Consider the following 42,115-nt stretch of genomic DNA (forward strand, 5'->3'; position numbering starts at 1 on the left):
GGCGGGTCGATCCGCCAGCCCGCGTCCCTGACCGGCACCGTCGGCGCGAAGCCGACCTACGGCGGGGTGTCGCGCTACGGCGTGATCGCCAACGCCTCCTCGCTCGACCAGGTCGGCCCCTGCGCGAACAACGTGCTTGACACGGCTCTGCTCCACGAGATCATCGCCGGCCACGACGAGTTCGACGCCACCTCCGTCGACAGCGCCGTCCCGCCCGTGGTCGCCGCGGCGCGCGAAGGAGCTTCCGGCGATCTGCGCGGGGTCAGAATCGGCCGCGTCAAGCAGTTCGCCCGCCCCGGCACCCAGGACGGCGTCAACGAGGTCATCGACGCCGCGTTCGCCCAGCTTGAGAACCAGGGTGCCGAGATCGTCGAGGTCGACTGCCCGAACTTCGACAACGTCATGGGCGCCTACTACCTCATCCAGACCTCAGAGGTGTCGTCGAACCTCGCGCGCTTCGACGGCATGCGCTACGGCCAGCGCCGCGGCGACGACGGCTCGCGCTCGGCCGAGGAGGTCATGGCCCTGACCCGCGGCGAGGGCTTCGGCGACGAGGTCAAGCGTCGCATCATCCTGGGCACCTACGCTTTGTCCGTTGGCTACTACGACGCCTACTACCTGCAGGCGCAGCGCGTGCGCACCCTCATCGCGCGCGACTTCACCCGCGCCTTCGAAAGCGTCGATGTCATCGCCGGTCCTTCCGTGCCCACCACGGCGTTCAAGCTCGGTGACAAAGTTGACGACCCGCTCGCGATGTACAACTTCGACCTGTTCACGCTGCCGCTCAACCTCGCCGGCCTGCCCGGCATGTCCGTGCCCGCGGGCACCGCCGCGGATACGAACCTGCCCGTCGGCCTGCAGATCATCGCCCCGGCCTTCGAGGACGACAAGATGTATCGCGTCGGTGCAGCCTTTGAAGCCGGACGCCGCTAGCGCACCGGTCTCAGCGCTCGCGGCGCTTGCCACGGGCTACTTCCTGATCATGGTCGATCAGGGGCTCACTCCCGTGCTCACCCCGCATCTGCCCTTCGGTGTCGGCGCGGCGGTGTGGCTGACCAGCGTTTACCTGATCTGCACGGTGGTGCCCATGCTGGTTGCGGGCCGCCTCGGCGACAGCTTCGGGCAGCGTCGCGTCTTCATCGCCGGCATCGCGTTGTACCTCTGCGCGCTTGTGTTGGCCGCCGCGTCGTGGTCTTTGGCCTCGCTCGTTGTGGCGCGCGCACTCCAGGGACTCGGCTGCGCCGCATTTCTGCCGCAGGCTTTCGCCATGATCAACAGGTTCGTGCCCAACGACCGCCGCGGCAGGGTGTTCGCCGCCTGGGGAGTGGTCGGCTCCGTCGGCTCGCTGCTGGGGCCACTGCTCGGCGGAGTCCTCCTCGGCGCCGGTTGGCGCGCCGCGTTCGCCGCACAGGCCGCAATCGCGCTGCTCGGCCTCGCCCTCGCGATCAAGTTTCTGCCCCAGTTGCCGGTCTCGCCCGCGCGTATCGACGCCCTCTCCACCGCCTTGTCCCTCGTCGGGCTCGGCGCACTCGTCTACGGCATCCAGTTTCTCGCCTGGGCCCCGGCGCTTTTTGGCGCAGCTGTACTCGCGGTGTTCTTGGGCATTCAGGCACGCGAGGGAGAAGACGCGTTGGTGCCGGTGCGTCTGTTTTCGGACGGTAACTTCGCGGCGGGCACGTTCGGCATTTCCATGATGGGTTTTGCGGTGGCCTCGATGTTCATCCCGATCATGTACTGGCTGCAGGGTGTGGCCGGGGTGGCGTCGGCAAGCGCGGGGCTGCTCACCGCGCCGATGTCGCTTCTCGCGATGGCGCTGACACCGGTCGCGGGCGAGCTCAGCGACCGGGTCAGCCCGCGCATGCTCTCGGCGGTAGGGTTCGGTTTTATGGTCGCGGGCTTAGGGCTCGCGTGGTGGGTGATCCATCTGGCCGCGCCGCCGTTGCTGTTTGCCGTGGTGACATCGCTGCTCGGGGTGGGCAGCGCGTTCGTGTGGGCGCCGAACGCGACGACGACGATGCGGTTCGTGCCCGATCACGCCGCCGGCGCGGCTTCCGGGTTGTACAACACGGTTCGCCAGGTCGGTTCAGTGCTGGGCGTGGCGCTCGTCGGGGCGGTGCTCGCCGGCGGCGAAGTTTCCTCCACCGCGGCGAGCGCGATTGTGCTGCCTGTTGTGGCGATGCTGTTGGGGCTTGTCAGTACAGCATTCCTGCGCAGGGACGTGATCGCCAAAACCCGCTAGGGTGTACACCATGCGACTTGCCACACTCACATCAGGTGGAGACTGCCCGGGACTCAACGCGGTGATCCGCGGAATTGTGCGCACCGCCAGCTCACAGTACGGCTCCACCGTGGTCGGGTACTTGGACGGATGGGTAGGCCTCATCGAGGACCGCAGGATGGACCTCTACGACGACGCGTTCATCGACTCCATCCTGCTGCGCGGCGGCACGATCCTGGGCACCGGCCGCCTCCACCCGGACAAGTTCAAGGCGGGTCTGGACACGATCAAGCGCAATCTCGACGACGCCGGCATCGACGCGCTCATCGCCATCGGCGGGGAAGGCACTCTCAAGGGCGCGAAGTGGCTCTCCGACAACGGCATCCCAGTCGTCGGTGTGCCCAAGACCATTGACAACGACGTCGCCGCCACCGATTACACCTTCGGCTTCGATACCGCCGTCTCTGTCGCCACCGACGCGATCGACCGCCTGCACACCACGGCGGAATCGCACAACCGCATCCTCATCGTCGAGGTGATGGGCCGCCACGTCGGGTGGATCGCGCTGCACGCCGGCATGGCGGGCGGGGCGCACTACACCGTGATCCCGGAGCAGCCCTTCGACATCGCGGAGATCTGCAAGGCGATGGAGCGCCGCTTCCAAATGGGGGAGAAGTACGGCATCATCGTCGTCGCCGAGGGCGCCGTGCCGAAGGAGGGCACGATGGACGCGGGCCTGGGCGAGGAGGACGAATTCGGCCACAAGACGTTCAACGGCATGGGCCAGATCATCGCCGACGAGATCAAGTCGCGTCTGGGATACGACGTTCGCACCACCGTCCTCGGCCACATCCAGCGCGGCGGCACGCCCACCGCCTACGACCGCGTGCTGGCCACCCGTTACGGGGTCAACGCCGCGCGCGCGGCCCACGAAGGCAGGTTCGACACGTGCGTCGCGCTACACGGCGAGAACATTGAGCTGGTGCCGCTGGAGAGCGCGGTGGCGCACCTGAAGCAGGTGCCGGAGGGCCGCTACCGTACGGCCCAGACCATGTTTGGGTAGTTCCAGCTGTTGGGACTAGCATCCCATGTCATGGACAGCTCACAGGATCTCCGCACCGATCGCTCCGCCTACATCGCTGCGCTCGGCTTCCCGCTGCTCGTCATCGCGGGCGGCGCGCTCGGCTACTTCGCCCCGGCGGTGATCGAGCCGATCTCTGGGTGGACAACCTGGCTGCTCGGCATCGTCATGTTCGGCATGGGCCTGACCCTGCGCCCGGTTGACTTCGCCCTCGTCGCGCGCCGCCCCTTGCCCGTGCTGATCGGCGTAATCGCGCAGTTCGTCATCATGCCCGCGCTCGCGGTGGCTGTGACCTTCCTGCTCGGCCTGCCGAAGGAGATCGCGGCGGGCGTGATTCTGGTCGGCTGTGCGCCCGGCGGCACCTCATCGAACGTCGTTAGCTATCTTGCGCGTGGCGACGTCGCCCTGTCCGTCACCATGACCTCGGTGTCGACGCTGCTGGCCCCGCTGATCACCCCGGTGCTGACCCTGTGGCTGGCGGGGCAGTACATGCCGGTCAGCGCCACATCGATGGCGCTGTCCATTCTGAAGATGGTGTTCGTGCCCGTCGTTCTGGGCTTGGTGCTGCGGACGGTGGCTCCGAAGGTGGTGGAGGCGATCCTGCCGGTGCTGCCGTGGATCTCCGTCGTTGCAATTTCGACGATTGTGGCGATCGTGGTCTTCGGCTCCCGCGACAAGATCGTCGAGGCGGGCCTGATCGTGCTGGGCGCTGTCGTCATACACAACGTGCTCGGCTACGCCCTGGGCTATCTCACGGGCAAGCTCACCCGCCAACCAGAGCCCGTCAGCCGCACGATGGCCATCGAGGTGGGGATGCAAAACTCCGGGCTGGCCGCCACCCTGGCGGCAACCTACCTCAGCCCGCTGGCGGCGCTGCCCGGGGCGGTGTTTTCCGTCTGGCACAACCTGTCCGGCGCCGTCGTCGTGCTCATCGCCCGGCGGGCGGACGAGCGCGCCGCGCGTAGACTCTCAGCATGACGTCGAAGCCGAACCCGCACGAGGCGGTGTCCATGCACAACCGTTTCGTCAGCTTGGAAGCACTTAGTCCCGCACACTCCGCGGACCTGCGCCGCGCCGTCGGGGATTTGGGCACGACGTGGTACGTCGATCACGTGCCTGCGCCGGACGGCGTCGATGAGCAGATCGAGTTTCTCACCGCGAGCGACAACTACGTGCCGTGGGCGATTCTCCGCGACGGCCGAGCGATCGGCGTGACGTGCATCTACAACATCGACGAACGCAACCGGCACTGCGAACTCGGCTACACATGGATCTCGCCGGATGCCCAAGGCGGCGCGGTCAATCCCGCGGTCAAGCTGCTTGTTCTCACCCGGGTTTTCGAAGAACTGGGCTTTATGCGCGCGGAGTTTCGCTGCCACTCCATGAACATGCAGTCGAGGCGCTCGTTGGAAAAGCTCGGCGCCACGCTCGAAGGAACGCTGCGGCGCCACCGCATAATGAACAACGGCACCGTGCGCGACTCGTGCATCTACTCCATCCTGGATTACGAGTGGCCGACCGTGAAGTGCGGGTTGGAAGCGCGGCTGCACCCTACGGCAACCATTGCGGTGGGGCTGAGCGCGGCGAACTAGACTGTCACCCATGACTGCCTACGACCTGATGGATTTTGACGACGTCCTGGAGAAGTACGACCCCGTGATGGGTTTGGAGGTGCACGTCGAGCTGGCGACGGAGACGAAAATGTTCTCCACCTCGTCCGCGCATTTCGGGGCGGCGCCGAATAGCAATATCGACCCGGTCTCGCTGGGTCTGCCGGGCGCACTGCCTGTCGTCAACGCCAAGGGTGTGGAGTGGGCCATCAAGATCGGACTGGCGCTGAACTGCCAGATCGCTGAAAGCTCGCGGTTCGCGCGGAAGAATTACTTCTACCCGGATCAGCCGAAGAACTACCAGATCTCGCAGTACGACGAGCCGATCGCGTACGACGGTTACCTCGACGTGCTGCTTGACGACGGCACCGAGTGGCGCGTGGAGATCGAGCGCGCGCACATGGAGGAGGACACCGGCAAGCTCACACACCTCGGTTCCGCCTCGGGCCGCATTACCGGGGCGACCGCCTCGCTGGTCGACTGCAACCGCGCGGGCATCCCGCTTATCGAGATCGTGACCAAGCCGATCATCGGCGCCGGCGAGCGCGCCCCCGAGGTGGCCAGGGCTTACGTTTCGGCGCTGCGCGAGCTGGTCAAGGCTCTCGGCGTCTCCGACGCACGCATGGACCAGGGCTCCATGCGTTGCGACGCCAACGTGTCGCTGCGGCCCATCGGCCAGGAGAAGTTCGGCACCCGCACCGAGACGAAGAACATCAACTCGCTGAAGTCCGTCGAGCAGGCAGTGCGCTTCGAGATGCAGCGCCAGGCCCAGGTGCTGGACGACGGCGGGGAGATCGTCCAGGAAACGCGCCACTACCAGGAGAAGGACGGCTCCACCTCGAAGGGCCGCCCGAAGGAAGAAGCATCCGACTACCGATACTTCAATGATCCCGACCTGCCTCCCGTGATCGCCAAGCCGGAGTGGGTCGAAGAGATCCGCGCGACGTTGCCGGAGCTGCCGTGGGTGCGCCGCGCCCGCATCCAGGAGGAGTGGCAGCTGCCGGAGAAGGAGTTCCGCGACCTCGTCAACGCCGGCGCGCTGGACCTGGTCGCCGATACCGTCGAGGCGGGAACGACCCCCGACGAGGCCCGGGCGTGGTGGGTGTCCTACATCATGGCCAAGGCAAACGAGCAGGGCAAGGACCTCGACGCGATCGGCGTGAGCCCGGCCGACGTTGCCCGCGTCGTTGCGCTGGTGAAGGAAGGCAAGCTGACCACGAAGCTCGCGCGCCAGGCCATCGACGGCGTCATTGCGGGCGAGGGCAGCGTTGATGAGGTCGTCGAGAAGCGGGGCCTCGAGGTTGTGCGAGATGATTCCGCGATCGAGAAGGCCGTTGACGACGCGCTGGCTGCCAACCCCGACATTGTTGAAAAATACCGCGCCGGCAACACGAAGGTCACCGGCGCGATTGTGGGTGCCGTGATGAAGGCGACCCAGGGCAAGGCTGACCCGGGCCAGGTCAACCGACTGATCTCCCAGAAGCTGGGCTAGTCGCCCGGCCCGGCCTTATCGGCCGGGCGCACCGCCGGGAAGCTGCCGGTCTTGTACACCTCGTCGTAGGCCTCCCAGTCGATGGGGGTGTCGCCGGCCGGCTCGGGCGCGCCAGCGTATTCCTTGGAGTTCGGGTCAAGGGCGGGCGTTTCCTCCAACGAGAACTCGCTCTCCGGGTCGGAATCGAGGGCCGCGGCGACTTCTTCCTGCACCGACTGCCACAAGGTGGTCTCCTCGACGTTGGACTGCGCGGCCAGCTCCTCCACCTCGGTGCGCTGGCTGTCCGTGAGATCGCGCTCGGTCGGTTCGAGGGCCGTCTCGGCCAAGGCGGCGAGGCGCTGGCGGCGCAAGGTCTCGTTCTTGATCAGCGTGCGGTCTTTGAACCACGCGAAGACCATCACCGCGATGAGCACCATGCCGAGGTAGCCCAGGATGGGGTAGACCCAGCCGAGCAGGTCGGCGAAGCCGATAAATGACAGCGCGAAACCGATGAGAACCACGGTGAAGTAGATCGGGCGGAAGCGGCTGTGGTTTGTAGCCGACAGCCGCCGTGCCATGGCGTAGAACATGCCGACGGCGGTGTTGTAGATCATCAGATAAATGACGAGTGCAACGACCACGCCGACGGCGGGGTGCATGTTGTCGAATACCATCAGCAGTGGCAGGTCCGCGCCGAAAACGTGCTCCATGTTAGCGAAGATGATGAACGCCAAGATCACCAGAAGCGAGGAGAAGATGATGCCGCCGAGCAGCCCGCCGATGCCGGCCTCGCGCGGGTTGAGCTGCGAACCCGCGATGACCAGGATCATCGACACCGCGACGATGGTGCACATTGCCGCGTAGTTCAATGCGGAGAGCAGCCAGTTGTTGCCCACGCCCGACGCGGGCTCATTTTGCATCGCCAGCTCATTGATGGCGGAGAAGTTGTCGGGCATGTTGAGGATGGTCACAACCAGCGCACCGAGTACAGCCACAATGAGAAACGGCGTGATCGAGGAGATCACGTTGGTCAGCCGGTCGATGTCGAGGAACCCGGAGGCGAGGAGCGCAACGGTCATGATTGCCGCGCCGACCCACGTGGGCAGGCCGAACTGCTGCTCAAGGTTGGAACCTGCGCCCGCGACCATGACAAAACCGATGGCGAACAGCGTGATCATCGTCGAAATATCCATGAATCGCGCCACTGCCGGGTGGGAGACCGACTTGAACACGGCATTGTGGTCGTCGGCCAGGAAGTACGATCCGAGCTGGAACAGAGTGGAGCCGACGAGCACGATGACCAAGCCCGCGACGATCGTGCCGACGATTCCCCAGTAACCGAACGCGAGGAAGTACTGGATGGTTTCTTGTCCGGACGCGAATCCCGCGCCGACGAGGAGGCCGACGAATGCGAGAGCGACCTTGACTGCTCTATTCATGGAGTTTCCTAACCTGCTTTATGAATTAAAAGGGGCACATTACAACCCGTACAGGCTAGCAAAACCCGACCGCAGGTCCGCTTCAGTCTCGCTACTGCTGGAAGGGCTGCGGGTTTTTCACTTCTTCGCCGGCGCGCACCGGGCGGGGTTCGATGACCCCTCGGCATAGGGGGAGCCACTGAAGCGGTTTCGGTCGTGTTGCTCAGCCAGCCAGTCGAGCTCGGGGCCGAGCGGAACCACGCCCGTGGGGTTTACCTCGGCGTGCGTGATATAGTAGTGCTGCTTGATCTCGGTGAAGTCGGTGGTATCGCCGAAGCCGGGAAGCTGGAACAGTTCCTGGAGGTAGCCGCGCAGGTTGGGCATCTCTGCGATCTTGGTGCGGGATGCCTTGAAGTGGCCGTAGTAGACGGGATCGAAACGCACGAGGGTGGGGTAGAGGTAGATATCAGCCAGGGTGATCTGGTTGCCTACAAGGTAGCGTTGCTGGCCGAGGCGCTCTTCAAGCCAGTCCAGGTTCTCCCACAGCTCGTGGTAGGCCTCTTCGTACGCTTCTTGCGTGCCCGCGAAACCGCAGCGGTAGACGCCGTTGTTGACGTACTTGTACACCCTGTCGGCAACCTGGTCGATCTCCTCGCGCAGCGCCTCCGGGTAGAGGTCGGGCGCGCCTTCACGGTGGAACTCGGTCCATTCGTTGTTGAAATCAACGGGAATCTGCCTGAACCAGTTGGTGACCACCTTGTTGGTGCCAACCTCCACGATGGCGGGCACGGTGATGCCCTTGGGGTAGTCGGGGAAGCGGTTGGTGTAGGCATCCTTTAGTTTGTGCAGACCGGTGGCCGGGTCTTTTTCGTCGGGGTCGACGTCGAAGACCCACGAGTCCGCGTCGTGGGTCGGCCCGGCTAGTCCAAGCGAGATGGCGTCCTCGAGCCCGAGGAGGCGGCGTGTGATGATCGTGCGGTGTGCCCAGGGGCATGCGCGCGCGGCCATGAGGCGGTAGCGGCCTGCTTCAACAGGCCAGAGCTCACCCTTACCTGCATGCTGCTTATCGACGTCCGCAACAATGCGGTCCTCGATGTAGGTCGTGTCGCGCTCGTAGGCGCCGTCGGTCGCGGCATTCTGGGGTGCGTTTTTCCACTGTGACTTATCCATAACCCCAGTGTCCCCGAAAAATAGTGATTAATCAACAAAACTTCGTGGGGGCGCGCCGGTTCCGCTCCGGCGCGAACCGCGCCACCTGGCATAGGTTTTTAACCTATGACGAACAACAACTACCAAGATGTCACACCTGACGACTTCAACGGCTTCGAAGACGTCCCCACCTACGACGAAGGCGGGGCCACCTCGCGGATCCGACCCACCGACACGGGAGACGTCTACCAGCGCAGCGGCAAGGCAGCGCCCACCGAGGTGTTCCCCACCTCACTTAGCCAGCCGACGCAGTCGATCGACCCGGACCCCGCGCCTCTTGTCGCGCCCGTCGCGGAGCCCGCCTACATCGAGCCTGTCTATGCAGAGGAACCCGTCACCACGGCGGTCGACGCGCGTCGTGGCACCATCGATCTCGGACTGCTGATCCTCCGGTTCGTGCTCGGCGGATACCTCGTGTTCCACGCGATCCAAACCTTCTTCCAACTCGGCGCTGCCGAGGGCATCGCCGGGCTGGAAGCGCAGTTCGGCGCGTACACCTACGGCAACGTGCTCGCCGTCGTCGTTCCCACCCTCGAGCTCGCCGCGGGCGTGTTTATCGTCCTCGGCCTGCTCAGCCCGGTCGCCGCGATGGTCGCCATCGCCGTGACCGGATTCATGGCCGCCCACACCGCGGCCAGTGCCGGCACGGGGTTCAACCCCATAGGCTGGGGAGCAGAAGTGTGGCTCACTATGATCCTGCTCGGCATCGCCCTGGCCCACCAGTTCACTGGCCCCGGCTTCTACGCCGTGGACTCAGGACGTGGCTGGGCGCGTCGCCCGCTGGCCTCGTCCTGGATCTTCGCCGTGCTCGGCATCGCCGCCGCGGCGCTGATGTGGTGGTTCGGCACCGGCATCAACCCGATCGCCTAACACCGGAATGCCGCGCAGCGCCGACGCCCACGCGACCAAAAGTGCGATACCCAGCCAGACGTAGTCGGAAACCAGGATCTTCGCCCACAGGGCAAGCTCGTGCACCTCGATCGCGTCGCCGAACCACCACTTCGGCGGCACCGCGACGACGGTGGCCGTGAACACCGCCACCACGGCGGTAAAGAACACGGGCCAGTTCAACACGGTGGCGCACCGCCACCACGCGACAGGTAGAATCAGCGCCAGCCACACCCAGTGGTGCGACCACGACACGGGCGAAATCAACAGCATGATCACGGCGTTGGCCAAAGCGGCGTCGACAAGCATACCGCGGCGGATCAGAGCGACCATCAGCCAGCCGCCGAGCACAACTGTGGCCACACTCAACGCCGCCCAGATCAGGTTCGACGACAACCCGTGCGCGGCCAGCGACTCGCCGCTGGGGTAGAAGCGCATCACCATGCCCTTGAGCGAGCTGTTGGACTGATACGTGGTATCGACCCCGAACTCCGAGGTCGTGCCCATGTTCAGCAGCGTCACCCCGAAAAACTCGCGTGTCGCGTCCCAGCGCACCACCGCGGCGACTGCGGTGGCGATCAGCCCGGATAACCCGGCGACAACGATGGCTCGCACATCGCGGCGCAGCAGGAAATACAGCAGCATCGCAAGCGGGGTGATCTTGATGGCCGCGGCAATGCCGATCAGCGAGCCCTGCGGCAGCCAGCGCTTGCGCGGCACCATGTCCAGTACCACCAGGGTCATGATGACCACGTTGATCTGGGCGTACGTCGCGTTCAGTCGCATCGGCTCGATGGACACACCGAACGCCCAGGCCGCGGCAACCAGCGCGACGAGCTGGCGCGTCTGCAGGCGAGCGCGGGTTACGATGCGCAGCACGAAGAACAGACACGCCAGTAGAGCGGCCGCTGAAAGGGCGATGACGACGTTGCCCAGGGCATCGTCGGAAAGCCAGCTGGCCATCGCCAGCGGGGTGAGAACTAGCGCGCCGAACGGCGGGTAGATAAACGGCAGCGCCACGTCGGCGGCGTACATCGGCTCCGAGTACACCGGCCTGCCCTCAAGGAAGGCGCGCGCCCCCTCGCGGTAGATGATTACGTCGACCGGAAAATCGGTCGCCAGCATCAGGATGACCGTCGCCGCAGTGCCGATCACCGCGGCGAGGACCGTGACAAAAGTGAGCAGGTGGGTTTTCACCCGGGCCAGCCTAGTCCACCTGTCGGACAGCGCCCTTATCGGCGGAGGTTGCCATCTTCGCGTAAGCGCGCAGCGCCTTGGTCACCTCGCGGGTGCGGTTCGGCGTCCAGGGGCGATCGGAGGCCTCCATCTTCGAGCGGCGCTCTGCGAGGACCTCCTCGTCCACGTCCAGGCGGATCTCGCGGTTGGACACCGAGATACTGATGGTGTCACCGTCTTCGACCAGGCCGATCAGGCCGCCGTGCGCGGCTTCGGGCGAGATGTGCCCGATGGAGAGTCCGGAGGTGCCGCCGGAGAAGCGGCCGTCCGTGATCAGGGCGCACTTCGTCCCCAGGCCCGCTCCCTTGAGGAACGAGGTCGGGTGCAGCATCTCCTGCATGCCCGGACCACCCGCGGGGCCCTCGTAGCGGATGACGATGACCTCGCCCTCCTGAACCTCGCGGTTGAGGATGACGGAGACAGCCTGCTCCTGTGAGTCGAGAACGCGGGCGGGGCCGCTGAACTCCCACAGTCCCTCCTCGACGCCCGCGGTCTTCAGAATCGCGCCGTCGGGGGCGATGTTGCCGCGCAGGACAACGAGGCCGCCGTCGGAGGTGAAGCTGTGGTCGACGTCGTGGATGACACCGTTGGCGGCATCCGTGTCCAGCGACTCCCAGCGCGCCGACTGCGAGAACGCCTCCGTCGTGCGCTTGCCACCGGGGGCTGCGTGGTAGAGCTCGACGGCCTCGGGGAGCGGAGACTCGGCGCGGATGTCCCAGTCCGCCAGCCACTCATCCAAAGACGGGTAGGCGACGGTGTGGACGTTCTTGTTCAACAAACCGCCCCGGTCGAGCTCGCCGAGGATCGCGGGGATGCCGCCGGCGCGGTGGACGTCCTCCACGTGGGCTTCGCCGTTCGGAGCGACCTTGGACAGGCACGGGATCTTGTGGGAGAGCTCGTCGATGTCGTGCAGGTCGAAGTTCACCTCGCCCTCTTGGGCGGCGGCGAGGACGTGCAAAATGGTGTTCGTCGATCCGCCCATAGCCATATCCAGCGCCATGGCGTTGCGGAACGCGTCGACGGAAGCGATGGAGCGCGGCAGGACGGATTCGTCACCCTCGCCGTAGTAGCGGTTGCACAGCTCCACAATCGTCTGACCGGCCTTTTCAAACAGGGCGCGGCGTGCCGTGTGCGTCGCCAGCGTGGTGCCGTTGCCCGGCAGAGACAAACCGAGGGCCTCGGTGAGGCAGTTCATCGAGTTCGCGGTGAACATGCCGGAGCACGAACCACAGGTCGGACAGGCCGCGTTGGCGATCGACTCGAGCTCGGAGTCGGAGACGGCGTCGTTGGCGGACAGCGAGATCGCGTCGATCAGGTCAGACTTCGGCTTGGTCACGCCGCCGACCGAGAACGCCTTGCCGGCCTCCATCGGCCCGCCGGAGACGAAAACGGCCGGGATGTTTAAGCGCATCGCGGCGTTGAGCATGCCGGGGGTGATCTTGTCGCAGTTGGAGATGCACACCATCGCGTCGACGGTGTGGGCGTTGATCATGTACTCGACGGAGTCGGAGATGATCTCGCGCGAAGGCAGGGAATACAGCATGCCGGAGTGCCCCATCGCAATGCCGTCGTCAACGGCGATGGTGTTGAATTCCTTGGGCACGCCACCCGCCGCGCGGACCGCCTCGGCCACGATGTCGCCGACGTTTTTCAGGTGGACGTGGCCGGGCACGAACTGGGTGTAGGAGTTGACGATGGCTACGATCGGCTTGCCGAATTCCTTCTCTCCGGTGCCGGTCGCGCGCCACAGCGCGCGTGCTCCGGCGGCCTGGCGGCCGACAGTGGTAACTCGTGAGCGTAAGGGGATCACAGCTTTTTACTCCTTGGTGGTGGTGTCGGGCCGGGGGCCCGGTGTGGTCGGGTGATCGCGCAGGTACTCGTCATACTCCTCGCGGCTGAGAAGTACCTTGTGGCCTTCGCGGTCGATGACCTCGTACTTGCCATCGGCGGCCTCCGCGGAGGCGGTAATGACATCCTGGATGCGACCCCCGGAAGCCAGAGCAAGCTCGGGTATAGAGTTAAACGTTACACCGGGCATCGGATATTCCCTGCCGCTAGTGGTGGTGGCCAGCGCCCTGGCGCCCTTGAACGCGATACCGGATAGGTCCTCCCACGCGATCGAGGCGTTGGGGCGCACCGGGTACTTCACCGAGATGCCCGAGCCGTCCACCTTCGTCGCGGATCCAAAGACCCAGACGAGGTACGCAGCCGGAATGATCAGCAGCCAGCCGAGAATCAGCGGGGCCCAGGCAATCCCGATCAGCGCGATGCCCGTCATCAGCGCGATGGCGAGCACGTGTTCTCGGGAGGGGCGGAAAACCTGGGGCGAATCAGTCATGGCTACATGCTAGCCAAGTGGGTTTGCGGCCTCGGCAGGGGGAGCTTCGCTTATCGACGCCCCCTCCGACGCGTTCGGCGCCGGCGGCTGCGTGGGCTCGCCCTGAGCGCTGGGTTGTGCGGGCGTGGGAGTCGAAGTCTGGGGCGCCGTCGGCGCGGTGGTGCTGGGCGCCGGCGGCCGTGTCTGCGTCTGGGTTTGCGCGGGGGCGGGCGCCCGGGTCTCAGAGGTCTCGACCGGCACCTCGGTCTCGGAGGTGGGGGTTTCCGGCGGCGGTGCGAGCCAGCCGCTGCCGGCGCCCTCGCCGTCAGGGTCGAGCGTGAGGCCGCGGATAATGAGCAGGATGATGAAGGCGCCGATGAGCAGGGCCGTCGACAAGCGTAATGCTCCGCCGAATGCCATGCGGGGCATGGCCTTTTCCTGATCGGCGAGTACGTCGGTCGCCGGGTCCGCGTCGGGATCGGCGGGGGTGAGGTCGTCGTGGTCGCTGCGCTGGGTGCTCAGCGGGCTGACCGGGGGCATGTACTCGGTGGGTGGGTAGCGGTCAACACCGTTGAAGTGCTCGGTGTGGTCCACGACGTGGTCGAGGCGAGTGCCCTCGATGGTGGTGGCTGAGCCGTACTCCTCCCAGAACTCGTTGAGGACCGACAGGCGGATCGCGCGCTCGACCATCCACTGCGACAACGGTTCGACGCGGACGATGAAGCGCATGTCCAACGTCCACGGCATACCCACGGTGGCCGGGGGGTTGACGTCCACGGCGGGGTGCACCGTGAGGTCGTCGAGAAGCTTGGGGCGAATATCTGCCCTGTTCAGCGCGCGGCGGGCGGCCGATTCCGAGCGCGCGACGGCCTCGTCGGCGCTGGTCGAGCCGAGCAGCGGGACCGGGATGACGACCACCGCGGAGGCCCAGTAGTTGGATTGGTTGATGCAGATGCGCGCGGTCGAGTTGGGGATGCTGATCGTCGATTGCTCCATCGTGCGGATCTGGGTCGCGCGCATCGTGATCTGGATGACGTCGCCGGAGACCTCGATCCCGTTGCCTTCAAAGGTGACGAAGTCGCCCACGCCGTACTGTTTTTCCGTCAGGATGAAAAACCCCGCGAGGAAGTCGGCGATGATGTTCTGTGCGCCGAAACCGATCGCGGCCGAGACCACTGTCGCCGGAATCGCCGCGCCGGCGAGCGAGAAGCCGACCTCCTGCAGGAAAAAGACGAGGATGAGGAAGAACGCGATCGCCTGCGCGATATAGATGCCCACACCGGCGATGGCCAGCTGGCTCTTCGACTCATCCGAGTCCGACAGCGCGTTGGCGCGTCGTTCAGCGACACGGTTGGCGAAGCGGCCCGCGCGGGGCACGAGCATCGCGAGAATAATCAGCAGTGCGAGGTTGATTCCGGTGTTGGCGACCCAGCGCCACGCTTCTTCGACGATGTAGGCGAATAGCATAGTGCCTTCATACAGTAGCGCCTAACGAGCACCTGTTGAGTATTGAAAACGGCGGCGCTGTGTATGATGTGGGCATGATCAATTCGGGACTAGTAGTAATTATTGCCGGTGCGGCGCTTGCCGTAGCGGTCTGATCTTCTGCTCAGTCCCTCAACAAGCGCCCTCGACAGCACCTGAAGTGCTGGACCGAGGGCATTCGTTTTTTGGTCTCTCTTTGCTTCAACCCCCCTCCACCCGTTTAAAAACACACAAGGAGCTATCTCCCGTGGCAGCTTCCAAAAAGCCCTCACCCAAGGCCCGCAAACCCGAAGAGGTCTCGCCTGAGCGCATGACCGGAGCGGACGCTGTCGTCCGCAGCCTGGAAGCGCTGGGCACCGACATCGTATTCGGCCTGCCGGGCGGTGCCGTCCTACCGTTGTACGAGTCCCTGTTTGCCGCCGAGAAGCTGCGCCACGTCCTCGTGCGCCACGAGCAGGGCGCAGGCCACGCCGCGACCGGCTATGCGCAGGCCTCGGGCAAGGTCGGTGTGTGCATCGCCACCTCCGGGCCCGGTGCGACCAACCTCATTACCGCGATTGCCGACGCCTACCTCGACTCCGTTCCAGTCCTCGCCATCACCGGCCAGGTCGGCTCGCCGCTGATCGGCACCGACGCCTTCCAGGAGGCGGACATCCGCGGCATCACCATGCCGATTACGAAGCACAACGTGATGGTGCGCAGCGCCGAAGATATCCCGGCGGCGATCGCCGAAGCACACCACATCGCCTCGACGGGCCGGCCTGGTCCGGTGCTGGTGGACATTCCGAAGGACGTCCAAAACGAGGAGTTCGAGTTCACCTGGCCGCCGGTTATGGATCTGCCGGGTTACAAGCCGAACACCAAGCCGCACTCCCGCCAGATCGGCCAGGCCGCGCGCATGATCGCTCAGGCCGAGCGCCCCGTGCTCTACATCGGCGGCGGCGTGTTGAAGGCGGAGGCGCACGAGGAACTGCTCGCGTTCGCCAACGAGACCGGTGTTCCCGTGGTGACCACCCTGATGGCGCTCGGCGTCTTCCCGCAGTCCCACCCGCTGTACATGGGAATGCCGGGCATGCACGGTTCCGTTCCCGCGGTCGGGGCCCTGCAGGAGGCCGACCTGCTCATCGCAATCGGCACGCGTTTCGACGACCGCGTCACCGGCGACACCGACACCTTCGCGCCTGAGGCTAAGACAATCCACGCGGACATCGACCCCGCCGAGGTGGGCAAGATCCGCCAGGTCGACGTGCCGATCGTCGGCGACGCGAAGCGTGTTTTGTCGCAGCTGACCGACGCGTTCAAGGACGGCAAGGCCACCACGCCGAAGATCGGCGCTTGGATTGAGCGCCTCAACGGCCTCAAGGAGCGCTTCCCCCGTGGCTACGACCCGCAGTCGGATGGGTCGCTGTCGCCGCAGTACGTCATTGAGACCCTGTCTGCCGAGGTCGGCCCCGACGCCATTTACGTTGCGGGCGTCGGCCAGCACCAAATGTGGGCGGCGCAGTTCATCGACTTTGAAAAGCCCCGCACGTGGCTGAACTCGGGTGGGTTGGGCACTATGGGCTACGCAATCCCCGCTGCCATGGGAGCCAAGGCCGGTGCTCCGGACAAGGAAGTTTGGGCGATCGACGGCGACGGTTGCTTCCAGATGACCAACCAGGAGATCACCACCGCGGCGATGGAGGGCTTCCCGTTCAAGGTCGCCCTGATCAACAACGGCAACCTGGGCATGGTTCGCCAGTGGCAGACGCTGTTCTACGGCGGCCACTACTCGCACACCAAGCTCGGCGGGGATGTGTACGTCCCGGATTTTGTCAAGCTTTCCGAAGCCCTGGGCGCGGAAGCGATCCGCGTGACCACCGAGGAGGAGGTCCTCCCGGCAATTAAGCGTGCGCGCGAGATCAACGACCGCCCCGTTGTCATCGAGTTCATCGTTGGCGAGGATGCGCAGGTGTGGCCGATGATTTCGGCGGGCTCGTCCAACTCCGATATCCAGTACGCGATGAACATCCGCCCGTTCTTCGACCTCGAGGAGTCCGCGGGCGAGGCGCCTGAGGACATCGACGATGTCGTTGAGATCGAGACCGAGAAGGGAAACTGACATGAACAAAGAAGAGACAAACCGCCATATCCTCTCCGTCCTCGTCCTTGACCTCGACGGCATCATCACCCGCGTCACCGCCTTGTTCACGCGCCGTGGCTACAGCCTCGTCTCTCTCGTGTCCGCCAACACGGAGACCGAGGGCGTAAACAGGCTCACCATTGTCGTTGACGCCAGCGAGTACCACATCGAGCAGATCACCAAGCAGCTGAACAAGCTCATCCAGGTGCTCAAGGTCACGCGGCTTGACGACGCCAACACCATCGCGCGATCCCTCCTTCTGGTGAAAGTCAACGCCGACAACTCGAACCGTCCGCAGGTTGTCGATGCGGCAAACATCTTCCGCGCCCGCGTCGTCGACGTCGCCCCGGAGTCCGTCGTTATTGAAGCGACGGGTACGCCGTCGAAGCTGCGCGCGTTCCTGGACGTGATGGAGACCTTCGGGATCCGCGAGCTGGTCAGCTCGGGGCAGGTCGCGCTCAACCGCGGCCCGAAGGCAATGGGCACCTCGAAGTAGCACGGTCTACCGACGAAGCCCACGCCCACTGTGGCATAATTTGAAACAACCGTCTCACATACTAAGAAAGGTACGTGGTTTCCTCCATGGCAATCGAAGTCTTCTACGACAAGGACGCCGACCTCTCCCTCATCCAGGGCAAGAAGGTCGCCGTGATCGGCTACGGCTCGCAGGGGCACGCCCACGCTCAGAACCTCCGCGAGTCCGGTGTGGAGGTCGTCATCGGCCTGCGCGAAGGCTCCAAGTCCGCCGAGAAGGCGAAGGAGGCTGGCTTCGAGGTCAAGTCCAACGCTGAGGCCGCGAAGTGGGCTGACGTGATCATGCTTCTCGCCCCGGACACCTCCCAGGCTGAGATCTTCACAAACGACATCGAGCCAAACCTTAACGACGGAGACGCCCTCTTCTTCGGCCACGGCCTGAACATCCACTTCAAGCTCATCGAGCCCGCCGACAACATCACCGTCGCCATGGTCGCACCGAAGGGCCCGGGCCACCTGGTCCGCCGCACCTTCGCCGACGGCAAGGGTGTTCCCGCTCTGATCGCCGTCGAGCAGGACCCGTCCGGCAACGGCCAGGCACTCGCCCTGTCCTACGCCGCAGCAATCGGCGGTGCCCGCGCCGGCGTCATCCCGACCACCTTCGAAGCGGAGACCGTCACCGACCTCTTCGGTGAGCAGGCTGTTCTCTGCGGCGGTCTCGAGCAGCTCATCATGAACGGCTTCGACGTGCTCACCGAGGCCGGCTACGAGCCCGAGATGGCATACTTCGAGTGCCTGCACGAGATCAAGCTCATCGTCGACCTCATCTACGAAGGCGGCATCGCCAACATGAACTACTCGGTGTCCGATACCGCTGAGTTCGGTGGCTACCTGTCCGGCCCGCGCGTCGTCGATGAGGGCTCGAAGGAGCGCATGCGCGACGTGCTCAAGGACATCCAGTCCGGCGAGTTCACCCGCCGCCTCGTCGCCAACGTCGAGAACGGCAACACTGAGCTCGAGGGCCTGCGCGGCAAGATCTCCCAGCACCCGATCGAGAAGACCGGTGCCGAGCTGCGCGACATGATGAGCTGGGTCAAGAACCCGCTCACGGACACCGCTCAGTAAAAGTTAGTTATACGGACCCGTCGCCCTCCCCGGGCGGCGGGTTTTGTCGTGGATAGGTTTGTCCCAAGGCCGGAGGTGGGGAGCACTCCCGGTTCACACTGGCGTGCCCAACTTGGATCCAGTTTCACTTTGCTGTGGCGGAGTCCGCAATGCGGATTTGGTTTGGGTGATGTGATCGTCGGGAAGCGCGGTGCGCGGAGTCCGCAATGCGGAATTGATTTGGGTGATGCGATCGTCGGAAAGCGGAGTCCGCAGAGTCTGCAATGCGGAGTGGTCATTCTGCCGTGGCGGAGTCCGCAATGCGGAGTCCAGGTGTGGCCTGCCCGGTAGAGAGCATTTCGACGTTTTGACACTACCCCGGCGGAGTCCGCAGAGTCCGCAATGCGGAGTCTAGGAGCGACCTGCCTGATAGAGGGCACTTCCACGTTTTGACTCTGCTACCCCAAAGACCGAAACGCGGACCTATGACGCCCCAATGCATTCGCCACCCGCAAGTAAACGAGAAAAACCCCACATCCTGCGAGAGCAGGGGGCGGGGTGGAACTCGACGGCCGAGTGTGGCCGAGCTAGCTACTAGTTGGTGGGAACGGCGCTCTCAACGGCGTCACCGGCGTTCTGGGCAGCGCTCTCGGCGGCGTCACCAGCGTTTTCAGCGGCGTTGCCGGCGCCCTCGGTGGCGCTCTCGACGGCGTTAGCCGGCTCGGACTCAGTGCCGCCGACAACCTCGGTCTCGGTGACGTTCTCGGTCTCGGTTGCAACAACGGAGGTGGAGGTTTCGCCGGTGGTGGCGGCTTCATCGTCGTTGTTGGAGAACAGGGACCACAGCAGCCAACCGATGAGCAGCAGTGCGAGAAGGCCCAGCAGCCACTTCCACCAGCCGCCACCCTCGTTGGAGGACACGGCGGTGGAGCCAGCGGTGGGGGTCGTGGTCTCGGGGGTGGTGACCTTCTCGACACGGGTAACGTCAGCGTTGGTGACCGCATCCTTGTCGAGGTTGCGAGGGTCCTTTGGATCCGGGGTGATGTTGTGGTTAGTCATGAAAATGTCCTTTCGTTTAATGCGTTCTAACTTGCCAGCAATGGCAAGTGTCCGGCTGTGGGCTCGCAACGGTATCGCTGAGTGCCCGCAGTGGACTACCCCTCTAGGTTAACAACACCTTAAGCGTTCATGCGCTTACGTTTGTGTAACGGAGTTGCAACGTCGGGCATTGTCCCTAGTCGGGCTACGTTTTACGGACCTGGGGAGATTTTCAATAGGTTGTCATTTACCTTGCGGGAAGGCTAAAGTGTGTCGCATGAGTCACTCACACGAACACTCGCCGTCCACCGCGCCGCGCCGCGCGCTGATAGCGGCGCTCGCGATCACCGCGACAGTGTTCTTCGTTGAGTTTGTCGGCGGCTACATCTCGGGCTCCATGGCGCTCATGGCGGATTCGATGCACATGCTCTCGGATTCGGCAGGGCTGTTGATCGCGGTCATCGGCACGCTGCTCAGCCAGCGCGCCTCCACGGCCGTGGCCACCTACGGCTTCGCCCGCGCCGAGGTTCTCACCGCGTTGGTCAACGCGGTCTCCGTCATCGCAGTGACGGTGTTGATTGTCCTTGAGGCTTTCTCGCGCCTGCACGACCCGGCACCTGTTGACACCGGAGCAATGATGGTCTTCGCGGTCGTCGGTCTGGTGGCGAACGCCGCCTCGGCGGCCATGCTTCACCGCCATAAAGAGGAATCGATCAACGTCCACGGTGCCTTCCTGCACGTGATCGTCGACCTCCTAGGATCCATCGCGGTGCTTGCAGCCGGAGCCGTGATCGCAGTGACCGGATTCACCCCGGCCGATGCGATTGCCTCGCTGATCATCGCCGCTCTGGTGGTGCCGCGGGCTTGGCAGCTGCTCCGGCAATCGCTTCGCGTCCTTTTGGAACAGGCTCCGCAGGGTTTCGCGGCGCAGCGCATCAAACCCGCGCTCAGGGCCATTGACGGTGTCATCGACGTCCACGACATTCACGTCTGGTCTCTCGGCGGCTCCGACGTGGTCGTCACAGCGCACCTCGTTGCGCATGAGGACGTGCCTCGCGGACCGCTTCTCGACGCCGCCCAGAAGCGCCTCACCGACCTCGGCGTCGACCATCCAACAATCCAGGTAGAACTACCGGGCCACACCGACCACGAGCGCGCGTGCGGCGTCTCACTTGGCAGGTAGGGGCGTTGTTTTTGTCTTAGAGTGTGGGGCATGGGCTTCACCACGCCGAGTTACTCGCTGTCCGACCTTTTCGCGCGCGTGCACCGCGGCGAGCTCCAGCTTCCCGATTTCCAGCGCGAATACATCTGGGACGTCGACCGTGCCCGCACCCTCGTCACCTCCGTCCTGCGCGGCTACCCGATCGGGTCGCTGCTCGCCCTCGACACCCGCAACGTCGCTCCCCGTTTCAAATCGCGCCCGCTCGACGGTGCCCCGCAGGCTCAGGTCCAGCCCGGGCTTTTGCTTCTCGACGGCCAGCAGCGCCTCACCTCACTGTTCCACGCGTTCAGCGGCGACGGGGTTGTGCCTACCGTTGATTTCCTGAAAAACCGCATCGAGCGCCGTTTCTTCATCGACATCCGCCGAGCGGTCTCGGCTGACCCGCTGCCCGTTGAGTCGGTCTTTGCCGTAGATACCCACGGCGAGGTCCGTTCCCACTTCGGCCCGTCCATCGACGGAGGGCTCGACTCCCGCGAGGCGATGCTAAAGCACGGCGTAATCCCCGTTTCAGCCCTGCTTGACGACGGCGCCAACTCACTGCTGTTCGACATCGCGGCCACCACGATGGACAAGCAGATGCGTGAGGCCGCCGCGGCGTTTCAGTCGCGCGTGGTCAGCCAACTGCCCGCTTACGACATTCCCATGGTGCGCATTGACCGCGACACCTCGCTCGTGGGCATCGGGCAGATCTTCGCCCATGCCAATTCGGCGGGTGTGCAGATGGACGTCTTTGAGCTGCTCACGGCGACGTACGCACTCCAGGACTCGGAGTTTGTGTTGGCGGAGCATTGGGCGGGCGTCGAGAAGCAACTGCGTGAACACCCCGCACTGGACCACATCGGTCGAATCGAGTATCTGCGTGCGATGTCACTGTTGATCACTGGGCGGCGTGGCCCCGCCTGCGGGCACCGCGGCGACATCCTCAGCATCGACTTGGAGGGCTACCTGGCGCACGCGGACGAGGTCGCCGCCGGGTTCGCGGCTGCGGCGGAGTTCCTCGCCGAGCGCAGGATGCTGACCACCGACCAGGTCCCGTACACCGCGCAACTGGTCACGCTCGCTGTCGTCCAGGCGCGGCTGGCGGAGCGCCCCGGAGTGCTGGACAACGAGCAGGCGCGCGATCGCCTCAACCGCTGGTTCTGGTCGGGCATCTTCGGTGAACTCTATGGCGCGCATTCGCCGATCATCCGCGCCGGGGCGGACGTCGACGAGGTCACGCCGTGGGTGATGGGGGAGACCGACACCACGCCGCGCACGGTTGAGGACGCGCGCTGCACTCGCGCGCGTATCGTCTCCGCGGGGCCCGAGTCCGGCGTGTACCGCGCGTTGTTTGCGCTGCTCATGGCGCGCGGCGCTCGCGACTGGCGGACAGGCCAAGCGTTCGAGCCTGACACCATGGATCACCTCGAACCCACCTTTGAGCTGGTCTTTCCGCGTGGGGTATGTGAGGCCCGCGGGGTCGATCCGCAGCTCGCGGAGTCCGTTGTCAACCGCACCCCGATGGGTGTGCGCACCCGCATTCTCATCGAGGGAAACGAGCCGAAGCGCTACCTGCCGCGGTTGCAGTCGAAGTGCCTCATGGAAGACGCCGAGTTCGAAGCGATGCTCGCCGCCCACGAGATAAACCCACAGACGCTGATGGCCTCGGACGTCGATACGTTTCTGCGCGAGCGTCTCGATCGCCTGGTCGCGATCATCGAGCACGCGATGGGCAAGCCGGTGGAAGAAAGCTAGCGCGACGACGTATTTCATGAACCGCTCACGCATTGCCGTCCCCCTCATCGCCGTGGCGCTCGGTGTAAGTGCCTGCTCGCCCGGGCCTGAGCCATCGCCGCTTGACGACGCCCGCACGCAGAACCAGGCCCGCCATGTCGCCGAGCGCTTCGCGCCCCACCCAGTCGTGCTCGACGACCCGTTCGGGTTTGAAAGCTCCCGGCTGTTCTTCCCCGCCTCAGAGACAGTCGTGGTCACCGACGCCACCGTGGAGGCCCAGCTGCGCGGCGCGTCGATTGCCGTCACCGCGCACGCGCCGCTGCTTGTCTACGCCCCGGAAAACCACGCGGACGTCGTGAAGGAGATTCAGCGGCTCGGGGCGCACACGGTGCTCACCGTCGGCGACGTTGCTTTCGCTCCCGCCAGCGGGTACGTCAATGTCCAACGTGACCCAGGCGGGCTCGAGGCGCTGCACACGATGACGAGCCTGGCGTTCGATGTCCGTGACATCGTGGACACAACCGACGCGCGCGAGAGCGTCACCGCGGTCGCGTCGCTGGCCGGCAACCCGCCGGTGTGGTTGCGCACCCGCGACGCCCCGGCGACGAAACAGGGCGCGGAGGCTGCGCCTTTTCCGCTGCAGTCGCGCCGGGACGCCGACATGGCGCCACTGGTCGTAGCCACGCCGGAGAGTCCGCTGCCTGCGGTGAGCAACGCGCGCAGTTTCGGCGCCCGCGTCGCGGTTGTCGACGAGCCCGACCCGCGGCAGTCGCGCGAGACCCTTTTCGCGCTTGCGGGGCTCGCGGACGAGCCGCTGGTGGCGCTGGGGCCCGAGTTCGGCACGGAGCAGGAGCTCCCGCGGCGCATCATGCAGGCCGAAGAATATTATTAATTACGCGGTGTTTCGTCGCACGGCCGGGGAGGTTACGATAAACAACGTCCTATTAGCTCCCGCCATCAAAACCCAGGAGATCATCGCAGTGTCCAAACCAGTCGTGCTCATCGCTGACAAGCTTGCCCCTTCCACCGTCGACGCGCTCGGAGATGGGGTTGAGGTCCGCTGGGTGGATGGCCCCAACCGCGCCGAGCTGCTCGCCGCGGTGCCCGAGGCGGACGCGCTTCTCGTGCGTTCCGCCACCACCGTCGACCGCGAGGTGATCGAGGCTGCCCCGCAGCTGAAGATCATCGGTCGCGCAGGCGTTGGCCTGGACAACGTCGACATCGACGCCGCCACCGAGCGCGGCGTGATGGTCGCGAACGCCCCGACCTCGAATATTCACTCCGCCTGCGAGCACGCAATCGCGCTGCTGCTGGCCACCGCCCGCCAGATCCCGGCCGCGGACAAGACGCTGCGCGACGCAGAGTGGAAGCGCTCCGCGTTCAAGGGCGTGGAGGTTTTCGGCAAGACCATCGGCATCGTCGGTTTCGGCCACATCGGCCAGCTGTTCGCTCAGCGCCTCGCCGCGTTCGAGACCACCATCATCGCCTACGACCCGTACGCCAACCCGGCCCGCGCGGCGCAGCTCGGCGTCGAGCTCGTGGAGCTCGAAGAGCTCATGGCGAAGGCGGACTTTGTCACCATCCACCTTCCCAAGACGAAGGAAACCGCGGGCATGTTCAACGCGGACCTGTTGGCGAAGGCCAAGCAGGGCCAGGTCATCATCAACGCCGCTCGCGGCGGGCTTATCGACGAGCAGGCGCTTGCCGACGCCATCGTGTCCGGCCGCATCCGCGGCGCCGGCTTCGATGTGTACTCCTCCGAGCCGTGCACCGACTCGCCCCTGTTCGCTCTGGACCAGGTCGTGGTCACCCCGCACCTCGGCGCATCCACCGAGGAAGCCCAGGACCGCGCCGGCACCGATGTGGCCGATTCCGTGCTCAAGGCGCTGCGCGGTGAGTTCGTCGCCGACGCTGTCAACATCACCGGCGGCCGCGTCGGCGAGGAGGTCTCCTCCTGGCTCGACCTCTCGCGCAAGCTGGGCCTGATCGCCGGCAAGCTTCTCGACGCCGCCCCCGTGTCCCTGCGCGTCACCGCCCGCGGCGAGCTGTCCACCGAGGACGTGGATACCCTCGGCCTGTCCGCGGTGCGCGGGCTGTTCTCCGGAATCGTGTCCGAGCCGGTGACCTTCGTCAACGCACCGTCGATCGCGGAGTCCCGCGGTCTCGAGTACACCGTGGACACCGCGAGCGAGGCCCGCAGCCACCGCAGCGCGCTCGAGGTCCAGGTCGCTTCGGCCTCCGGCGAGGTCGCGACCATCACCGGTGCGCTGACCGGGCTGGATCGCGTGGAAAAGATCGTCAACATCAACGGCCGCGGTGTGGACATGCGCGCCGAGGGCCGCAACCTGTTCCTGCGTTACACCGACGCCCCGGGCGCGCTGGGCAAGGTGGGCAGCACCCTGGGCGAGGCCGGCATCAACATCGAAGCCGCCGCGCTGACCCAGGCCGCGAAGGGGGACGGCGCCGTGCTCATCCTGCGCGTTGAGCGCGAGGTTCCGGAAGAGCTCGAGGCGGCTATCGCATCCTCCATCGACGCAAGCTCCATCCAGATCGACCTGAGCTAGCCGCTTGTAGTTTTCCCAATTTTCACCTCCCGATTCGGTCTTCGTGAGATGATCTGTCTCACACCGATCACCGAGGAAGGGAGAGTGGGATGAGCGTAAAAGTCAACGGGATGCGCGAGAGGCCGGACGCGGACAGGCTTGAGATCTCAACGACGCCCGACGGGCGCGAGCACGTCGTTGGGGTTCGGCCGAAAAAGGCCATCGGAACTGTCGAGCGCGTCGTCATCGCCATCGCGGCCGTCATCGCGGCGCTGGGCTGGGCGGTGCTCGCGCTTAACCGCGATGAGGAGATCAGCTCGGTATGGCTCGTGCTCGCCGCGATTGGCTCCTACATCATCGGCTACACGCTCTACGCGCGCCTGATCGAGTACAACGTGGTCAAGCCGCGCAACAACCGCGCGACCCCAGCCGAGTACATCGACGACGGCAAGGACTTCGTCCCCACCGACCGGCGCGTGCTGTTTGGCCACCACTTCGCCGCCATCGCCGGCGCCGGCCCGCTCGTCGGGCCCGTCATGGCCGCCCAGATGGGGTATCTGCCGGGCACGCTGTGGATCATCATCGGCGTCGTGTTCGCGGGTGCTGTGCAGGATTACCTGGTGCTGTGGGTTTCCACGCGCCGGCGCGGCCGCTCGCTGGGGCAGATGATCAGCGACGAGGTCGGCCGCGTCGGTGGTGCCGCCGGCATCTTCGCCACGATGGTGATCATGGTCATCATCATTGCGGTGCTCGCCTTGATCGTGGTCAACGCCCTGGCCGATTCGCCGTGGGGCGTGTTCTCCATCGCCATGACCATCCCGATCGCGCTGTTCATGGGCTGCTATACCCGCTTTATCCGCCCGGGCCGAGTCGCCGAGGTCTCCGCCATCGGCGTGATCCTGCTCCTGGCCGCCATCATCGGCGGGGGCTACGTCGCCGACACCGCCTGGGGTGCGGAGGTGTTCACCCTGTCGAAGACGGCGCTGGCGTTCGCGCTGATCATCTACGGCGTTGTTGCGGCAATCTTGCCGGTGTGGTTGCTGCTCGCGCCGCGCGACTACCTGTCGACGTTTATGAAGGTCGGCGTCGTTGCGCTGCTTGCGGTCGCGATCATCATCGACCGCCCGATGATCCAGATGCCGGCGATTACCTCGTTCGCCATCGAAGGCAACGGGCCGGTGTTCGCCGGGTCGCTGTTCCCGTTTTTGTTTATCACCATCGCCTGCGGCGCGCTGTCGGGCTTCCACGCCCTGATTTCCTCGGGCACCACCCCGAAGCTGATTGAAAAAGAATCGCACATGCGAAGCATCGGCTACGGCTCCATGCTGGTGGAGTCCTTCGTCGCGGTGATGGCGATGATCACCGCGGTCATCTTGGACCGCCACCTGTACTTCGCGGTCAACTCTCCAGCTGCGGTGACGCAGGGTACGCCGGAGGGCGCGGCGGAATTCGTCGCCACGCTCAACCTGCCGGGCGACCCGATTACGGCGCAGCAGCTCGCCGAGACCGCCAACGCCATCGGGGAGGCCACCGTGGTTTCCCGCACCGGCGGCGCGCCGACGTTCGCACTCGGAATGTCCGAGATCATGACCAACCTGCTGGGCAGCGAGGCGTTGCAGGCGTTTTGGTACCACTTCGCGATCATGTTTGAAGCGCTGTTCATCCTCACCACCGTCGACGCCGGCACCCGCGTAGCCAGGTTCATGATGTCGGACACGCTCGGTTCCGTCCCGGGTCTGGGCAAGTTCAAAGACCAGTCCTGGACGATTGGGTCGTGGATTTCCACTTTCGTGGTGTGCGGCCTGTGGGGCGCGATCTTGGTTATGGGTGTGACCGACCCGCTCGGCGGCATTAACGTGTTGTTCCCGCTGTTCGGCATCGCCAACCAGCTCCTCGCCGCGATCGCTCTGACCCTGGTCACCGTCGTGCTGGTGAAGAAGGGGCTTTACAAGTGGGTGTGGATACCGGTTGTCCCGCTCGTGTTCGACCTCGTGGTTACGCTGACCGCGAGCTGGCAGAAGATCTTCCACTCCAACCCGGCGATTGGCTACTTCGCGCAGAACGCGCGCTTCCGTGACGCGAAGGCTCAAGGGCTGACCGAGTTTGGCAACGCGAAGTCACCCGAGGCGATCGACGCGGTGATCCGCAACACCTACATCCAGGGCGCGCTGTCCATCCTGTTCGCCTCCCTGGTTGTCATCGTGGTGATCACCGCGCTCGTGGCCGTCGTCAAGGCTCTGCGAGCGCAATCGGCGGGGTTGCGCGTGCCCACGAGTGAGGAGCCGGACCACCCGTCGACGCGGTTCATCCCGCGTGGCATGGCCGCCAGCTCGGAGGAGAAGCGGGTCGCCGATGAGCTGGGGCTCACTCTCGACTCCAGCGGGGGTGCGCACTAGATGGTGCTCAAAGCGATCAGCGCTGTGACGTGGTACATCAAGGAGCTCATGGGCGACAACGACTACGCCAAGTACTGCGCGCACCTCGCCGCGCACCACCCAGACGCCAAACCGCCGACGGAGAAGGAGTACTGGAAGCAGCGCTGGGCGCGCGAGTCCGCAAACCCCGGTAGCCGGTGCTGCTAGGCTAAACCGGTCACACTGTGAACGCTGTGTAAGCAGTAAGGAAGGACTCCCACAACATGAAAATTGCGGTGATCGCTGGCGACGGAATCGGCACCGAAGTCATGGCCGAAGGCCTGAAAGTGCTGCGCACGGTACGCGACGATGTCGAGACCACCGAGTACGACCTCGGCGCCCGCCGCTACCTGCGCAACGGGGAGCTTCTCACGGACGACGATTTGGCGAGCCTGCGCGCGCACGACGCGATCCTGCTCGGCGCAATCGGCGACCCGGCCCGCGTGCCAGCCGGGGTGCTCGAGCGCGGGCTGTTGCTGCCACTTCGCTTCTCGTTGGATCACTTCGTCAACCTGCGCCCCTCGAGGCTCTACCCGACGGCGGTCAGCCCGCTGGCCAAACCCGGCGACATAGACTTCGTGGTCGTGCGCGAGGGCACCGAGAGCTTGTACGCGGGCAACGGCGGAGTGCTGCGCGCCAACACCCCGCACGAGGTGGCGTGCGAGGTCTCGCAGAACACCCGCTTCGGGGTCGAGCGCGTCGTGCGTTACGCCTTCGAACTGGCGATGCAGCGCCGCAAGCACCTCACGCTCGTGCATAAGACCAACGTCCTTGTCAACGCGGGCGGGCTGTGGCAGAAGACGGTCGACGCCGTCGCCACCGAGTACCCGGAAGTTACGGTCGACTACAACCACATCGACGCCACCACCATCTACATGGTCACCGACCCGCAGCGTTACGACGTCATCGTCACCGACAACCTCTTTGGCGACATCATCACCGACCTCGCCGGGGCGGTCACGGGCGGCGTCGGCCTGGCCTGCTCGGGCAACATCGACGCCTCGCGCACCAACCCGTCCATGTTCGAGCCGGTCCACGGTTCCGCTCCGGATATCGCGGGCAAGGGCATCGCCGATCCCACCGCGATGATTCTGTCGGTTGCCATGATGCTGCGCTGGCTCGGCGACGCATCCGCCGCCGAGCGGATCGAGTCAGTCGTCGCCGCCGTCGTCGCGGCGCGCGAGGCCGGCCCCGTGAGCACCACGGAGGTTGGTGACCGCATTGTCGCGGCGCTGAAGTAGGGTGGTTCGCGTTACCGCCCAAAGTTTAAGGACACTCTTATATGACCACCACTTTCGTGCGCCCGCGCGCCGTGATCGCCGCCGCTGTCACACTGTCAGCTCTGTTTGCCGGGGCGTGCGGCAGCGGTGGTACTCCCGCGGAGTCGCCGCGGCTGGAGACCAGCGGGCCTGAGGTGCTCAGCGACGCCGACGGGACCGGAATCGATGTGTCCAGGCGGCTGTTCGAGCGCTCCGAGGCGGTGGTGGTGGCGTCGACAAGCCGCGACGCCCAGCTCCACGGCGCCGCGGTAGCCGCCGAGCTCGGCGCCCCGCTGCTCGTGCGCGCAGGTGGCGCCGAGGCTGCCGTCGACGCCGAGATTCAGCGCCTCGGTGCCAAGCGCGTCATCGACGTGCCCGGCGACGATGAGGTGCTCGCCCAGACCGCGCCGGTCGCCTCCGACTCTGCCGAAAGCGATGTCGCGGCTATCGCGGCGCTCGAGCCCGCGAACCCGGTCGAGCTTCAGCTGCCCGAGATGCTAGCCACTGAGGAGACCTCCCTGGGCGCCGCTGCGACCGCGCGGGCAGCGGGCGCGCAGCTCGACGTGCTTGCGGTCCCGGACCCGCGCCTGACCAGCGAGTCGATGCGCACCGTCACCGGGCAGGACACGCTCGCACTGGGCAGTCAGTGGGGCACAACTGAGGAGTACGCGCACCGCGTCGAGCTTGCCGCTGCCGGAGAGCTGCCCGGTGGCGGCGGGTTGGTCTTCCCTGGCCGGCGCATGATCGCGCTTTACGGGCACAGCTTCGCCCCGGAGCTCGGCGTGATGGGCGAACAGGACCCTGTCGCTGCCGCTGCGCTAGCAACGCAGTATGCGCAGCAGTACCAGCCGATGGAGGAGCAGCCGGTGATCCCGGCGTTCGAGATCATCGTCACCGTCGCCTCGGAATTTCCGGGCGAGGACGGCGACTACTCCAACGAGGCGCCGATGGAGACGGTTGTGCCGTGGATCGACGCCATCACCGAGGCCGGCGGCTACGCCGTGCTGGACCTGCAGCCGGGCCAAGGCGACTTCCTGCACCAGGCAAAGCTCTACGAGGAGCTGCTCAAGCGCCCGAATGTCGGCCTCGCCCTCGATTCGGAGTGGAAGCTTAACCCGGGCGAGGCGCCGCTGTCGCGCGTTGGTTCCGCCAGCGCCGAAGAGATCAACGTCGTTGCGGACTGGCTGGCTCAGCTCGTGCGCGAGAACAACTTGCCGCAGAAAGCGTTCGTTTTGCACCAGTTCCAGGTGGCGATGTTCCCGGATCGCGAAAACATCCAGACTGTTCACCCGGAGCTGGCCTACGTGCTGCACGCCGATGGCCACGGCAGCCCCGGGCAGAAGTACGACACCTGGAACGTGTTGCGCGAAGGCCTCGACCCGAACTTCTTCATGGCGTGGAAGAACTTTATCGACGAAGACCAGCCGATGTTCACCCCCGAACAGACTTATCTGGAGGTCGAACCGCGCCCGTGGTTTGTCAGCTACCAGTAAAATAGGTGCATGACAGTCGAACTCGACGAGGTCCGCGCTTTCCTCGCCGACCACGAGCCGTTCGCCCACCTGCCAGCGGAGACGCTGGACGGCTTGCCGCAGCACATGGGCATCACCTACGTGCGCCGCGGCCAGACGGTCATCAACTACGGCGACGTCAACGACACCCTCTACATCATCCGCTCCGGCGCCATCGACGTCGTTGGCCCGGACAATTCGTTGCTCGACCGCAGGGATGTGGGCCGCACCTTCGGCTACTCCACGCTTGTCGACGACCCCCGCTCGCGCTACATGATGGCCGCGGTGGAAGACAGCGTCCTCTATATGCTGCCGCGCACGCCCTTCCGTGCACTCGTCGATGCCTTCCCCGAGACGTTGCGCTACTTCGACACCGCCTCCCGCCGCATCAAGGCGGCCGCCGATGAGCTGAAGGAGGACTCCGCGGCGTCCGACGTGTTGCGCACCCCGGTCGGGGAGCTGGTCGCGGGGGCGCGGCTGATCACCGTCGACGGGGCGGCCACCATCGCCGAGGGGGCGCGGCTGATGGATGAGCACGCGATTTCCAGCTTGATCGTCACGGGTGCGACGGAGCCGGGGATTGTCACGGACCGCGATTTCCGCTCCCGGGTGGTGGCGAAGGGCGTCGATACGCAGGCTCCGCTGCGGGAGGTGATGACGTCGCCGGTGCGCACCATCGCCAGCGACGCGCTGGTGTTCGAGGCGATGCTGGTGATGGGCGATCTCGGCACCCACCACCTGCCGGTGACCGACGGCGGGGAAATTATCGGTGTGGCCACAAGCAGCGACATCATGCGGCAGCTCAAAGCTGATCCGATCTACATGGCCGCCGACGTGAAAAAGAGCAGCCGCGCCCAACTTGCCGGAGCCTACGAGCGCGGCGCGGTGGTCGCAGCGCGATTTTTCGACCGCGGCGCCTCCGCGTTCGAGTCCCAGCGCCTGCTTACCGGTGTGGCCGATTCGATTGCGCGCAGGTTATACGCGCTGGCGGTTGCCGAGCTCGGCGAGCCACCCGTCCCATTCGCGTTCGTCGCCGTCGGATCCCAAGCCCGCGGCGAGATGGGCCCCGCCTCCGACCAGGACAACGCGTTGGTGCTCGATGATTCCTTCGACGCCGCGCTGCACGGCGACTACTTCGCGCGCCTCGGCGACTACATCTGCTCCGGCCTCGCAGAAGCGGGGCAAGCGCTGTGCCCCGGGGGCATCATGGCGCACAACCCGCAGTGGCGGATGACAGAGTCGCAGTGGAACGACACCTTCCACGGGTGGGTCACCGCGCCTGAGCCCGATGCCCTGCTCAACGCGCAGGTGTTCTTCGACTTCCGCTGCATCTTCTCGGCTTTCGGGGGAGAACAGATGGCGCAGCGCGTGCATGACAACGCCGTGGTCGCCGCGCGCGGCTCGAAGCGCCTGCACACGCACCTCGCCGCCTTGGCCACGTGGCGCGAGCCCCCGATCGGTTTCTTCCGCGGGTTCGTGGTCGAGCGCAGTGGTGAGTACGCCGACACGCTCGACGTGAAAAAGGGCGGCACCGCCGCGGTGGTGCAGATGGCTCGCCTCTACGCAATCACTGCGGGCGTGGGGGAGGTAGACACCCTGGCCCGCATCAGGGCCTCGGCTGGCTCGTCGGTGTCTGTCAAGGGGGCGGAGGACCTCCTCGGCGCCTACGAGTACCTCACGGACCTTGCGCTGAAACAGCAGACGAGGCAGCTGCGCCGCGGCGAGCGGCCGAACTACAACATTGACCCGAAGGCGCTACCGAGCCGCGAGCGCGACGCGCTGCGCGATGCCTTCGGCGTGATCAAGAACCTGCAGTCGGCGCTCGGCAACAAGTACCCGGTCAGGTCGGTGTAGCGTGTTCGGCTTTTCACCCCCTCGCCGCGAGCTTGTCGACGCCCACCTGCTCGCCGTCGACGTCGAAACCACGGGGCTTAAGCCCGAGCGCGACCAGCTCGTCTCGATCGGCTGGGTCCCCGTCAACGACCGCGTGATCGACCTATCGGGCGCGGCCCACTTCGTCGTCGCCGGGGCGTCGGTAGGCAACTCGGCAACGCTACACGGGGTCACCGACGACGATGTGTTAGCGAGCGGGACGGATATCGCCGAAATTGTGGAGCACTTTGAGCGCGCCATCGCGGGCCGCAAGCTGCTGGCCCACTTCGCCCAGATGGAGTTGGGGTTTATCGGCCACGCATTCAAGCAGGTGAGGGGCACGCGCTGGCGGCTGCGGGAGGACGAGGTGGTGGACACGTTCGCGCTCGAGCGCCGTCACATGGAGCGCATGGCAACCTACCCTCGCGGCGAAGACCTGCGCCTGGCGCGGGTGCGGCAACGCTACGGGCTGCCGGCCTACCGCAACCACAACGCGCTGACCGACGCCGTTGCGTGCGCGGAGCTCTACCTAGCGCTGACGGCTTCGTAGCGTTGCTGTAATCTCGCCGGCATGCGCTTTGGACGAATTGCAACCCCTGAAGGAATGACATTCGCTGTCATCGATGACGAAGGTACCACCGCGAAAGCTATCGCCGGAACCCCCTTCACAGAACCCGAGTACACGGGCAAAGAGTGGCCGCTAGCCGACGTCCGCCTGCTCGCCCCGATGCTGCCTTCCAAGGTGGTTGCGATCGGCCGCAACTACGCCGACCACGTCGCCGAGGTGTTCAAGCAGTCCGCCGAGCATCTTCCGCCGACTCTGTTTCTCAAGCCCCCGACCGCAGTCATCGGCCCCGAGGCCCCAATTAAGATCCCCGAGTTCGCCACCAGGGTGGAGTTCGAGGGGGAGATGGCGCTAGTCATCGGCGCCCCGTGCAAGAGCGTCAAGGCGGAGGACTGGAAGTCGGTGGTGCGCGGTGTCACCATCGTCAACGATGTCTCCTCGCGCGATTTGCAGTTCGCTGACGGCCAGTGGGCGCGGGCGAAGGGTATCGACACCTTCTGCCCGCTCGGGCCGTGGATCGAGACGGACCTGGAGAAGCTCGACTTCACCAACACCCCGATCAAGGCGCACCTGACGCGCGACGGCGTGACCGAGACGAAGCAGGATTCCAACTCGAACCAGATGATCTTGAACCTCGGCGAGATCATCGAGTTCATCACCGCGTCCATGACCCTTTTGCCCGGCGACGTGATCTGCACCGGTTCCCCGGCCGGCACCGCCGAGATGTTCCCGGGCGATCGCATCGAGGTGGAAATCCCCGGCATCGGCAGCCTGGCCAACCCGGTCGAGCGCGCCTAGTTAGCTAAAGGGACAGTCCGAGCGCGCGCATGATGGTGCGCAGCTTGGCTGTCGTCTCATCCAGCTCCGCCTGCGGGTCGGAGTCCGCCACCAGCCCGCCGCCGGCCCAGGCGCGGGCCGTGGTGCCGTCGCCGCTGACCTCGGCGCAGCGAATCGCGACCATGTACTCGCCATCGCCGTTCGCCTCGGTGTAACCCACCGCGCCGGCGTAGAAACTGCGGTCCGTCTCGGCCGTGCAGATCAAGGCCTTCGCCGCCTCTGTCGGTGTGCCGCACACAGCCGGGGTGGGGTAGAGGCGCTCGGCGAGGTCGAGGGCGCTCGGGGCGGGGTCTTTCAGCACTCCCGTGATCGGTGTTGCCAGGTGCCACATCTCGTTTGTCTTGTCCACGATCGGGCGCTCGGGCACCGTGAGCGAGCTGCACAGGGGGCCAAGCACGCTGCGGATGTGGTCGACCACGAAGGCGTGCTCCACAAGGTCTTTTGTCGATTCAAAGAGGTTTTTAGCGGCCGCGCGGTCAGCGGAGGCGTCGTCAAGCACGCGCGGCGCAGAACCGGCCAGCGGGTAGGAACTGACGCGGTTGCCGCGGCGGCGCACGAGCACCTCCGGGGAGGAACCGACGAGCATGTGGCCATGGAAGCCGGCGGGGGTCAGATCCGCGATGAAACCGTCGCGGGTATAGGACAAATCAATCAGCCGCGCGGCCACGAGGCGCGGATCCACGGGGGAGTCGAAGGCGATGTCAACGGCGCGGGCGAGGACGACCTTGTCCAGTGCGGAGTTCTGGATCGTCGCTACCGCCGCCTCAATGCGGCGCAGGTGCTCGACGGGCGAGGGATCGAACCCGCACACCCGCGCGCTCAGTTTGGAGCCCTGACCGACGCGGTAGAAGGGGTGCGGCTCGAGCGTGCCAGGCTCGCACACGATGGTGTCCGGCACCGTCAGCGCAGCCTCGGCGTCCTGATCGAACGGCAGTGCACCGACGATCATTTCCACGGCACCGCGGTCGATGGCGTCGATCGCCTCGTCGATGTCGGTAAACGCCCCAGCGCAGCCCTGCGTGCGCACCGAACCGTGGCTGCGGGACAGCAGGAAGTCGGGCGCTGTGGCGGGGCGTGCGGATTGCATGAGCGACAAGTGTACTGTGCCGCCCGCGGGCAGCGGAGAGGGGGCTGAGAACGCACGCTACGATTGAACCCATGACTCATTCCTCCACGACGACAGGTGCAAACCCCGACTTGCGCGTCCGTTTCTGCCCCTCGCCGACAGGAACCCCGCACGTCGGCATGGTGCGCACCGCGCTGTTCAACTGGGCGCAGGCGCGACATAGCGGTGGCAAGCTCATCTTCCGCATCGAGGACACCGATGCGAAGCGCGACTCGGAGGAGTCGTACCAGGCGATCGTCGATTCGCTCACGTGGCTCGGCCTCGACTGGGACGAGGGCGTGGGCAAGGGAGGCCCGCACGAGCCGTACCGCCAGTCGCAGCGCATGGACATCTATAAGGACGTGCTCAACAAGCTGATTGAGGCCGGCGAGGTCTATCCGGCGTACTCCACCGCCGAAGAGGTTGCCGAGCGACACAAAGCGGCCGGCCGAGACCCGCAGCTGGGTTACGACAACTTCGACCGCGAGCTGACCGAGGAGCAGATTGTCGCGTACAAGGCCGAAGGTCGTGAGCCCGTGTGGCGCCTGCGCATGCCCGAGCAGGACTGGACGTGGAATGACCTGGTGCGCGGGGAGGTCACCTTCAAGGCCCACACCCAACCGGACTACGTCGTCGCGCGTTCCAACGGCGCTCCGCTGTATACGCTGGTCAACCCGCTCGACGACGCCCTGATGGGCGTCACCCACGTCCTGCGCGGCGAGGACCTACTGTCCTCCACACCGCGCCAGCTCGCGCTGTACGCGGCTCTGAAGCGCATCGGCATCACAGACACGGTTCCGGAGTTCGGCCACCTGCCGTTCGTGATGGGGCAAGGCAACAAGAAGCTGTCCAAGCGCGACCCCGAGTCCAACCTGTTCAACCACCGCGACAACGGCATCATCCCCGAGGGCATGCTGAACTACCTCGCGCTGCTGGGCTGGTCCCTGTCCGCCGACCGCGACATCTTCACCGTCGGTGAGATGATTGCCGCCTTCGATGTCAACGACGTGCTCGGCAACCCGGCGCGCTTCGACCAGAAGAAGCTCGAGGCGATCAACGCCGACCACATCCGCCTGCTCGAGCCGGCCGACTTCGCTGCGCGCCTGCGCGACTACCTCACCGAGTACACCGACTTCCCGGCCGATTACCCTTCCGATAAGTTCGCCATCGCCGCCGACCTTGTGCAAACGCGCATCAAGGTGCTTGCCGACGCCTACGGCCTACTCAAGTTCCTCGTCACCGCCGACGCCGACCTCGAGCTCGACGAGAAGGCCGCGAAGAAGAATCTCAAGGAGGACGCCGTGGCGCCGCTCGACGCCGGCATCGCTGCCCTGGAGGCCGTGGAGGATTGGTTGACCTCTGAGATCGAGGAGGCGCTGAACAAGGCCCTCATCGAGGATCTCCAGCTCAAGCCGCGCAAGGCCTTCGGCGCACTGCGCGTGGCCGTCTCCGGTGAGGCCGTCTCCCCGCCGCTGTTCGAGTCCATGGAACTGCTTGGCAAGGAGTCCACCCTCACGCGGCTGCGCGCGGCGCGCGCGGTGACCCCGTTCGAGGCTTCCGAATAGAACTACATCGGTGTCATTGAGGCGCCGTGAGCTGGCGATTTGTTCGCCACGGAGCCTTCTGGCTATAGTAATCAACGTTGTTCAGCGCGGGAGTTACTGCACTGGAAAACGATTGGCCTATGGTGTAATTGGCAACACAACGGTTTCTGGTACCGTCATTCTTGGTTCGAGTCCAGGTAGGCCAGCAGCGGATTTATCCGCTCTTTCTATGCCCCGTTCGTCTAGTGGCCTAGGACGTCGCCCTCTCACGGCGGTAACACGGGTTCAAATCCCGTACGGGGTACAACGCAAGCGAGGCAGTCGGTTCTTTTTCACTGGCTGTCTCGCTTTTTTGTGCGTGAGCCGGGTCCTTGTTCGACCGGAACGTCGCTGAGGGGCCTTTTCAGGGGGTACCGGGCCGTTCCGGTCGAACTGCGTTTGCGGACTACACTTGCCGATGTGATCCGCACCATGCTCAAGTCCAAAATCCACCGCGCCACCGTCACGCAGGCGGACCTCCACTATGTCGGCTCGTGCACGATCGACGCTGACCTCATGGAAGCCGCCGACATCCTCGAAGGCGAGCAGATTGACGTGGTCGACATCAACAACGGCAACCGGCTCACCACGTATGCCATTACGGGGGACCGGGGGAGCGGGGTCATCGGCATCAACGGGGCCGCCGCGCGGCTGATCAACCCCGGCGACCTGGTCATCATCATCGGCTACGCCCAGTACGAAGAGAGCGAGCTCGTGGGTTACGCCCCGCGCGTGATCTTCGTGGACGAACACAACCGCCAGCTCGAGCAGGGCGAAGACCCGGCCCACGCGCCACACGGCTCCGGCTTGGTGAACCCCAGGCACCCTGATAACTGATGGCCTACGACTTTAAGAAGGAGCAGAAGGAGCTCTACAGGCCTGGCCCGGGGGCGTCGATAGTAAACGTGCCCGCGATGAACTTCCTCGCCGTGCGCGGACGCGGGAACCCTAACGATGAGGGTGGCGAGTACAAGGTGGCGATTGCGCTGCAGTACCCCGTCGCATACGCGCTGCGGATGAGCTACAAGACGGACTATGTCATCGACGGGTTCTTCGCGTACGTGGTCCCGCCGCTCGAGGGGTTCTGGTGGCAGCCGGGTGTCGACGGCGTGGACGACAAGGACGCGCTGCGCTGGGTCTCGGCGATTCGCGTGCCCGACTTCATCCGCCAGAAGGATGTCGATTGGGCTGTGGACCGCGTGACCCAGAAGAAGGGGAAAGACTTCAGCGCGGTGGAGTTCCTCACCATCGAGGAGGGCCTGTGCGTCCAGGCTATGCACGTCGGGTCGTTTGACACCGAGCCCGAGACGGTGAAGATGATGAGTGATTACGCGACGTCCGCAGGCTACGTCGTGGACTTCGGGCCACAGCGCTGGCACCACGAGATCTACCTCAGCGACCCGTCCAAGGTGGCGCCCGAGAAGATGAGGACGGTCATCCGGCACCCCGTGCGCCCGGCGCAGTGATTGTGCAGTGAAGAATGTTCGGCGCCGGGGAATCTGGACTGTCGGAGCTGAAAAAAGTTCGGCCCCCGGCCCAACAATTTTCACCACCACCACTTCGCACCACCTCCCGCGCTGCGCGCACCCCCCGATGTGTGAGACCCTAAGCAGCGATGTCTACTCAACGATCCACAGGAAGCGCCCTCGAGGTGTTTCTGGTGTTCCTCCGACTGGGCCTGACCTCCTTCGGCGGCCCCACCGCCCACCTCGGATACTTCCGCGACGAGTTCGTCGGCCGCAGGAAGTGGATGAGCGAGAAGACCTACGCCGACCTCGTCGCCCTGTGCCAGTTCCTGCCGGGGCCGGCGTCGAGCCAGGTCGGTATGGCCGTCGGCCTCCAGCGCGCCGGGTACGCGGGGATGGTGGCGGCGTGGTTCGCGTTCACGATGCCGTCGGTAATTGTGCTCGTCGCCTTCGCGCTGGGCGTCGCGGCTCTCGGCGACATCTCCGGGGCCGGGTGGCTGGTGGGGCTCAAAGCGGCAGCGGTCGCGGTGGTGGCGCACGCGGTGCTGGGCATGGCGCGCTCGCTCATTTCCGGCACAATCCGCGCCGGCATCGCGCTGGCGGCGTTCCTGCTGGTCCTCCTGGTGCCGAACCCGTTTGTACAGGTAGGCGCGATCATCGTCGGCATGCTGGCCGGCTACGCCCTGCTGCAGAGCCCCGAAGTTGATAACGCCGAGACAAGCTTTGCGCCGCGCGTGTCCCGGCAGGTCGCCGTCGTCTGCCTGGCGCTCTTCGCCATCCTGCTCGCCGCGCTGCCGCTGATCGCGAGCGCCCGCGACAACGTGGCGCTGACCATCATGGACACCTTCTACCGCGCCGGCGCGCTCGTCTTCGGCGGCGGGCACGTCGTGCTGCCGCTCTTGGAGTCCGCGACGGTGCCCACCGGGCTTGTCGACCACGACACGTTCCTCGCCGGATACGGCGCCGCGCAGGCGGTGCCCGGGCCGCTGTTCACGTTCGCGTCCTTCCTCGGCGCCTCGGCCCAGGGGGTGCACTGGGTGCTGGGGGCCGCGGTGGCCACGATAGCGATCTTCTTGCCCGCGGCGCTGCTCGTGCTGGGGACCCTTCCGTTTTGGGACGTGCTGCGCCGCCAGCCACAGGCGGCGCGCGCGATCGCCGGCGCGGACGCCGCCGTGGTGGGCATTCTCGCCGCGGCGCTCTACACCCCCGTGTTCACCGCGGGTGTCACGGGCGTGGCGACGATGGCGGTCGCGGGCGCCGCGTTCACCGCGCTGCTGGCGTGGAAGCTGCCGGCGTGGGCGGTGGTGATCGGCGCGGCGCTCGTGGGGTGGGCGCTTCTGTAAGGTGAGGCGCATGAAACGACGCCTCATCACCGCAGCCGCGGCCGCCGCCCTCGCACTAGCGACAGCCACCCAGAGCGCGGTGGCGCTCTCCGGTCAACCCAGCTCCACGGGCTCGAGCGTGCTGGACGCGTCGAGCCTGCCGTGGGCGGGTTCGAGCCTGTCGTCCGACATCTCGCCCTAGGCGGTGCCCACCCTGATCGTGGCCACCCTGGGCGGGGGAGTGCTCGGCTCGGCCCTCTACGAGGGAATCGGATCCACGGGCTCGGCGCTGAGCTCCGCGCTTACCGACGCCGCGCCAACCTTCCCCGCCGCCGACGCCGCCCCGGCGCAACTGCGCAGCCTGCGGCACATCGAGGGCGACGTCTACGAGCTCGTGGTCTGGTCCGGCGCAATGCAGCGCGAAGTGACCAACGAGATCATCCTCCCGGGCGGTCCGGACAACACGGCCCCGCGGCCGAGGTTCTACCTCATGATGGGCGCGGACGGCGCCGCCGGCGGGCTCAGCTGGCGCACCATGTCCAACTATGAGGAGTTCTTCGCCGGCAAGAACGTCAACGTAGTCACCCCGCTCGGCTCTGTCTCGTCCATGCAGGCGGACTGGTACCGACCCGACCCCGTCACCGGCACGAACAAGTGGTTGACGTACATGACGAGGGAGCTTCCGCCGCTTATCGACGCCACCTTCAACGGCGCCGGTCGCGACGCGATCGCCGGGATCTCCATGTCGGGCGGCCCGGCGATCTCCATTGCGTCCTACGATCCGCAGCGCTTCGTCGCCGCGGCGTCGTACTCGGGGTGCCCGTCGACGACGGGGCTGCTCGGCGGGGTGCACGCGTCCTCGGCGGTGGCCATGAACGGCGGGAATCCCGTCCTGATGTGGGGGCTGCCGGGCAACGAGGCCTGGGGGGCGCACTCTCCCGTCCTGCACCTGGACAACCTGCACAACACCGCCCTGTTCGTCTCCGCGGCGCAGGGTGTGCCGGGGCCGATTGACGGGATCGACAACTCGTCGCAACGCGTGGCCAACCCGATGCTGATCGAGGGCGCCTCCTACGCCTGTTCGCTGTACTTCGCCCAGCAGGCTCGGGCGGAGGGGCTAGACGTCACGTGGTACGAAACGGTGGAGGGAACGCACACGTGGGGGCTTTTTGAGAAACTGATGCGGGAGAGCTGGGGAACCATTGGCCCGGCACTGGGGGTGAACTGATAAAGTTTTGCCCGTGAAATTTCATTCCCGCCGCGGTGTGGCGCTGTGCGTGGCGGCTGCGCTGACAGCCTCCACCGTGACCGCGCCCTCAGCATCCGCCCAGTCGTCCCAGTCGTCCCTCTTCACAGGCCAGCCGGCGGATGCGAACTCGAGCGTCATCGACGCCTCCTCCGTCGCCGCCGCGTTCTCCAGCCTCCGCTCGGACATCCACCCAGTTGCGCTTCCCGCGCTGGTGATCTCAGCGCTCATGGGGGGCCTTTTGGTTACCTGTCCTTCGAGCGCTTCGCGTTCCAGGGCAGCTCCCGGCTGGGGTCCAGCACCGTCGACCTGGACAGCACCTTCCCCGACCCGGACGCCCCGCCGGCGGAGTTCGTGAGTCTGGAGCACGTGCGCGACAACCTGTACACGCTGACCGTCTACTCGCCGTCGATGCAACGCAACATCACCAACGACCTCGTCCTGCCCGCCGGCGGCACCGACAACACCACGCCGCGTCCGACCTTCTACCTCCTCGGCGGCGCCGGCGGCGGTGGCTGGACGGGGGAGGGTGGCGCGCCCGATTTCTTCCGCGACAAGCTCATCAACGTGGTCACCCCGCGCGGCGCAATCGGATCCCAGCAGGCCGACTGGGCGCAGGAGGATCCGAAACTGGGCCTGTACAAGTGGACCACGTACCTGACAAAGGAGCTCCCGCCCCTTATCGACGCCGCCTTCCACGGCACCGGCAACGACGCCATCGCCGGGATGTCGATGTCGGGCGGGCCCGCCATGCACATAGCCACCATGGATGACCGGTTCAAGGTGGCGGGCTCCTACTCAAGCTGCCCGTCGACAACGGGGGTGCTCGGCCAGGCGTTCGCCTCTTCCACCGTGCGCTTCTACGGGGCGGATCCCGCCAACATGTGGGGCAGCTCCGCCGATCCTGCGTGGGCGGCGCATTCCCCGATCCTCAATCTCGAAGACATGCGCGACCTGAAACTCTTCGCCGCGGCGTCGCGCGGGGTGCCTCACGAGACCGATCAAGAAGTCAAGGATTCGCCGGCGCCCCTCCTTGTCGTCGACGAGCAGTTCAACTACACCTGCACGCGCTACTTCGTCGACGAGTCCCGGGAGGCCGGGCTGAGCATCGACTTCTACGAGTTCGATGAGGGCACGCACAACTGGGGCCTGTTCCGCCGCCAGCTTCGGGAGACGTGGAAGACGATCGGCCCCGCCCTCGGCGTGGAGTGACCTGCGCCACTACCCCCTACCACCTTGTCGAGCATCACCGCTTAGCTGGGGGTGGTCCGCGACGCGGGTTATAACCAGTTCCGTTTTTGTCCGCACTCTACCCACCGGCGGGGCGGGGGAGTATGTTCAGTTGTAGCAGGTCAGCAAGGGTAAAACCCGAAAGACCGGCTACGCACACCGCGACCCCGCGGTGAGCGCGCAACGCCCTCGGAGCTGATAGTTCTCCACAACACTGCGGACGCGGATGCGGGCATGTACCAGCCCGGTCCGACGATACTTTCGCACCAGAACACCCCGGATGCGGCGTTGACGCTCACCGCGGGGATTTGCCTGTGACCAGCCGGTTTGTTGGTTTTCGTGGCGGTGCTTTATGGTTAACAAGTCGCAAACACAAAGCGAACGCGCCCCGTTCGTCTAGCGGCCTAGGACGTCGCCCTCTCACGGCGGTAACACGGGTTCAAATCCCGTACGGGGTACAGATTGTGCGAGGCAGCTGGTTTTTACCAGCTGCCTCGCTTTTTATCGACTGTGTTCGACGCGAAGCCAGCTCGGCGGCCCTTTACGAGCCCGTGGT

Annotated in this window: 36 protein-coding genes, 3 tRNA genes and 1 pseudogene; 31 read left to right on the top strand and 9 right to left on the bottom strand. The window is 65.6% G+C overall.

Translation table 11 applies throughout. The features are described from left to right. From HMPREF0298_RS08895 to gatB, 6 genes are all read left to right on the top strand, one after another. Positions 1–933, top strand: a 933-nt coding sequence (locus HMPREF0298_RS08895; protein ID WP_006840840.1) for an amidase family protein, incomplete at its 5' end; no start/stop codon positions are given. Beyond that, positions 905–2,239: an MFS transporter gene (locus tag HMPREF0298_RS08900; protein WP_245527480.1), complete on the top strand. Its 1,335-nt coding sequence runs from the start codon at positions 905–907 to the stop codon at positions 2,237–2,239. The genes HMPREF0298_RS08895 and HMPREF0298_RS08900, both read left to right, overlap by 29 nt. A 10-nt stretch (positions 2,240–2,249) precedes the next feature. Further along, on the top strand, positions 2,250–3,281 hold the full coding sequence (locus HMPREF0298_RS08905) for a 6-phosphofructokinase (RefSeq protein WP_040423055.1): 1,032 nt from the start codon (positions 2,250–2,252) through the stop codon (positions 3,279–3,281). A gap of 30 nt (positions 3,282–3,311) precedes the next feature. Beyond that, the gene (locus tag HMPREF0298_RS08910; RefSeq protein ID WP_006840843.1) at positions 3,312–4,277 is read left to right on the top strand and encodes a bile acid:sodium symporter family protein; all 966 of its coding nucleotides are present in this window, start codon (positions 3,312–3,314) and stop codon (positions 4,275–4,277) included. Continuing rightward, the gene (locus tag HMPREF0298_RS08915) at positions 4,274–4,891 is read left to right on the top strand and encodes a GNAT family N-acetyltransferase (protein ID WP_006840844.1); all 618 of its coding nucleotides are present in this window, start codon (positions 4,274–4,276) and stop codon (positions 4,889–4,891) included. Before HMPREF0298_RS08910 ends, HMPREF0298_RS08915 begins: the two co-directional genes overlap by 4 nt. A gap of 10 nt (positions 4,892–4,901) precedes the next feature. Next, positions 4,902–6,401, top strand: a complete 1,500-nt coding sequence (gatB, locus tag HMPREF0298_RS08920) for an Asp-tRNA(Asn)/Glu-tRNA(Gln) amidotransferase subunit GatB (RefSeq protein WP_006840845.1) — start codon at positions 4,902–4,904, stop codon at positions 6,399–6,401. On the opposite strand, the gene HMPREF0298_RS08925 is transcribed toward gatB, so the two are convergent. Both HMPREF0298_RS08925 and HMPREF0298_RS08930 read right to left on the bottom strand, forming a co-directional pair. Then, positions 6,398–7,819, bottom strand: a complete 1,422-nt coding sequence (locus HMPREF0298_RS08925; RefSeq protein WP_006840846.1) for a YkvI family membrane protein — start codon at positions 7,817–7,819, stop codon at positions 6,398–6,400. The genes gatB and HMPREF0298_RS08925 overlap by 4 nt on opposite strands. A 91-nt stretch (positions 7,820–7,910) precedes the next feature. Next, positions 7,911–8,968: pseudogene (locus HMPREF0298_RS08930) on the bottom strand (glutathione S-transferase family protein). Between the two features lie 105 nt (positions 8,969–9,073). Between HMPREF0298_RS08930 and HMPREF0298_RS11880 the strand changes: the two are divergent. After that, positions 9,074–9,877, top strand: a complete 804-nt coding sequence (locus tag HMPREF0298_RS11880; protein WP_006840848.1) for a DoxX family protein — start codon at positions 9,074–9,076, stop codon at positions 9,875–9,877. Here HMPREF0298_RS11880 and HMPREF0298_RS08940 read toward each other — a convergent pair. Genes HMPREF0298_RS08940 through HMPREF0298_RS08955 form a run of 4 tightly spaced genes read right to left on the bottom strand, consistent with a single transcriptional unit; the run spans position 9,761 to position 14,915 of the window. Then, positions 9,761–11,092: a glycosyltransferase family 87 protein gene (locus HMPREF0298_RS08940; protein WP_006840849.1), complete on the bottom strand. Its 1,332-nt coding sequence runs from the start codon at positions 11,090–11,092 to the stop codon at positions 9,761–9,763. The two genes, HMPREF0298_RS11880 and HMPREF0298_RS08940, sit on opposite strands and share 117 nt — an antisense overlap. Before the next feature lie 10 nt (positions 11,093–11,102). Further along, positions 11,103–12,941, bottom strand: coding sequence for a dihydroxy-acid dehydratase (ilvD, locus tag HMPREF0298_RS08945; protein WP_006840850.1), 1,839 nt, complete (start codon positions 12,939–12,941; stop codon positions 11,103–11,105). Positions 12,942–12,947: 6 nt separating this feature from the next. Further along, positions 12,948–13,469 (bottom strand): PH domain-containing protein, encoded by a 522-nt coding sequence (locus HMPREF0298_RS08950; protein WP_006840851.1) that lies wholly within the window; start codon positions 13,467–13,469, stop codon positions 12,948–12,950. A 9-nt stretch (positions 13,470–13,478) separates the two neighbouring features. Then, the gene (locus HMPREF0298_RS08955; RefSeq protein ID WP_006840852.1) at positions 13,479–14,915 is read right to left on the bottom strand and encodes a mechanosensitive ion channel family protein; all 1,437 of its coding nucleotides are present in this window, start codon (positions 14,913–14,915) and stop codon (positions 13,479–13,481) included. 214 nt (positions 14,916–15,129) lie between these two features. Here HMPREF0298_RS08955 and HMPREF0298_RS08960 point away from each other — a divergent pair, with 214 nt between their 5' ends. The 3 genes from HMPREF0298_RS08960 to ilvC all read left to right on the top strand — a co-directional run bounded on the left by HMPREF0298_RS08960 (position 15,130) and on the right by ilvC (position 18,654). Further along, entirely contained in the window at positions 15,130–17,034 is a 1,905-nt protein-coding gene (locus tag HMPREF0298_RS08960) for an acetolactate synthase large subunit (RefSeq protein WP_083789555.1), read from the top strand. 1 nt (position 17,035) lies between these two features. Next, positions 17,036–17,551: an acetolactate synthase small subunit gene (gene ilvN / locus HMPREF0298_RS08965; protein ID WP_006840854.1), complete on the top strand. Its 516-nt coding sequence runs from the start codon at positions 17,036–17,038 to the stop codon at positions 17,549–17,551. Positions 17,552–17,637: 86 nt separating this feature from the next. Continuing rightward, positions 17,638–18,654: a ketol-acid reductoisomerase gene (gene ilvC, locus HMPREF0298_RS08970; protein ID WP_006840855.1), complete on the top strand. Its 1,017-nt coding sequence runs from the start codon at positions 17,638–17,640 to the stop codon at positions 18,652–18,654. Between the two features lie 573 nt (positions 18,655–19,227). On the opposite strand, the gene HMPREF0298_RS08975 is transcribed toward ilvC, so the two are convergent. Further along, positions 19,228–19,692, bottom strand: coding sequence for a hypothetical protein (locus HMPREF0298_RS08975; protein ID WP_006840856.1), 465 nt, complete (start codon positions 19,690–19,692; stop codon positions 19,228–19,230). Between the two features lie 256 nt (positions 19,693–19,948). Here HMPREF0298_RS08975 and HMPREF0298_RS08980 point away from each other — a divergent pair, with 256 nt between their 5' ends. From HMPREF0298_RS08980 to HMPREF0298_RS09030, 11 genes are all read left to right on the top strand, one after another. After that, positions 19,949–20,854, top strand: a complete 906-nt coding sequence (locus HMPREF0298_RS08980; RefSeq protein WP_006840857.1) for a cation diffusion facilitator family transporter — start codon at positions 19,949–19,951, stop codon at positions 20,852–20,854. Positions 20,855–20,884: 30 nt separating this feature from the next. Further along, positions 20,885–22,627, top strand: a complete 1,743-nt coding sequence (locus HMPREF0298_RS08985; RefSeq protein ID WP_006840858.1) for a DUF262 domain-containing protein — start codon at positions 20,885–20,887, stop codon at positions 22,625–22,627. Positions 22,628–22,643: 16 nt separating this feature from the next. Continuing rightward, positions 22,644–23,498: a hypothetical protein gene (locus HMPREF0298_RS08990; protein ID WP_006840859.1), complete on the top strand. Its 855-nt coding sequence runs from the start codon at positions 22,644–22,646 to the stop codon at positions 23,496–23,498. 88 nt (positions 23,499–23,586) lie between these two features. Further along, positions 23,587–25,170 carry a phosphoglycerate dehydrogenase gene (gene serA / locus HMPREF0298_RS08995; RefSeq protein ID WP_040423012.1) on the top strand — a complete coding sequence of 528 codons (1,584 nt, stop codon included), beginning with the start codon at positions 23,587–23,589 and terminating at the stop codon, positions 25,168–25,170. An 89-nt stretch (positions 25,171–25,259) separates the two neighbouring features. Further along, the gene (locus HMPREF0298_RS09000) at positions 25,260–27,545 is read left to right on the top strand and encodes a carbon starvation CstA family protein (RefSeq protein ID WP_006840861.1); all 2,286 of its coding nucleotides are present in this window, start codon (positions 25,260–25,262) and stop codon (positions 27,543–27,545) included. Beyond that, positions 27,546–27,731, top strand: coding sequence for a YbdD/YjiX family protein (locus tag HMPREF0298_RS09005; RefSeq protein ID WP_006840862.1), 186 nt, complete (start codon positions 27,546–27,548; stop codon positions 27,729–27,731). It abuts the gene before it with no gap. A 56-nt stretch (positions 27,732–27,787) separates the two neighbouring features. After that, entirely contained in the window at positions 27,788–28,804 is a 1,017-nt protein-coding gene (locus HMPREF0298_RS09010; protein WP_006840863.1) for a 3-isopropylmalate dehydrogenase, read from the top strand. A gap of 41 nt (positions 28,805–28,845) precedes the next feature. Further along, positions 28,846–30,315, top strand: a complete 1,470-nt coding sequence (locus HMPREF0298_RS09015; RefSeq protein ID WP_006840864.1) for a hypothetical protein — start codon at positions 28,846–28,848, stop codon at positions 30,313–30,315. A 9-nt stretch (positions 30,316–30,324) separates the two neighbouring features. Beyond that, positions 30,325–32,187, top strand: coding sequence for a DUF294 nucleotidyltransferase-like domain-containing protein (locus tag HMPREF0298_RS09020; protein ID WP_006840865.1), 1,863 nt, complete (start codon positions 30,325–30,327; stop codon positions 32,185–32,187). Between the two features lies 1 nt (position 32,188). Further along, positions 32,189–32,755: a 3'-5' exonuclease gene (locus tag HMPREF0298_RS09025; RefSeq protein ID WP_006840866.1), complete on the top strand. Its 567-nt coding sequence runs from the start codon at positions 32,189–32,191 to the stop codon at positions 32,753–32,755. A 21-nt stretch (positions 32,756–32,776) separates the two neighbouring features. Beyond that, positions 32,777–33,568: a fumarylacetoacetate hydrolase family protein gene (locus HMPREF0298_RS09030; protein ID WP_083789556.1), complete on the top strand. Its 792-nt coding sequence runs from the start codon at positions 32,777–32,779 to the stop codon at positions 33,566–33,568. Positions 33,569–33,572: 4 nt separating this feature from the next. Here HMPREF0298_RS09030 and HMPREF0298_RS09035 read toward each other — a convergent pair whose 3' ends face one another. Then, positions 33,573–34,694 (bottom strand): isochorismate synthase, encoded by a 1,122-nt coding sequence (locus tag HMPREF0298_RS09035; protein ID WP_006840868.1) that lies wholly within the window; start codon positions 34,692–34,694, stop codon positions 33,573–33,575. Positions 34,695–34,765: 71 nt separating this feature from the next. On the opposite strand from HMPREF0298_RS09035, the gene gltX reads away from it, so the two are divergent. The 8 genes from gltX to HMPREF0298_RS09070 all read left to right on the top strand — a co-directional run bounded on the left by gltX (position 34,766) and on the right by HMPREF0298_RS09070 (position 40,311). Further along, on the top strand, positions 34,766–36,277 hold the full coding sequence (gene gltX, locus HMPREF0298_RS09040; protein ID WP_050758393.1) for a glutamate--tRNA ligase: 1,512 nt from the start codon (positions 34,766–34,768) through the stop codon (positions 36,275–36,277). 113 nt (positions 36,278–36,390) lie between these two features. After that, a tRNA-Gln gene (locus HMPREF0298_RS09045) sits at positions 36,391–36,462 on the top strand. Between the two features lie 25 nt (positions 36,463–36,487). Continuing rightward, positions 36,488–36,560, top strand: a tRNA-Glu gene (locus HMPREF0298_RS09050). A 155-nt stretch (positions 36,561–36,715) separates the two neighbouring features. Then, the gene (gene panD, locus HMPREF0298_RS09055; RefSeq protein ID WP_040423016.1) at positions 36,716–37,132 is read left to right on the top strand and encodes an aspartate 1-decarboxylase; all 417 of its coding nucleotides are present in this window, start codon (positions 36,716–36,718) and stop codon (positions 37,130–37,132) included. Continuing rightward, entirely contained in the window at positions 37,132–37,761 is a 630-nt protein-coding gene (locus HMPREF0298_RS09060; protein WP_006840871.1) for a GyrI-like domain-containing protein, read from the top strand. The genes panD and HMPREF0298_RS09060 overlap by 1 nt, the downstream gene beginning before the upstream one ends. A gap of 149 nt (positions 37,762–37,910) precedes the next feature. Next, the gene (gene chrA, locus HMPREF0298_RS09065; RefSeq protein WP_006840872.1) at positions 37,911–39,104 is read left to right on the top strand and encodes a chromate efflux transporter; all 1,194 of its coding nucleotides are present in this window, start codon (positions 37,911–37,913) and stop codon (positions 39,102–39,104) included. A gap of 10 nt (positions 39,105–39,114) precedes the next feature. Continuing rightward, entirely contained in the window at positions 39,115–39,285 is a 171-nt protein-coding gene (locus tag HMPREF0298_RS12755) for a hypothetical protein (protein ID WP_006840873.1), read from the top strand. Positions 39,286–39,288: 3 nt separating this feature from the next. Then, positions 39,289–40,311, top strand: a complete 1,023-nt coding sequence (locus tag HMPREF0298_RS09070) for an alpha/beta hydrolase (protein WP_006840874.1) — start codon at positions 39,289–39,291, stop codon at positions 40,309–40,311. 21 nt (positions 40,312–40,332) lie between these two features. Here the strand turns inward: HMPREF0298_RS09070 and HMPREF0298_RS12270 are convergent, their stop codons facing one another. Beyond that, the gene (locus tag HMPREF0298_RS12270) at positions 40,333–40,518 is read right to left on the bottom strand and encodes a hypothetical protein (RefSeq protein WP_157464451.1); all 186 of its coding nucleotides are present in this window, start codon (positions 40,516–40,518) and stop codon (positions 40,333–40,335) included. Positions 40,519–40,683: 165 nt separating this feature from the next. On the opposite strand from HMPREF0298_RS12270, the gene HMPREF0298_RS09080 reads away from it, so the two are divergent. Together HMPREF0298_RS09080 and HMPREF0298_RS09085 are read left to right on the top strand one after the other, a co-directional pair. After that, entirely contained in the window at positions 40,684–41,541 is an 858-nt protein-coding gene (locus HMPREF0298_RS09080; RefSeq protein ID WP_006840876.1) for an alpha/beta hydrolase, read from the top strand. A gap of 403 nt (positions 41,542–41,944) precedes the next feature. Further along, positions 41,945–42,017: transfer RNA gene (locus HMPREF0298_RS09085), tRNA-Glu, on the top strand. Positions 42,018–42,115 lie beyond the last annotated feature (98 nt).

The sequence above is a fragment of the Corynebacterium lipophiloflavum DSM 44291 genome (assembly GCF_000159635.1).
Lineage (GTDB): Bacteria > Actinomycetota > Actinomycetes > Mycobacteriales > Mycobacteriaceae > Corynebacterium > Corynebacterium lipophiloflavum.

Coding starts and splice junctions, on each gene's coding strand:
- HMPREF0298_RS08910 (WP_006840843.1), top strand. CDS start 3,312: ATGGACAGCTCACAGGATCTCCGCACCGATCGCTCCGCCTACATCGCT.
- HMPREF0298_RS09020 (WP_006840865.1), top strand. CDS start 30,325: ATGACAGTCGAACTCGACGAGGTCCGCGCTTTCCTCGCCGACCACGAG.
- HMPREF0298_RS08925 (WP_006840846.1), bottom strand. CDS start 7,819: ATGAATAGAGCAGTCAAGGTCGCTCTCGCATTCGTCGGCCTCCTCGTC.
- gatB (WP_006840845.1), top strand. CDS start 4,902: ATGACTGCCTACGACCTGATGGATTTTGACGACGTCCTGGAGAAGTAC.
- HMPREF0298_RS08975 (WP_006840856.1), bottom strand. CDS start 19,692: ATGACTAACCACAACATCACCCCGGATCCAAAGGACCCTCGCAACCTC.
- HMPREF0298_RS08955 (WP_006840852.1), bottom strand. CDS start 14,915: ATGCTATTCGCCTACATCGTCGAAGAAGCGTGGCGCTGGGTCGCCAAC.
- HMPREF0298_RS08980 (WP_006840857.1), top strand. CDS start 19,949: ATGAGTCACTCACACGAACACTCGCCGTCCACCGCGCCGCGCCGCGCG.
- chrA (WP_006840872.1), top strand. CDS start 37,911: ATGTCTACTCAACGATCCACAGGAAGCGCCCTCGAGGTGTTTCTGGTG.
- HMPREF0298_RS08990 (WP_006840859.1), top strand. CDS start 22,644: ATGAACCGCTCACGCATTGCCGTCCCCCTCATCGCCGTGGCGCTCGGT.
- gltX (WP_050758393.1), top strand. CDS start 34,766: ATGACTCATTCCTCCACGACGACAGGTGCAAACCCCGACTTGCGCGTC.
- HMPREF0298_RS08915 (WP_006840844.1), top strand. CDS start 4,274: ATGACGTCGAAGCCGAACCCGCACGAGGCGGTGTCCATGCACAACCGT.
- HMPREF0298_RS09005 (WP_006840862.1), top strand. CDS start 27,546: ATGGTGCTCAAAGCGATCAGCGCTGTGACGTGGTACATCAAGGAGCTC.
- HMPREF0298_RS08905 (WP_040423055.1), top strand. CDS start 2,250: ATGCGACTTGCCACACTCACATCAGGTGGAGACTGCCCGGGACTCAAC.
- HMPREF0298_RS09015 (WP_006840864.1), top strand. CDS start 28,846: ATGACCACCACTTTCGTGCGCCCGCGCGCCGTGATCGCCGCCGCTGTC.
- HMPREF0298_RS09035 (WP_006840868.1), bottom strand. CDS start 34,694: ATGCAATCCGCACGCCCCGCCACAGCGCCCGACTTCCTGCTGTCCCGC.
- HMPREF0298_RS09010 (WP_006840863.1), top strand. CDS start 27,788: ATGAAAATTGCGGTGATCGCTGGCGACGGAATCGGCACCGAAGTCATG.
- HMPREF0298_RS08985 (WP_006840858.1), top strand. CDS start 20,885: ATGGGCTTCACCACGCCGAGTTACTCGCTGTCCGACCTTTTCGCGCGC.
- HMPREF0298_RS11880 (WP_006840848.1), top strand. CDS start 9,074: ATGACGAACAACAACTACCAAGATGTCACACCTGACGACTTCAACGGC.
- HMPREF0298_RS09000 (WP_006840861.1), top strand. CDS start 25,260: ATGAGCGTAAAAGTCAACGGGATGCGCGAGAGGCCGGACGCGGACAGG.
- HMPREF0298_RS09060 (WP_006840871.1), top strand. CDS start 37,132: ATGGCCTACGACTTTAAGAAGGAGCAGAAGGAGCTCTACAGGCCTGGC.
- ilvN (WP_006840854.1), top strand. CDS start 17,036: ATGAACAAAGAAGAGACAAACCGCCATATCCTCTCCGTCCTCGTCCTT.
- HMPREF0298_RS12755 (WP_006840873.1), top strand. CDS start 39,115: ATGAAACGACGCCTCATCACCGCAGCCGCGGCCGCCGCCCTCGCACTA.
- HMPREF0298_RS08950 (WP_006840851.1), bottom strand. CDS start 13,469: ATGACTGATTCGCCCCAGGTTTTCCGCCCCTCCCGAGAACACGTGCTC.
- HMPREF0298_RS12270 (WP_157464451.1), bottom strand. CDS start 40,518: ATGTCCGAGCGGAGGCTGGAGAACGCGGCGGCGACGGAGGAGGCGTCG.
- HMPREF0298_RS09030 (WP_083789556.1), top strand. CDS start 32,777: ATGCGCTTTGGACGAATTGCAACCCCTGAAGGAATGACATTCGCTGTC.
- ilvC (WP_006840855.1), top strand. CDS start 17,638: ATGGCAATCGAAGTCTTCTACGACAAGGACGCCGACCTCTCCCTCATC.